Source organism: Modicisalibacter sp. 'Wilcox' (assembly GCF_010993675.1).
GTDB lineage: Bacteria > Pseudomonadota > Gammaproteobacteria > Pseudomonadales > Halomonadaceae > Modicisalibacter > Modicisalibacter tunisiensis.
This window is the reverse complement of sequence record NZ_WNXF01000019.1, coordinates 1-56,187: the sequence shown is the minus strand read 5'-3', so window position 1 is coordinate 56,187 and position 56,187 is coordinate 1. Positions and strand designations below refer to the sequence as shown.

Below are 56,187 nucleotides of genomic sequence, written 5' to 3'. Positions count from 1 at the left end.
TCCACCGCCGGTGACGTGTCCCGTCGTCGGCAGCGGATGCGTACTTTACGCCCCACCTTCGGCCCTGACAAGCCCCCGTCCGAAAAAATTTTCGCTGGCATGCCCATCGCCCGAATCCACCTGTCCACAGCCCCCTTTCATGAATCGCCGACAAACCGGGTGTGGATAGACTGAATAAACAACGACGCCCGCCAGAAGGCGGGCGTCGGAAACGGCAACAAGCTGACAGTACTCTCAGGCGAGCGTCACCCGTGCGTAGCGCTTCTTGCCGGCCTGGATCACGTAGCTCCTGCCGGTATCGAGCATGTGATCGCGGGCGACCACTTCGCCATCGACCTTGACCCGGCCATTGCCGAGCACGTCCTTGGCCTGGGCGCTGTTGTTGGTCAGGTTGGCGCGATTGAGCACCGCGGCGATGGGTGCCTGCCCGCCCTCGAACTCGACCGTGACTTCCGGCATGTCCTCGGGGAGCTCGCCCTCGGCCAGCTGGTTGCCGGCGCTGCGGTGCGCGTTGGCGGCGGCTTCCTCGCCGTGGTAACGGGCGATCAGCTCGCGCGCCAGCTCCATCTTGATGTCCCGGGGGTTGGCACCCGCGTCGATGCGCCGACGCAGGTCCTCGATTGCCTCGTTGGACTTCAGCGACAGCAGCTCGAAGTAGCGCCACATCAGCGAGTCGGGCATCGACACCAGCTTGTTGAACATGGTGCCCGGGGCCTCGTCGAGCCCCACATAGTTGCCCAGCGACTTGGACATCTTCTGCACGCCATCGAGCCCCTCGAGCAGCGGCATGGTGATGACGACCTGCGGCGCCTGCCCGAAGTGCTTCTGGATCTCGCGGCCCATCAGCAGGTTGAACTTCTGGTCGGTGCCACCCAGCTCGACGTCGGCCTCCAGCGCCACCGAGTCGTAGCCCTGCACCAGCGGGTAGAGGAACTCGTGAATCGAGATCGACTGGTTGGCCCTGTAACGCTTCTCGAAATCGTCGCGCTCGAGCATGCGTGCCACCGTGGACTGGGCGGCCAGCTCGATCATGTCGGCGGCGGAGAGCTTGCTCATCCAGTCGGCATTGAAGGCGACGATGGTCTTCTCCGGATCGAGCACCTTGAAGACCTGCTCGCGGTAGGTCCTGGCGTTGGCCTTGATCTCCTCCTCGGTGAGCGGCTTGCGGGTGACGTTCTTGCCGGTGGGATCGCCGATCCGTCCAGTGAAGTCGCCGATCAAGAAGATCACCTCGTGGCCCATGTCCTGGAACTGGCGCATCTTGGTCAGCAGCACGCTGTGCCCGAGGTGCAGGTCCGGGGCGGTGGGGTCGAAGCCGGTCTTGATACGCAGCTTGCGCCCGGAAGCGAGCTTCTGCTTCAGCTCATCCTCGAGCAGGATTTCATGAGCACCGCGCTTGAGCAGCGCCAGCGCATCGGCGACGTCGGTCATCGTGCCCTTCTCCACAGCAAACGGTTGTCTGGATCAATGGCCGGGGATGGTAGCATGTCTGGCACACGCGGTTGAGCGCATCCCACGGAAGGAGACCTTCATGCCCCTGTTCGTCGGCCTGATGTCGGGCACCAGCCTGGACGGCATCGATGCCGCCCTGGTCCGCTGCGGCGAGGGCCGCCCCGAGCTGCTGGATGCCGTCGGCGTGCCCATGCCGGAGACGCTGCGCGCCGACCTGCTGGCCCTGTGCCAGGCCGACGCGGTGCGCTTCGCCGACCTGGCCCGGGCGGAATCGGCCTTCTGCCGGCGGCAGGCCGAGGCGGTCCAGCAACTGCTCGAGCGCAACCACCTGGACGCCGGCGCGATCGCCGCCATCGGCAGCCACGGCCAGACCATCGAGCACGCCCCGGACGGCGAGGCCCCCTATACCTGTCAGCTCGACAATCCCAGCCTGCTGGCCGAACTGACCGGCTGTGCCGTGGTCGGTGACTTCCGCCGCCGCGACCTGGCTGCCGGGGGGCAGGCGGCCCCGCTGGCCCCGGCCTTTCATGCCGCACTGTTCTCGGACAGCGACGAATGGCGGGCGGTGCTCAACCTGGGCGGCTTCGCCAACCTGACCCTGCTTCCGCCCGGCTCGCGAGCGCTGCCGGTCACCGGCTTCGATACCGGGCCGGCCAATACGCTGCTCGACGCCTGGTACGCCCGCCATCATGACCACGGCCACTATGATGCCGACGGTCGCTGGGCCGCCGCCGGCACGGTCGATGCCACCCTGCTCGAGCGCCTGCTGGAAGATCCGTTCTTCGCCCGACACCCGCCCAAGAGCACCGGCCGCGAATACTTCCACCTCGCCTGGCTGGAGGCACAGCTGAGCGGCCGCGAAGCGGCGCGGGACGTTCAGGCGACGCTCGCCGAACTGACCGCCAGGAGCATCGCGCTGGGCGTTACCCAGACGCTCGGCCCGGTGCCCGCCACCCTGATCCCCTGTGGCGGCGGCACGCACAACGCCGATCTGCTGCAACGCCTGGGCCGCCATCTGCCGACCCTGACGCTGGCCGGCTGCGAGACGTTCGGCTGGCATGCCGACTGGCTCGAGGCCGGCGCCTTCGCCTGGCTGGCCTGGCGGCGCCTTGCCGGCCTGCCCGGCAACCTGCCGGCCGTCACCGGTGCGGCGGGCGGGCGCGTGCTGGGCGGCCTCTACAGCCGCTGACGCGCCGGCACCCCGAGCGTGTCTCAGTAGTCGTCGCTGTCGCGCAGCGACAGCCGGTCGGCGGCATCCAGCGCCTGCTCCACGCCCTGGTGGGCGCCGTCGCCGAACTTGATCATCATGCGCAGGTCGTTGGCCGACTCGGCATGGACCAGGGCGACATCCTCGCTGATGTCGCCTCGCCGGTAGCACTCGTGGAGCGCCTGGTCGAAGGTCTGCATGCCCAGCTCCCGCGAGCGCGCCATCAGGCCCTTGATCTCGCCCACCTCGCCCTTGCGGATCAGGTCGCCTATCAGCGGCGAGCGGCGCAGAATCTCGATCGCCGCCACGCGGCCCCTGCCGTCCTGGCGCGGCAGCAGCTGCTGGGCGACGATCGCCTGCAGGTTCAGCGACAGATCCAGCCAGATCTGCTCGTGGCGCTCGGCAGGGAAGAAGTGGATGACGCGCTCGAGCGCCTGATTGGCGTTGTTGGCGTGCAGGGTGGCCAGGCACAGGTGGCCGGTCTCGGCGAAGGTCAGCGCCTGCTCCATGGTTTCCCGGGAGCGGATCTCGCCGATCATGATCACGTCCGGCGCCTGACGCAGGGCGTTCTTCAGCGCCACCTCGAACGACTCGGTATCGATGCCCACCTCACGCTGATTGATGATCGCGCGGCGATGCGGATGGATGTACTCGATCGGGTCCTCGATGCACAGGATGTGGCCGCCGGCGCTGGCGTTGCGATACTGGATCATCGACGCCAGGGTGGTCGACTTGCCGGTGCCGGTGCCGCCCACCACGAACACCAGCCCCCGCTTGAGCAGCGCCAGCTCGCCCAGCGCGTCCGGCAGACCCAGCGCCGTCAGCGACGGAATGTCGAAGGCGATGCGCCGGATGACCATGGCCATCTGGCTGCGTTGATAGAAGGCGCTGACCCGGAAGCGCCCCTTGCCTTGCAGGCTCAGCGCGAAGTTGGCCTCATGGTCGCGCTCGAAGCGCTCGTTCAGGCCCTGGGGCAGGGCCGCCATCACCAGCTGGCGAACCTGGGCGATCGACAGCGGCGTCTCGCCCAGTGCCACCAGCTTGCCGTCGATCTTCAGCGAGGCCGGGGCGTTGGTGGAAATCAGCATGTCCGAGGCCTGCTTGTCGATCATCAGGTCCAGCAGCTGCTGCAGCCATTCACCGGGTGTCATGCCGCTCTCCTTGTCGCGTCAGCGTGGGTGTCCATCGTCTCAGGAGGCCGCCGGCAGGCGTCCCTTGGCCTTGGCCTGGGCCTCCTCGCGGGACACCAGGTTCTGGTTGACCAGCCGGCTCAGCGCCATGTCCAGGGTCTGCATGCCCAGGTTGCCCCCGGTCTGGATCGCCGAATAGATCTGCGCCACCTTGTCCTCGCGGATCAGGTTGCGCACCGCCGAGGTGGCCACCAGGATCTCGTGGGCGGCGACGCGCCCGCCCCCCTGGCGCTTGAGCAGGGCCTGTGACACCACCCCCTGCAGCGACTCGGAGAGCATCGAGCGCACCATCGCCTTCTCGTCGCCGGGAAAGACGTCGATGACCCGGTCGATGGTCTTGGCCGCCGAGGTGGTGTGCAGCGTGCCGAATACCAGATGTCCGGTCTCCGCCGCGGTCAGCGCCAGCCGGATGGTCTCCAGGTCACGCAGCTCGCCGACCAGGATCACGTCGGGATCCTCGCGCAGCGCCGAGCGCAGCGCCTGGGAGAATCCCTGGGTGTGACGGTGCACCTCGCGCTGGTTGATCAGGCTGCGCTTGCTGACATGCACGAACTCGATCGGATCCTCGATCGTCAGGATATGATGGTGGCGTGTCTCGTTGATGTAGTCGACCATCGCCGCCAGCGTCGTCGACTTGCCCGAGCCGGTGGGCCCGGTCACCAGCACCAGCCCCCGCGGCATCCGCGCGAACTGGCGGAACACCTCGCCCAGCTCCAGGTCCTCGAGCGTCATCACCCGGCCGGGGATGGTGCGGAACACCGCCCCCGCACCGCGGCCCTGATTGAAGGCATTGACGCGAAAGCGCGCCACCCCGGGCACCTCGAAGGAGAAGTCGGTCTCAAGGTAGGCCTCGTAGTCGCGGCGCTGGCGATCGCCCATGATGTCGTAGATCATCCGGCGGACTTCACTGTCCTCCATCGCCGGCACATTGAGCCGGCGAATGTCACCGTCGACCCGGATCATCGGCGGCAGCCCGGCGGACAGGTGCAGGTCCGAGGCGTTCTGCTTTGCCGAGAATGCCAGTAGTTCGGTAATATCCATTCACTTCCCCTGCTCGTGTTGCTGTCGTTATTCGGATAGAGGCCAGTATGCCAGACGCTCAGGTCAGCGAAGCCCTCCTGCGCGCCCGCCGGCGCCTGGACGCGGCTCTTCGGCAGTCCGGCCGCCGTGCCGACGCCACCCGCCTGCTGGCGGTCAGCAAGACCCAGCCGGCCGAACGCCTCCGCGAGGCCTACCGGGCCGGGCAGCGCGACTTCGGCGAAAACTACCTGCAGGAAGCCCTCGACAAGCAGGCCGCGCTCGCCGAGCTGGAAGATATCGTCTGGCATTTCATCGGCCCGCTGCAATCCAACAAGACCCGCGAGGTGGCCGAGCATTTCCGCTGGGTGCACAGCGTCGACCGGCTCAAGATCGCCCGCCGCCTCTCGGCCCAGCGCCCCGCCGAACTCGGCCCGCTGGAGATCTGCCTGCAGGTCAATGTCAGCGGCGAGGCCAGCAAGTCGGGCGTGCCGCCCGAGGCGCTCGAGGCACTGGCCCTCGAGGTCGCCGGCCTGCCCAATCTGCGCCTGCGCGGACTGATGGCGATTCCCGCTCCGGCCGAGACCCTGGACGCCCAGCGCCGTCCCTTCGCCCAGCTGCGCGAGTGCCTGGAACGCCTCAACACGGCGCACCCCGAACGGGCCCTGGACACCCTGTCGATGGGCATGAGCGGCGACCTGGAAGCCGCGGTGCAGGAAGGCGCCACCTGGGTGCGGCTGGGCACCGCCATCTTCGGGGCCCGGCCTCCGCGCCCCTGACCACTCACGCTTCTCAGAGGAGCTTCGCATGGCAAGCCAAGTCACCTTCATCGGCGCCGGCAACATGGCCAGCGCCATCTTTGGCGGCATGATCGACAACGGCTATCCGGCCACGGCGATCACCGCCACCAGCCCCGACGCCGAGCGGCTGACGGCGCTCGCCGCCGAACGTGGCATCCACACCACCGACGACAACGCCGCGGCCGTCGCCGAGGCCGACGTGGTGGTGCTGGCGGTCAAGCCGCAGATCATGCGCGAGGTCTGCGACGGCCTGCGCGACGCCGTGCAGGCGCGCCGCCCGCTGATCGTCTCGGTGGCCGCCGGCCTCACCGCCGAAACCCTGGACACCTGGCTCGGCGGCGACCTGGCGGTGGTGCGCTGCATGCCCAACACGCCGTCGCTGGTGGGGGCCGGCGCCAGCGGCCTTTACGCCAATGCCCGGGTCAGCGACGCACAGCGCGAGCTCGCCACCACGCTGCTGGAGGCCGTGGGCATCGTCGAGTGGGTCGACGACGAGGCCCTGCTCGAGGCCGTCACCGCGGTGTCGGGCAGCGGCCCGGCCTACTTCTTCCTGGTCTTCGAGGCCCTCGAGGAAGCCGGGGTACGGCTCGGCCTGCCAGCCGCCACGGCGCGCCGGCTGGCCTTGCAGACCGGCCTGGGGGCGGCGACGATGGCGCAACGCAGCGAGCACGACCCCGCCCAGCTGCGCCGCAACGTGATGTCGCCGGGCGGCACCACCGAGCGCGCCATCCACAGCCTCGAGGACGGCGGGCTGCGCGAGCTGTTCGCCGACGCAACCGAAGCCTGCGCCGCCCGCGCCCGCGAGATGGCCGCCGAACTCGGCGAGTCGACGCCGAACCGATAACGGAGGGACTCCATGGGAAGTCAACTGGGAAGCGCCGGCCTGATGCTGGTCAACACCCTGATCAACATCTACCTGTTCCTGCTGATGCTGCGCTTCCTGCTGCAGGCATCGCGTGCCGACTACTACAACCCGATCAGCCAGTCGGTGGTCAAGGTGACCCAGCCGGTGGTCAAGCCGCTGCAGGGATTCCTGCGGCCCATGGGTCGCGTCGACCTGGCGACCCTGGCGGCCGGCTTCATCATCAAGGCGCTGAGCATCATCCTGATCATGCAGGTGGCGATCGGCGGCATTCCCTCCTTCGGCGGCATCGCCATCGCCTCGGTGGCGGCGCTGGCCAGCGCGATCCTCAAGATCTACTTCTTCGCCCTGATCGGCATGATCATCCTCAGCTGGGTGGCGCCTCACGCCAGCCACCCGGGCGCGATCCTGATCATGCAGCTGGTCGAGCCGATCATGGCCCCGGTACGCCGCGTGATCCCGCCGCTGGGCATGATCGACCTGTCGCCGATCGTGGTGTTCATCGCCATCAACCTGATCGACAGCGTCCTGGTCGGCTCGCTGACCCGCGCCGCCGGCATCGCCGGCGCCCTGGTCGGTCTCTGAACGGCGGCCCGGCAATCGACAATACCGATAATGACGCAAGACACAGGGTCCGACCGGGCCCTGTCACGAACTGGACACGGACCCCTCATGCCCGAAACGCTCCCCGCCGATTCGGTCGGTCTGGTGACGCCGCAGCAGGCCCGCTTCGACGAGCCCCTGCCGCTGGCCTGCGGCAAGACCCTGCCGGCCTATGAGCTGGTCTACGAGACCTACGGCGAGCTCAATGCCGAGCGCAGCAACGCCGTGCTGGTCTGTCATGCCCTGTCGGGCCATCATCACGCCGCCGGCTATCACAGCCCCGACGACCGCAAGCCCGGCTGGTGGGACGCCCACATCGGTCCCGGCAAGGCCATCGATACCGACCGCTTCTTCGTGGTTTCCCTGAACAACCTGGGGGGCTGCCACGGCAGTACCGGCCCCTGCCACATCAATCCCGAGACCGGCCGCCTGTGGGGACCGGAGTTCCCGGTGATGACCGTCGGCGACTGGGTCGACAGCCAGGTCCGGCTCGCCGACCGGCTGGGCATCGCGCGCTTCGCCGCCGTGGTCGGCGGCAGCCTGGGCGGCATGCAGGTGCTGCAGTGGGCCATGCGCTACCCGGAACGCATCGCCAACGCCGTGGTGATCGCCGCCACGCCCCGGCTGACCGCACAGAACATCGCCTTCAACGAGGTCGCCCGCCAGGCGATCCGCTCCGACCCCGACTTCCACGGCGGCTGGTACGCGGCGCACGATACCGTGCCCAAACGCGGCCTCAAGCTGGCGCGCATGGTCGGCCACATCACCTACCTGTCCGAGCACTCGATGGGCGCCAAGTTCGGCCGCGACCTGCGCAGCGACGAGCTCAACTTCGGCTATGACGTGGAGTTCCAGGTCGAGTCCTACCTGCGCTACCAGGGCGACGCCTTCTCCACCGCCTTCGACGCCAACACCTACCTGCTGATGACCAAGGCGCTGGACTACTTCGACCCGGCGGCCGACCATCAGGGCGACCTGGCCGCCGCCCTGGCGCCGGCCTCCTGCCGTTTCCTGGTGGTCAGCTTCTCCACCGACTGGCGCTTCACACCGGAACGCTCGCGGGAGCTGGTCGATGCGCTGATGCGGGCCCGCAAGCCGGTCAGCTACGCGGCCATCGACTCCCCGCATGGCCACGATGCCTTCCTGCTCCCGGACGCGCGCTATGGCGCCGTGTTCGGCGGCTTCATGCACCGCGTGGCCCGCGACCTCGGCCTGGAGGAGCGTCACTGATGCGTCCCGACCTGACACTGATCCATCACTGGGTGCCCGAGGGTGCCCAGGTCCTCGACCTGGCCTGCGGCGACGGCACCCTGCTCGACGCCCTGGCCCGCGACAAGGGCGTCACCGGCTACGGCCTCGAGATCGACCCCGACGGCATCACCGCCTGCCTGGAACGCGGCGTCAACGTCATCGAGCAGGACCTCGACCAGGGCCTGGCCAACTTCGACGACGACGCCTGCGACCTGGTGATCATGACCCAGGCCCTGCAGGCCCTGCGCCGCCCCGACCGGATGCTCGACGAGATGCTGCGGGTGGCCAGCGAGGCGATCATCACCTTTCCCAACTTCGCCTACTGGCGTCATCGCCTGTACCTGGGCTTCAAGGGCTTCATGCCGGTGTCGCGCTCGCTGCCCTACGCCTGGTACGACACGCCCAACATCCACCAGTCCACCTTCAACGACTTCGAGCGCCTGTGCACCGACAAGGGACTGGTGATCACCGACCGCGCGGTGGGCCGGGGCGACCATGAAAGCCACTGGTCCAGCCGGCTGTGGCCCAACCTGTTCGGCGAGATCGCCATCTTCCGGGTCGGCCGCGGCGAGGCACGCCGTCATGGCTGAAGACGCCGGATCGCGCCGGATGCCGGTGCCCGCGTCAGTCGACGACGCCGGCGTCGTGCAACTGGCGATGCAGTGACACCGGCAAGCGGTCGTCCAGGCTGATGCCGGCCGGCCGACCGTCGTCCCGATCCACCCGGCACCCGTAGGCCAGCACCTCGACCCCCGCCTCGACGACCCGCCGCAGCGTCTCCGCATAGCGCGGGTCGAGATGCGCGGCCGGGGCGACGTCACGGATGCCGGTATGGGCGACACAGAACAGCAGCACCGCGCGGTGCCCGGCGGCGACCTGCGCCGCCAGGGTCTCGAGGTGCCGGGTGGCACGCTCGCTGACCGTATCGGGAAAGTAGCCGTGACCGTCGGCTTCCTGCAGGGTGACCTGCTTGACCTCGACGAAGGCGGTGCCGTGCTGCGGGTCGTCGAGCCGGAAGTCGAGACGTGCCCCCTCGAGCTTCGCCTCGCGCTTGAGCGTGGCATAGCCGGCCAGCGCTTCCACCCGCCCGGCGCGCAGCGCCTCCTCGACGATGGCATTGGTGCGCCCGGTATGCACGGAGGCCAGGGCCACCCCGCCGTCCGGCCGGGGCAGCTCGATCAGCTCCCAGGTCCAGGCCAGCTTGCGTGCCGGGTTGGTACTCGGCGACAGCCAGACCCGGCAGCCCGGCACGTTGACCGCGCGCATCGAGCCGGTATTGGGGCAGTGGGCGACCACCACGGTGCCGTCGGCGAGTTCGACATCGGCGAGGAAGCGCTTGTAGCGCCGCCGCAGGATGCCGGGAACCAGCGCCTCGTAGGTCATCTCAGGGCGTCTCGCGGTCCAGGAAACGCGCCAGCCGCGCCACCGCCTCCTCGAGCCGGGCGACGTCGTTGGTGAAGGCGATGCGCACGTGATGCTCGCCGCCGCGCACGGCGAAATCGACGCCCGGGGTGATGGCGACGTTCTCGGTCTCCAGCAGTCGCTGGCAGAAGGCCTGGCTGTCGCGGGTGTAGCGCGACACGTCGAGCCACAGGTAGAAGGCCCCCTGGGGCGGCACCGCCGGCGCCAGCCCCAGCCGCTCGAGCCCGGCGAGCAGCGCATCGCGACGCCGGTGCAACTCGCGCCGACGGCGTTCGAGCTCGCCGGCGCACTCGGGGGTGAAGGCCGCCAGGGCGGCGTGCTGCGACAGTGTCGGCGCGGCGAGGAAGACGTTCTGGGCCAGCCGGGTCAGGGGTTCCACGGCGGCCTCGGGGGCGACCAGCCAGCCCAGGCGCCAGCCGGTCATGCCGAAGTATTTCGAGAAGCTGTTGACCACGAAGGCCTCGGGGGCCACCGCCGCGGCACTCACCGGCGCCACATCGTAGCTCAGCCCCTGGTAGATCTCGTCGACCAGCAGCGCACCGTCGCGACGGGCTACCTCGCCGGCCACGGCACGCAGGCCGCCGGCATCGAGCATGTGCCCGGTGGGATTGGAGGGCGTGGCCAGCATCGCCAGCCGGGTCGCCGGCTGCCAGTGCCGGGCGACGAGCGCGGCGTCGAGCTGCCAGCCGCTTTCGTCGCCCACCGGCACGCAGTCGATCTCGGCATCGGCCAGCCCCATGAAGTGGCGGTTGCAGGGGTAGGTGGGATCGGCCATCAGCACCCGGTCGCCGCGCCCCACCAGCAGCTGGCTGGCCAGCAGCAGCGCCCCCGAGGCCCCCGGGGTGACCAGGATCCGCGCCGGATCGATGGCGGCGCCGAAGTGCGCCGCATAGTGGCCGGCAATCGCCTCGCGCAGCGCCGGAATGCCGCCGGCCGGCGTGTAGCGGGTCCGCCCCTCGGCCAGCGCCTGCCGCCCGGCCTCCACCACCGGCTCGGGCGTGGCGAAGTCGGGCTCGCCGATCTCCAGGTGAATCACGTCGTGTCCGGCCGCCTCGCGCGCCTGGGCCTGCTCCAGCAGCCCCATCACCCGAAACGGCTGCACCCGATCGATACGGGCGTTCCAGTTCATGCCGGCGTCCTCCTCCTGCGCCATCGCCAGATCCGCACGCCACGTTGCCCGGGCATGCGACACGGGTCAATCTTCTCACGACAAGCGCCCGCAGCGGTTGCAAACCCCCCGCTTTTTCGCTAAATAAGCAAGGCTTCGGGTGGGCATGCCATCCGCGGAGGCGGCGGAGACGGACACGCCGACCCGCTTCCGACCGGCCGGGCATCGGCCCAAGTCACTTGCGTAATGAGGCAGCCCCATGCCAGTAGCGGAACAGAAAACGGAAGCGCCCAAGAGATTCACCCCGTACGAGCCGGCGCCGGGTGAAGAGTACATGAACGACAAGCAGCTGGAGCACTTCCGCCAGATCCTGCTGGGCTGGAAGCAGGATCTCATGGAAGAGGTGGACCGCACCGTGCGCCATCTGCAGGAAGACGCCAACAACTACGCCGACCCGGCCGACCGGGCGACCCAGGAAGAAGGCTTCAGCCTTGAGCTGCGCACCCGCGATCGCGAGCGCAAGCTGCTCAAGAAGATCAACGAGACCCTCGAGAAGATCGACGAGGACGACTACGGCTTCTGCGAGGCCTGCGGCGTCGAGATCGGCATCCGCCGCCTCGAGGCACGCCCGACCGCCACCCTGTGCGTCGACTGCAAGACGCTGGCGGAGCTCAAGGAAAAGCAGCTGGGCGGCTGATCCCCCGTCCGACCGGACACGGGCGCCGCATGGCGCCCGTTTGCGTTTCAGGAGAGTTCGATGCCCGGTTATCGCGGCCGCTTCGCCCCCACGCCCTCCGGCCCGCTGCACCTCGGCTCGCTGGTCGCCGCGCTGGGCAGTTACCTCGACGCCCGCCATGTCGGCGGCACCTGGCTGCTGCGCATCGAGGACGTCGACCCGCCGCGCTGCCCGCCGGGCACCGCCGACGCCATCCGCCGCCAGCTCGAGATTTACGGCCTCCACTGGGACGGCGAGGTCCGCCATCAGCGGACTCGCGACGCCGCCTACCAGGCGGCGCTGGATCGCCTGGCCGCCGCCGGGCTGGCCTACCCGTGCAGCTGCTCGCGCAAGGAATGGCGCGAGCACCCCGTCTACCCCGGCTGGTGCCGCGACGGCGTGCGCGCCCCCGGGCGCCCGCTGGCCTGGCGGCTGCGCAGCGATCTCGGGGAACGCCCGGTCATCTGGCATGACCGCCTGTTCGGCGCGCAGTGCTTCGACCCCGCCGAGCGGGGGGACGTGGTGCTCAAGCGCAAGGAGGGGCTGTGGGCCTATCAGCTGGCGGTGGTGGTGGATGACGCCGACCAGGGCATCACCGACGTGGTGCGCGGCGTCGACCTGCTCGACAACACGCCCTGGCAGTGGCAGCTGCAGGCCGCGCTGGGCGTCCCGCATCCGCGCTACCTGCACCTGCCGCTGGTGGTGGCCGAGAACGGCCAGAAGCTCTCCAAGCAGAACCTCGCCCCCGCGCTGCCCGAGGACGACGCCAGCGTTCGCCACCGGCTGCACGACGCCCTGGGCCTGCTGGCCCAGGCGCCGCCGGCGGCCCTGCGCACGGCCCCCGTGGCCGAGCAGCTCGCCCACGCCGTCAGCCACTGGGACCCGGGCCGGCTCGACGCCCGCGCGCATCTTCCCGCCCCGCCCGCCTGAACGCGGGCAGGGATGCGACACACGTCGGCTTGAGTCGCTGCCCTCGCCTTCCCTACACTCGAGGGTTTCTCCCGCGCGGGCCTGCGAATGTACGTTTACCGCATCATGCTGTTTCTGGTCTTCGGCGGCTATCTGCTGTCGCCGGCGCTGATGAGCGGCTGGGCGGTTCCCGGCATGGCCTGGTATCGCCCCTTCCTGATCTGGAGCGGGCTGATCGCCCTGTCGGTCTGGCTGGAGCAGAAAAGGAAGCTCGATGAGCATTAGCCTGACGGGCCTGCTGGCGCTGACCGCCGGCTACCTGGGGCTGATGCTGCTGATTGCCGGCGTCGTGGAGCGGGGCTGGCTGCCGGCGCGGGTCGTGCATCACCCGCTGGTCTACGGCCTGTCGCTGGGGGTCTACGTCAACGCCTGGGGCCTGTTCGGCAGCGTCGCGCTGGCCGCCGAGATCGGCTACGGCTACCTGGCCTACTTCCTGGGCGTGGCCGGCGCCTTCCTGCTGGCGCCGGTGCTGCTGGTGCCGATCCTGCGCCTGACCCGCACCTATCAACTGGCCTCGCTGGCCGACCTGTTCGCCTTCCGTTTCCGCAGCCGCTGGGTCGGCACCCTGGTGACCGTGATCACCCTGCTCGCCGTGCTGCCGCTGCTGGCCCAGCAGGTCCAGGTGGTGGGCGCCATCGCCTATCGCCTGAGCGGGCTCGCCGATCCGGCCTGGCTGGCGCTGGCCTTCTGCGTGCTGGCGGCGGTGATGGCCCTGCGCCTCGGCGCGCGCCACGCGCATCTCAACGCCGACCACGACAGCCTCGCCGTGGCCGTCGCCACCGGCTCGCTGCTCAAGCTCGGCGCCATGCTCACCCTGGGCGGCATCGCCCTGTACGGCGTCTTCACCGGCCCGGCCGACCTGCAGCAGTGGCTCGAGGGCCCCGGCCAGCCGCTGCAGGCGATGGCCGCACGGCTGCCGCCCGGCCAGTGGCGCACCCTGCTGCTGCTGTTCTTCGCCGCCGCCTTCCTGGCGCCCCACATGTTCCACATGGCGTTCGCCCGCGGGCCATCACGCCAGGCACTGTTGCAGGCGGGCTGGCAACTGCCGCTGCTGCTGCTGCTGATCGCCCTGCCCGCGCCGCTGATCCTGTGGGCCGCCCAGGCGCTCGGCAGCGCCTCGCCGGAGGCCGGGCTGGCCTACCTGGCCTTCACCCTCAGCGACACCCCCGGCGTGATCGCGCTGGTCTTCGTCGCCGGCCTCGCCGCCGCTGCCGGCACCCTGGTGGTCACCACCCTGGCCCTGGCCGGCATGGCGCTCAACCACCTGGTGCTGGTGGCGCACCCGCCGGCACGCCAGGGCAATCTGTATCGCTGGCTGCTCGACCTGCGTCGCCTGCTGATCATCGCCGTGATTCTCGGCGGCTGGATCTTCTACCGGCTGGTGGGCGTGCATCACGATCCCACCACCCTGGGGCTGGTGGCCTTCATCGGCATTGCCCAGTGCCTGCCCGGCATGCTGGCGGTGCTCTACTGGCCGGGCGCCAACCGCAAGGGCATGGTCAGCGGGCTGCTGGTCGGCAGCGGGCTGTGGCTGGGCGGGCTGTGGCTGCCGCTGATCGCCGACCTGCCGCCGCTGGTGATCGTGCCGCCGGGGCTCGAGCTGCTCGCGAACGAGCCGGCCTGGTACGCCGTCACCCTGATCTCGCTGGCCGCCAACGCCCTGACCTTCATCGGCGTCTCGCTGGTGACGCGCACCTCCGACGGGGAACGCGCCGCCGCGGAGGCCTGCTCGATCGATGCCGTCATCCGCCCCAAGCGCCTGCCGCTCAGCGCGCGCACGGCGGCGGATTTCAAGCAGCACCTGAGCGCGGCCCTGGGCACCGATGTCGCCGCCCGCGAGGTCGACCACGCCCTGGACGACCTGGCCATGTCGCCACAGGAAAGCCGGCCCTACGCCCTGCGCCGGCTGCGCGGCCGGGTCCAGGCCAACCTGTCGGGCCTGATGGGCCCCTCGGTGGCGCGGGACATCGTCGACCGTTTCCTGCCCTTCCAGGCCGGTTCGCAGCCGGCCACCGAGGATGTGCATTACGTCGAGAGCCTGCTCGAGGCCTACCGCTCGCGCCTGACCGGCCTGGCTCGCGAGCTCGACGGGCTGCGCCGCTACCATCGCCGGACCCTGACCCAGCTGCCGATCGGCCTGTGCGCCTTCGGCGACGACGGCGAGCTGCTGATGTGGAACGAGGCCCTAGCGCGGCTGTCCGGCATCGCGGGCGACAGCGTGATCGGCGCCCGCCGCGAGAGCCTGCCGGCGCCCTGGGCCGAGCTGCTGGGGCGCACCTTCGATCATCACGACCGCTTCCTGTACAAGCAGGCCGTGCCGCTGGCGGCCGGCACCCGCTACCTGACCTTGCACAAGGCCGACCTCGACGCGGCCGACGGCGAGCGCGGCGGCACCGTGGTGCTGATCGAGGACCACAGCGACATGAAGTGGCTGGAGGACGAGCTGGTCCACGCCGAACGCCTGGCCTCGATCGGCCGCCTGGCCGCCGGCGTCGCCCACGAGATCGGCAACCCCGTCACCGGCATCTCCTCGTTGGTCCAGAACCTGCGCTACGACACCGACGACCCGCTGGTGCTGGAGACGGCGGACCAGATCCAGCAGCTCACCGAACGCATCTCGCGAATCGTCGGCTCGCTGGTGAGTTTCGCCCACGGCGGCCGACACGGCGGACAGGCCACCGGCATGGCGCCCTGCGACGTCCGCGAACTGGCCGACGAGGCCCTGCACTTGATACAGCTGGCCCGCTCGGGCGAGGATATCGTCTATTGCAACGACTGCCCCGCCGGCCTGACGGTGCAGGGCGATGCCCAGCGGCTGGTGCAGGTGCTGGTCAACCTGCTCGGCAATGCCCGGGACGCCAGCCCGCCGGGCGCCACGGTCGTCGTCGAGGCGGGAGCGCGGGACGGCGGGGTGTATCTGGCGGTGGTCGACACCGGCGGCGGCATCGATCCCGCGATTCGCGATCACCTGTTCGAGCCCTTCACGACCACCAAGCCCCCGGGAGAAGGCACCGGACTCGGCCTGTCGCTGGTCTACAGCATCATCCGCGACCACCGGGGCCAGGTGCATGTCGAATCGCCCCTTCCCGACCTCGATCACGGCACCCGCATCGCCCTGTGGCTGCCGGAACCCCATCAGGATGGCAGAGACACCGATGACCCAGATTCTGATCGTTGAAGACGAAGCCATCATCCGCACGGCGCTGCGCCGCCTGCTGGAGCGCCACGCCTACACGGTCAGCGAGGCCGAATCGGTCGATGACGCCCGGCGCCAGGGTCTCGATCGCTTCGACCTGATCATCAGCGACCTGCGCCTGCCCGGCGATCCGGGCACCGCGCTGATCGAGGCCGCCGCACCGGTGCCCGTGCTGATCATGACCAGCTACGCCAGCATGCGCTCGGCCGTGGATGCCCTGAAGCAGGGCGCCGTGGACTACGTGGCCAAGCCCTTCGACCACGAGGAGCTGCTGGCCACCGTGCGCCAGGCCCTCGAGCAGCATGCCCCGCGCCGCGAGAGCACCGAGGCCCCGTCGCCGGCCGCGCAGCCCCAGGTCCCGCAGGACATGATCGGCGACTGCCCGGCGATGCAGGCCGTGTACACCCGCATTCGCAAGACGGCGCCGGCGGACGTCACGGTACTGATCCAGGGCGAGTCGGGCACCGGCAAGGAGCTGGTCGCCCGCGCCATCCATCGCCAGAGCCGGCGAGCACGGGCACCGCTGATCTGCGTCAACTGCGCGGCGATTCCCGAGACGCTGATCGAGTCCGAGCTGTTCGGTCACGAGAAGGGCGCCTTCACCGGCGCCAGCGCGGCGCGCACCGGACTGGTCGAGGCCGCCGACGGCGGCACGCTGTTCCTCGACGAGATCGGCGAACTGCCGCTCGACGCCCAGGCGCGCCTGCTGCGCGTGCTGCAGGAGGGCGAGATCCGCAAGATCGGCTCGGTCGAGACCCGTCACGTCGACGTGCGCCTGATCGCCGCCACCCATCGCGACCTGCATGCGCTGTCGAAGAGCGGCGAGTTCCGCCTCGACCTCTACTATCGCCTCAACGTGATGCAGATCGACCTGCCCCCCCTGCGCGAACGCGAGAGCGACATCCTGACGATCGCCGATGTGCTGCTGCAGTCTGCCTGCCGCCGTCACGACCGCGAGGGCCTGAAACTCTCGCGATCGGCGCGCCGCGACATCCGCGACTACCCCTGGCCGGGCAACGTGCGCGAGCTGGAGAATGCCCTGGAACGCGGGGTGATCCTCGCCGAGGGCAACCTGATCCATCCCGACGACCTGGGCATCAAGCCGTCGCCCGCCCCCCGGACGCCGGTCCCGCCACGCGGCGACCCGGCGGACACCGGCGACGGCGGCAAGGCGGCGGCCGAGGAGGATCTCTCCCTGGAGGACTACTTCCAGCACTTCGTGCTCGAGCATCAGGACCAGATGAGCGAGACCGAACTGGCGCAGAAGCTGGGCATCAGCCGCAAGTGCCTCTGGGAGCGGCGTCAGCGCCTCGGCATCCCCCGCAAGAAGTCGCCCCGCAGCCGCTCGGCCTGACGACGCGTTTCTGCCTGACGTATACGCCTTCCTTGCCATTGCCGACGACCGCCGGCGAAAGCCGAACGGTCATCGGCTGCGGCTGCGACCAAGGTCGTCCAAGACCATGGTCTAACAGGAATTTCTTCACGCGAAACGCCTCCCGGGACCGGCCGAACCGGAAGGTCTGCACCACTTGTTACCATCCCACCCAGCATTTTCCCCATCGCGGGGCATGAACGGTAACACCCGCGCTACCGACGACGATCAGCTGTCGACACCAAAAACACAAGATCCTGTTTTTAAAGAACAAAAGAACACATGGCATGCCTGGTGCAACATATCGGTCAAGAAAAACAAGACCCGGATGCCGGCGACGCCAACAACAACAAGAGACGTTCGCGGCGACAGCGCGTTGCAAGAACCCAACAACAAGCCAGGCAACGACATCGATTCCCGAGGGCGAACAACAACAAGCACCCAGGCGAGGAATCCATCGGCCACAACAATCACAACAGGGCCGAGACAATCCGGTGAATGAATCGGGACGCGACGCTCCGTGCACGGGACGAACAACAACAACGCCTGTCCGAGGAGCACCTTCGGCAACAACAACAAGCCGCCGGAGGGAGGCAGACACCCCTGCCGTCGTGTTGGATTATTGTTTTGAATACGAGGCGGTCGCCATCAGGAAGACAACCAACAACAAGACTCTGCTTGCCTGATGACTCCGATTGGTGACTGTGGTGCGTATTCAAGGCGATGCGCCATCACGAAGAAAAATCAACAGCATGGACGCTGTCGGAAAGCTTAAGGGGAGGCCATTGGCCTCCCCTTTCTCATGGACTCTCACGGGCATGCGGCGCCTCCGACGTGCCTTCAATGCTTTGCAAGGGTCCGGCGCTCCGCTACACTGGCTTTTTCGCGAACAGCGAGACACTATCGCGGCATGTTCAAAGGATTTACCCGCTTTCTGCAACGCCCCGGTGAACGATTGAAGACACTCTTCGGCAATCAGGACGGCTCCGGCCAGACTCCCGGGCTTCGCATACTTCCCCGAGAAGACCACCCCATTTCGCGGCGCCTGTTCAGCGACAGCGCGCTCAAGGTGCTCTATCGCCTGCACAACGCCGGCTTCGAGGCCTATCTGGTCGGTGGCTGCCTGCGCGACGCCCTGCTCGGCAAGACACCCAAGGATTTCGACGTCGCCACCGACGCCACGCCGGATCAGCTGCGCGAGCTGTTCCGCAACTCGCGCATCATCGGGCGGCGCTTCCGTATCGTTCACGTGCGCTTCGGGCGCGAGATCATCGAGGTCACCACCTTCCGCGGCCGCCCCGGCGACGAGCACGGCGAGCACCTCGCCCATCAGTCCGAAGACGGGCTGCTGCTGCGCGACAATGTCTGGGGCAGCGTCGAGGAAGACGCCATGCGCCGCGACTTCACCGTCAACGCGCTCTACTACAATATCGCCGACTTCTCCCTGCACGACTGGGCCGGCGGCCTGACCGACATCGAGAACCGCACGCTGCGCCTGATCGGCGATCCGCAGGTGCGCTATCGCGAGGATCCGGTGCGCATGCTGCGGGCGATCCGCTTCGCCGCCAAGCTGGACTTCAGCCTGGCCGCGGCGACCGAAGCCCCGATCCGCGACATGGCACCGCTGCTGCTGCAGATTCCCCCGGCCCGCCTGTTCGAGGAAGTGCTCAAGCTCTTCCTCTCCGGCCAGGCGGTGGCCACCTATCACCTGCTGCGCGAGTACGGCCTGTTCGCCATGCTCTTCCCCGAGGCGGACGAGTCCATCGCCGAGCTCGAGTGGGCCGAACCCCTGATCCTCCAGGCCCTGGCCAATACCGACGAGCGCATCCGCCAGGAGCGGCCGGTCACGCCCGCCTTCCTGTTCGGCGCCCTGCTGTGGCCCGGCGTGCAGTGGCGGGCCCGGCAGCTTCAGGCGGAAGGTATGCCGCCGATTCCCGCCCAGCAGACCGCAGCCCAGCAGGCCGTGTCGCGCCAAATCCAGCACACCTCGATTCCCAAGCGCTTCAGCCTGCCCATGCGCGATATCTGGGACCTGCAGGAACGCCTGCCCCGGCGCCGCGGCAAGCGTGCCTTTCAGACCTTGGAGCATCCGCGCTTCCGCGCCGCCTACGACTTCCTGCTGCTGCGCGAGAGCGCCGGCGAGATTGCTCCCGGCCTGGGGCACTGGTGGACGGCCTTCCAGGAAGGCGACGAACACGAGCAGCGCCGCCTGCTCGGCAAGGTGGACGCCGACCCCGCCGGCACCCCCGGGCCGCGCCGCCGCCCGCGCAAGCGCCGCCGCGGTGGGCGCAACCGGCGCTCGACGCCCGACCATGACTGAGCCGCGGCCCCGCCTTGCCTACATCGGCCTGGGCAGCAACCTCGACGACCCCGAGCATCAGGTGCGTCGGGCCCTGGCCGAGCTGGAGGCCCTGCCGCTGACCCGGCTCGAAGCCGGTTCACCGCTGTATCGCAGCGCACCGATGGGGCCCCAGGATCAGCCGCCGTTCATCAATGCCGTGGCCCGACTGGCCACGCAGTTGTCGCCGCTGGCGCTGCTCGACCAGCTGCAGGCCCTCGAACAGCGCCATCGCCGCGTCCGCCGACGCCACTGGGGGCCGCGCACCCTGGACCTCGACCTGCTGCTCTACGAGGGGTGCCGGGCTCGCTGGCCACGCCTGACCCTGCCCCATCCGGGGATCGCCGAGCGCAACTTCGTGCTGGTGCCGCTGGCCGACATCGCCCCGGACGAGCGCCTCGGCGACACGCCCGTGTCAGGCCTGGCCCGCGCCCTCGGCCGGGACGGCTTGCAGCGCCTGGCCTCGCAGCAGTAGAGTTGCATCACGATTGTTACCATCCCACACTTCAGACCCGAAGCGGGTAACAACCCAGGTAACACCCTGCCCGCCATGCCCTCGAAACGGGTGCAGTCCGACAAGTCGACGAGAAGCCAGTCATGAAAACCGTCACCGTGAGCACGCTGCAGGCCGCCAAGCGCGCCGGCGAGCCGTTCAGCTGCCTGACCGCCTATGATGCCTCCTTCGCCGAGGCCGCCAGCCGGGCCGGCATCGAGGTCCTGCTGGTCGGCGACTCCCTGGGGATGGTCCTGCAGGGCCATGCCAGCACCCTGCCGGTCACCCTCGACGACATCGCCTACCACACCCGCTGCGTGGCGCGCACCAAGGGAGCCAGCCTGCTGATGGCCGACCTGCCGTTCATGAGCAACGCCTCGACGGAGCGGCTGCTGCAGGATGCCGGCGCCCTGATGCGGGCCGGCGCGGAGATGGTCAAGATCGAGGGCGAGGCGTGGATGGCCGACGGCATCCGCGAGCTGACCCGGCGCGGCGTCCCGGTCTGCGCCCACCTGGGGCTGACGCCGCAGATGGTCCACCAGCTCGGCGGCTTCAAGGTCCAGGGGCGCGAGGCCGACCGCGCCGAGCAGCTCATCGCCGATGCGCGCACCCTGGTCGAGGCCGGCGCCTCGGTGATCCTGGTCGAGTGCGTGCCCGCCAGCCTGGGCCGCGCCATGCAGGCCGCGCTCGACGTGCCGGTGATCGGCATTGGTGCCGGCGCCGGCACCGACGGCCAGATCCTGGTGATGCACGACGTGATCGGCGTGAGCAGCGGCTACATCCCGCGCTTTTCCAAGAACTTCCTCGCCGAGTCCGGCTCGATCCAGGGCGCCTTCCGGGCCTACCATGACGCTGTCAAGGCGCGTCGCTTTCCGGCCGAGGAGCACAGTTTCTAATGCAGACCATCCACGACATCGCCACGCTGCGCCGCACCCTGGGCGAGGCACGCCGGGCCGGACGACGCATCGGCCTGGCACCGACCATGGGCAACCTCCACCGGGGCCATCTGGCGCTGGTCGCCGAGGCACGCCGCCGGGCCGACCTGGTGGTCGCCAGCATCTTCGTCAACCCGCTGCAGTTCGGGCCCGACGAGGACTTCGCCAGCTATCCACGCACGCTCGATGCCGACCGGGCCGCGCTCGAGGACGCCGGCTGCGACATCCTCTTCGCGCCCGCCGCCGAGGCCATCTACCCGCGCGGCACCGGGGCGTCCTCCACCGTGCACGTGCCCGACGTCAGCGAGGGGCTGTGCGGCGCGCGCCGGCCCGGCCACTTCGACGGCGTCTCCACCGTGGTGAGCATGCTGTTCAACCTGGTCCAGCCCGATCTCGCCTGCTTCGGCGAGAAGGACTATCAGCAGCTCGCGGTGATCCGCCGGATGGTCACCGACCTGCACTTTCCCGTCGAGATCGTCGGCGTACCCATCGTGCGTGCCGAGGACGGCCTGGCCCTCTCCTCGCGCAACGGTTACCTGAGCGCCGAGCAGCGCGCCCGGGCCCCGCGCCTGCAGGCCGTGCTCGCGGCGACCCGCGAGGCGCTTGCGGGGGGCGAGGCGCCCGACGCGGCACTGCGCGAGGGCCTCGTCCGCCTCACCGAGGCAGGCTTCAAGCCCGACTACCTCGAGCTGCGCCGGGCCGACGACCTGGGGCCGGTGACCGACGCCACCCGCGAGGCGGTACTGCTGGCCGCGGCCCACCTGGGAGCGGCCCGCCTGATCGACAACCTCCCGGTAACATTGCCACGCTGATCGCGGTCCATCGAGGAACGCCATCCCCGTCCAGTTCGCCTGACCACCCCGCTCCGCCGCTGCCGGCGGGGCGCCTTTCCCGCCTCCGAGTCTGTCCACCGTCAAACTTCGACGGATTGGCAATTGCCGCAACGCACAAGCTTCTCCTATGCTGACGGGGCATTTCGCCCTCGATTCAAGGAGTCTCACATGCAAGACGTGGTCATCGTCGCGGCGCGCCGCACCGCCATCGGCACCTTCGGCGGGTCGCTCGCCGGGATTCCCGCTGCCGAGCTCGGCGCCAAGGTGATCCAGGATATCCTCGCCACTACCGGCGTCGCCCCCGAGCAGGTCGACGAGGTCCTGCTCGGCCACGTCCTGACCGCCGCCTGCGGCCAGAACCCGGCCCGCCAGGCCTCCATCCTGGGCGGCCTGCCCGATGGCGTACCGGCGATGACCATCAACAAGGTCTGCGGCTCCGGCCTCAAGGCGCTGCACCTGGCCACCCAGGCGATCCGCTGCGGCGACGCCGAGCTGATCCTCGCCGGCGGCCAGGAGAACATGTCCCTGGCGCCGCATGCCCTGCCGCATTCGCGCACCGGCCAGCGCATGGGCGACTGGAAGGCGGTCGACACCATGGTCTACGACGGCCTGTGGGACGCCTTCAACCAGTACCACATGGGCATCACCGCCGAGAATCTCGCCGAGAAGTACGGCATCACCCGCGAGCAGATGGACGAATTCGCCGCCGAATCCCAGCAGAAGGCCAGCGCCGCCATCGAGGCCGGTCGCTTCGACAGCCAGATCGTCCCCGTCGAGATTCCCCAGCGCAAGGGCGATCCGCTGGTCTTCAAGACCGACGAAGGCCCGCGGGCGGGGATCACCGCCGAGAAGCTCGGCGGCATGAAGCCGGCCTTCAAGAAGGACGGCACCGTCACCGCCGGCAACGCCTCGTCGATCAACGACGGCGCCGCCGTGACCATGCTCTGCAGCGAGAGCAAGGCCCGCGAACTGGGACTCGAGCCGCTGGCCCGCATCAAGGCCTACGCCAATGCCGCCGTCGATCCGGCGATCATGGGCATCGGCCCGGCCCCGGCGACCCGCCGCTGCCTGGAGAAGGCCGGCTGGACGATCGACGACCTCGACCTGATCGAGGCCAACGAGGCCTTCGCCGCCCAGGCCCTGTCGGTCAACAAGGAACTCGGCTGGGATCCGGCCAGGATCAACGTCAACGGCGGGGCGATCGCCCTGGGCCACCCGATCGGCGCCTCCGGCTGCCGGATCTTGGTCACGCTGGTCCACGAGATGATCGCCCGTGACGCCAGGAAGGGTCTGGCCACGCTGTGCATCGGCGGCGGCCAGGGCGTGGCGCTGGCCATCGAACGCTAAGCACCGCCCTTTCCCCCGGGCCGGCATCCGTCGGCCCCGCACACGGCGACGTCGTCTCTTCGGCGTCGCCGTGTCGCGCTTGCGCCCCCGGCCCCGCCACGTCACCATGACGGGGTTTATCCCACATCGTGTGAGCCATCATGAGCAAGTTCTGGAGCCCGGACGTTCGCGAGCTGACGCCCTACGTCCCCGGCGAGCAGCCCCGTGAACGACTGATCAAGCTGAACACCAACGAGAACCCCTACCCGCCGGCGCCGGGCGTCGAACAGGTGCTGCGCGACTACCCGGTCGACCACCTGCGCCTCTACCCCGATCCCGATGCGCTGGCATTGCGCGAGGCACTGGCCCACGAGCATGGCGTGGCGGTCGAGCAGGTCTTCGTCGGCAACGGCTCCGACGAAGTGCTGGCCCTGGCCTTCCAGACCTTCTTCCGTCAGCCTCGCCCGCTGCTGATGCCGGGCATCACCTATAGCTTCTACCCGGTCTACTGCCGCCTTTACGATATCGCCTACCGGACCGTGGCACTCGATGACCACTGGCAGGTGCCGCTGGACGCCCTGAGCGGCGACAACGGCGGCGTGATCTTCGCCAATCCCAATGCACCGACCGGCCACGGCCACGCGAAGGAGGCCATCGCCGGCCTGCTGGAGCGCGTCACCGACAGTGTGGTGCTCATCGACGAGGCCTACGTCGACTTCGGTGGGGAAAGCAGCGTGCCGCTGGTGGCGGAGTATCCCAACCTGCTGGTGGTGGGCACCTTCTCCAAGTCGCGCAGCCTGGCCGGGCTGCGGATCGGCTACGCGATCGGCTCGCGGGAGCTGATCGAGGGGCTGGAGCGGGTCAAGAACTCCTTCAACTCCTACCCGCTCGACAGCCTGGCAATCGCCGCCGGTGTCGCCGCGCTGGCCGACCGCGAGCACTTCGACGCCTGTCGCGATAACGTCATCGCCACCCGCGAGCGCACCCGCCGGCGGCTCGTCGATCTGGGCTTCGAGGCCCTGCCCTCGCAGACCAACTTCCTGCTCGCCCGCCACGACGGCCACGATGCCGGAGTGCTGTTCACCGGCCTGCGCGAGCGCGGCATCCTGGTGCGTCACTTCAACAGCGAGGCGTTGCACGACTTCCTGCGCATCTCGATCGGCACCGACGATGAGATGGACAGCCTGATCGAAGCGCTCGAGGCGCTGTGTCGCGGGTAACATCGCTCCGCCACCGGCGATAGCCATGAAAAACGGCCCACCCGCCAAGCGGGTGGGCCGTTTTCGTGATACCGGCGATCAGGCGTGGATCACTCGGCGAGGCTGGCCTCGAAGGCGGCCTTTTCCTCGGCGGTGACTTCCTTGATCGACAGCTTGACGCGGTTGCGGTTGTCGATGTCGAGCACCTTGACCACCACGTCGTCACCCTCGTTGAGGTAGTCGCGGACGCTGTTGACGCGCTCCGGCACGATCTGCGAGATGTGCACCAGACCGTCGGTGCCCGGCATGAAGTTGACGAACGCGCCGAAGTCGGCGATGCGCACCACCTTGCCCTTGTAGAGCTTGCCGATCTCGGCTTCGGCGGTGATGCCCAGCACGGTGTCGATGGCGCGCTTGGCGGCCGCCTTGTCCTCGGCGTAGATGCGCACGGTGCCATCGTCGTCGATGTCGATCGAGGCGCCGGTGTCGTCGCAGATCTGACGGATGGTCGCACCACCCTTGCCGATGACGTCGCGGATCTTGTCCGGGTCGATCTTGATGGTGGCCATGGACGGCGCGTTGGCGGAGACTTCCTCGCGGCTCTGGGCGATCACCTGGTTCATCTCGCCGAGGATGTGCAGCCGCGCCTCATGGGCCTGCTGCAGCGCCTGCTCCATGATCTCCTCGTTGATGCCCTCGATCTTGATGTCCATCTGCAGGGCGGTGACGCCGGAGGCCGAGCCGGCCACCTTGAAGTCCATGTCGCCGAGGTGGTCCTCATCACCCAGGATGTCGGTGAGCACGGCGAACTTGTCGTCGTCCTTGACCAGACCCATGGCGATGCCAGCCACCGGTGCCTTGAGCGGCACGCCGGCGTCCATCAGCGCCAGCGAGGAGCCGCACACCGAGGCCATGGAGCTCGAGCCGTTGGACTCGGTGATCTCGGAGACCACGCGAATGGTGTAGGGGAATTCCTCGTCGCTGGGCAGCATGGCCTGGACACCGCGGCGTGCCAGACGACCATGGCCGATCTCGCGACGCTTGGGTCCACCCATGAAGCCGGCTTCGCCCACGCTGTAGGGTGGGAAGTTGTAGTGCAGCAGGAAACGGTCCTTGCGCTCGCCTTCCAGCGACTCGATCAGCTGGGCATCGCGCAGGGTGCCGAGGGTGGCCACGACCACGGCCTGGGTTTCGCCACGAGTGAAGATCGCCGAGCCGTGGGTCTTGGGCAGGCTGCCGACCTCGATGTTCAGCGAACGCACGGTCTTGTGATCGCGGCCGTCGATGCGCGGCTCGCCGTTGATTACGCGCTGGCGCACGACACGTTTCTCGAGCGCGGCGAAGGCGCCCTTGACCTCGTCGGCGGCAAACTGACCGTCTTCTTCACCGGCCAGCTGCGCCACGGCTTCATCCTTCAGCGCGGACAGCGCATCCTGACGGGCCATCTTGTCGGTGATGCGGTAGGCCTCGCCGACCTTGCTCTCGAAGGCACTCGCGAGCGCGTCCTTCAGAGCGGTATTCTCGGCGGCCGGCTGCCAGTCCCAGCGCGGCTTGCCGGCCTCGGCGGCCAGCTCGTTGATGGCGGAGACGGCGACCTGCATTTCCTGGTGGCCGTAGAGCACGGCGCCCAGCATCTCGTCCTCGAGCAGCTCGCTGGCCTCGGACTCGACCATCAGCACGGCCTTCTCGGTGCCGGCGACGACCATGTTCAGCTCGGAGGTGGCGAGCTCCTCGACGCTCGGGTTGAGGAAGTAGCCGCGCTCCTCGGTGAAGCCAACGCGGGCGGCGCCAATCGGGCCGTTGAACGGCACGCCGGAGACGGCCAGCGCCGCGGAAGTGCCGATCATGGCGGCGATATCCGGGTCCTGGTTACGATCGGCGGAGAGCACCGTGCAGATGACCTGGACTTCGTTCATGAAGCCCTTGGGGAACAGCGGACGAATCGGCCGATCGATCAGCCGCGAGGTGAGGGTCTCCTTCTCGGTGGGACGCCCCTCACGCTTGAAGAAGCCGCCGGGAATCTTGCCGACCGAGTAGGTCTTCTCCTGGTAGTGGACGGACAGCGGGAAGAACGGCTGGGCGGGGTTGACGTCCTTCTTCGCCACCACGGTGCACAGCACCACGGTGTCGTCCATGGTGACCATCACGGCACCGGAGGCCTGGCGGGCGATGCGCCCGGTTTCCAGGGTGACGGTACTGTTACCGTACTGGAATGTCTTTCTGACCGGATTCACGGGGCTTCCTTCAACTTGTCGGTTTCATGTTCGGGCGTTTCTTGACTCGGCGCCCATTTTAGGCGTTCGCGCCGGTGAGGGCTACCGATGCGACCGCTGCCCGGCGTCTGGCGTGCCCGGCAAGCGCCCAAAAAAGAACAAGCAACCCCGGAGGGTTGCTTGTTCCGAAATCATCCGCGGGATGATGGCCGAACTCAGCGGCGCAGCCCCAGACGCTGGATCAGCGACTGATAACGCTCGAAGTCCTTGCGCTTGAGGTAGTCGAGCAGTTTGCGGCGCTGGTTGACCATGCGAATCAGGCCACGACGGGAGTGGTGATCCTGCTTGTTGGTCTTGAAGTGGGACTGAAGGCCGTCGATGTTGGCGGTCAGCAGAGCCACCTGAACTTCGGGGGAACCGGTGTCGTTGTCACCACGGCCGTATTCCTTGACGATCTCGGCCTTCTTTTCAGCGGTCAATGCCATCTGTGTCTCCAGTAAGCAATATGCCTGATGGGGATGAATGTCGGAGACCACGCATATTTGCAGTCTCCCCGTACGCCGCGTGAGCGGCGACGATGGGCGCCACCGGACTCAGCCGGTGGCCACCAGCCGGCGCGGGGCGATCTCGCCCGGCGCCGTGACCGTGACCAGCCCCAGGAAGGACTCGTCACGATACAGCCTGGCCAGGGCATCGCCGGCCAGACCGGCGGTGTCCGTGGCGGCGCGCTGCCCATGGAGCAGGCGCGCGGCCGTGGCCTGCGCGACGTCCAGCCGCGGCAGATGCCGCACCAGCACGTCCATCGGCAACAGGGCCGTGTCGCGGGACTCGAGCGCGTCGAGCGCGGCGAAATCCAGCATGTCGTCGGCCGCGAAGGGCCCGGACCGCAACCGGCGCAGGGCGGTGATATGCGCGCCACAGCCCAGGGCCCGGCCGATGTCCTCGGCCAGCGTGCGGATATAGGTGCCCTTGCTGCAGGCGACGTCCAGCTCGAAGGCATCGCCCTCGAAGGCAAGGAGGCGCGCATCATACACCCTCACACGGCGTGCTGCACGCTCGACCTGCTTGCCCTCGCGGGCCAGTTCGTAGAGCTTGCGCCCCTCGTGCTTGAGCGCCGAATGCATCGGCGGGATCTGATCGATCTCGCCGCTGAAGTCGGCCAGCACACGCCGTACCCGCGCTTCGTCGACGCCCTCGACAGGGCGACGCTCGACGACGGCACCCTCGGCATCCCCGGTGTCGGTGACCAGCCCCAGCTGCACCCGAGTGCGGTACGCCTTGTCCGCCTCGAGCAGGTAGGAGGAAAACTTGGTCGCCTCGCCGAAGCACACCGGCAGCAGCCCGGTGGCCATCGGATCGAGGGTGCCGGTATGCCCCGCCTTCTGCGCCTGGAACAGGCGCCGCGCCCGCTGCAGGGCATGATTGCTCGACACGCCGGCGGGCTTGTCGAGCAGCAGCACGCCGTCGATCGGCAGGCCGCGACGCCGACGCGCCATCAGCGGGATTCCTCGTCGTCGGGCGCCTCGTCGTCGCGCCGGACACGATCGGATTCCACGGCCTCGTTGATCAGCGACGACAGCTTGTGGCCCCGGGCCACGCTCTCGTCGTAGTGGAAGCGCAGCTCGGGCACATGGCGCAGCTTCACGCGACGGGCGATCTGACTGCGCAGGAAACCGCCGGCGCGCTTGAGCACCGCCAGGTTTTCCTTGATCCGCGCCGGGTCGTCATCGCCCAGCAGGGTGATGTAGACATCGGCGTAGCCCAGATCGCGGCTGACGGTCACGCCGCTGACTGTGACCATGCCCAGGCGCGGGTCCTTGACCTCGCGCTGGATGAGGACCGCCAGCTCCTGCTGGAGCTGATCGGCCACCCGGTCGGTACGCTGGAACTCGCGCATCCGTGACTTCTCCTCGACGCCTTACAGGGTACGCTCGACCTTGATCTGGTCGAAGACCTCGATCTTGTCGCCGACCTGGACGTCGTTGTAGTTCTTGACGCCGATACCGCACTCCATGCCGTTGCGGACCTCGTTGACGTCATCCTTGTAGCGACGCAGGGATTCCAGCTCGCCTTCGTAGATGACCACGTTGTCGCGCAGGACACGGATCTTCTTGTTGCGGTGCACGGTGCCCTCGACAACCATGCAGCCGGCCACCGCGCCGATCTTGGGCGCCTTGAAGACATCGCGCACCTCGGCGACACCGACGATCTCTTCCTTCCACTCCGGCGCCAGCATGCCGCTCATCGCCTGCTTGACCTCGTCGATCAGCTGGTAGATGACGCTGTAGTAGCGCAGGTCGAGACCCTCGCGCTCGATGATCTCGCGCGCGGCGGCATCGGCACGGACGTTGAAGCCGACCACGATGGCGTCACTGGCCAGCGCCAGGTTGGCATCGGTACCGGTGATGCCGCCGACCCCGGAGGACACCACGGCGACCTGAACCTCGTCGGTGGAGAGTTCCTCCAGCGCGCCCTTGATCGCTTCCAGCGAGCCCTGGACGTCGGCCTTGAGGACGATGTTGACCTTGGCCACCTCGTCCTGACCCATCTGGCTGAACATGTTCTCCAGCTTGGCCTTCTGCTGGCGGGCCAGGCGCACCTCGCGGTACTTGCCCTGACGGAAGTTGGCGACCTCACGGGCCTTCTTCTCGTCGGCCAGGACCATGAAGTCCTCGCCGGCTTCCGGGGTGCCGTCCAGGCCCTGGATCTCGACCGGCATGGCCGGGCCGACCTGCTCGACCTGCTTGCCGAGCTCGTTGGTCAGCGCCCGCACACGGCCGTAGTGCAGCCCGGCCAGGACGATGTCGCCCCTCTTCAGGGTGCCGTTCTGGACCAGCACGGTGGCCACCGGCCCGCGTCCCTTGTCGAGACGCGACTCGACCACCACGCCCTTGGCCGGCGCTTCGGGAACCGCCTTGAGCTCGAGCACCTCGGAGACCAGCAGCACGGCCTCGAGCAGCGAATCGATGCCTTCGCCGGTCTTCGCCGAGACGTGGACGAACTGGGTGTCGCCGCCCCACTCCTCGGAGATCACGCCGTGCTGCGACAGCTCGTTCTTGACGCGATCCGGGTCGGCACCCGCCTTGTCGATCTTGTTGACCGCAACCACCAGCGGCACGCCGGCCGCCTTGGCATGCTCGACCGCCTCGATGGTCTGGGGCATCACGCCGTCGTCGGCGGCCACCACCAGGATGACCACGTCGGTGGCCTGGGCACCACGGGCGCGCATGGCGGTGAACGCCGCGTGGCCCGGGGTATCGAGGAAGGTCACGCCGCCGTGGTCGTCCTCGACGTGATAGGCACCGATGTGCTGGGTAATGCCGCCGGCCTCGCCGGTCGCCACCTTGGTGCGGCGGATGTAGTCGAGCAGCGAGGTCTTGCCGTGGTCGACGTGACCCATCACCGTGACCACCGGCGCGCGGGTGATCTCCTCGCCCTCGTAGGAGATGCCCTCGAGGACCTCGGTCTCCAGCGCATCGTCCTTGACCAGCTTGGGCTTGTGGCCCATCTCCTCGACGACGATCGCCGCAGTGTCCTGGTCGATGGTCTGGTTGATGGTCACCGCCGCGCCCATGGTGAACATGGCCTTGATGACCTCGTTGGCCTTGATGGCCATCTTGTCGGCCAGGTCAGCGACGCTGATCGACTCGGGGATCGCCACCTCGCGCACGATCGGCTGCGTCGGCTTCTGGAAGCCGTGCTTGCCGCCGCCGCTGTCGCGACCACCGCGACGGCTGCCGCGACGCTCGGCACGCTTGGCCTTCTTGCCGCCACCGCGACGGCGCTCGGCGCGCTCCTCGCGATCCTCATCGCGACTGGTTTCGTGACGCCCCTTCTTGGCGGCCGCCTTCTTGGGATTGGCGCGGCGGTTGTCGCTGCGCGGCTCCTTGGGCGGCGCCTCGACCGCCGGCGGCTCTTCGGCCGGCAGCTCCAGCTCGGTGGGAACCACCGCCTCGGCCGGCTTCGCCGCTTCCTGCTTGGCGGCTTCCTCGGCGGCCTTGGCAGCCTCTGCCTCGGCACGGGCCTGCGCCTCGCGCTCGGCCTGCTCGCGGGCCTGGGTGGCATCGGCCATGTCCCCGACCAGCTGACGCGGCCCGTGATCGGCCGGCTCCGGCGCCTGCTCCGGGGTCTCGTCGCGCTTGACGTAGGTGCGCTTCTTGCGCACCGAGACCTCGATGCTCTTGCCGCGGCCGTCTCCGGAACGGATCCGGCTCTTGGTCTTGCGCGTCAGGGTGATGCGATTCTTGGCCCCCTGGCCGCTACCGCCATGACTCTTGGTGAGATGGTCGAGAAGGCGCCGCTTGTCCTCCTCGGACACCGCATCGCCTTCAGCCTTGTGGGGAAGCCCCGCTTCCTTCATCTGCTCCAGCAGGCGGGACGTATCGCGTCCCACCTTGGCTGCAAAGTCTTTAACCGTCATTTCTGCCATTACGACCCTCCTGAGCCCGTGACCTAGTTACTCTTCACTCTCGAACCAGGGCGCACGGGCGGTCATGATCAGTGCCGCGGCGCGCTCTTCGTCCACGTCCTCGATATCCTTGAGATCATCGATGGACTGTTCGGCAAGGTCCTCCATGGTGACGATGCCCCGGCTGGCCAGCGTGAAGGCCAGGTGACGGTCCATGCCGTCCATTTCAAGGAGGTCCTCGGCGGGCTGAGCACCGTCCAGCTCCTCCTCGGAGGCGATTGCCAGGTTCAACAGCTCGTCCTTGGCGCGTGCGCGCAACTCTTCCACCAGGTCTTCGTCGAAGTCCTCGATCTCGAGCATCTCCTCGAGCGGCACATAGGCCAGCTCTTCCAGCGACGTGAACCCCTCCTCGACCAGGGTTCTCGCCAGCTCTTCGTCGACCTCGAGGTGATTGATGAAGTACTCGACCAGGGTATCGACTTCCTGCTCCCGCTTGCCCTCGGCCTCTTCCTCCGTCATTACATTGAGCGTCCAGCCGGTCAGCTCGCTGGCCAGACGCACGTTCTGCCCGCTGCGGCCGATGGCCTGAGCGAGGTTGTCCTCGGCCACGGCGACATCCATGGCATGGGCGTCCTCGTCGACCAGAATCGACGCCACGTCCGCCGGTGCCATGGCATTGATCACCAGCTGGGCAGGGTTGTCATCCCAGAGGATGATGTCCACCCGCTCGTTGCGCAGCTCGTTGGAGACCGCCTGGACCCGCGACCCGCGCATGCCGACACAGGCACCGACCGGATCGATGCGCTTGTCGTTGGTCTTCACCGCGATCTTGGCCCGCGAGCCCGGATCACGTGCCGCGCCCTTGATCTCGATGAGCTGCTCGGCGATCTCGGGCACCTCGATCTGGAACAGCTCGATGATCAGCTCCGGACGCGTGCGCGACAGGATCAGCTGGGAGCCGCGCGCCTCGGCGTCGACCTTCCACAGCAGCGCGCGCACCCGTTCGTTCATGCGGTAGCGCTCGCCGGGAATCATCTCGCTGCGCGGCAGGAAGCCCTCGGCGTTGTCGCCGAGGTCGATGATCAGGCCATCGCGCGTCGTCTTCTTGACGATGCCGGCGATCAGCTCGCCCTCGCGCTCGGAATAATGACGCACGATCTCGGCCCGCTCCGCCTCGCGCACCTTCTGCACGATGACCTGCTTGGCGGTCTGTGCCGCGATGCGGCCGAAGGCGGCGTTCTCGATGCGCTCCTCGACGACGTCGCCGAGCCCCAGCGGCGGATCGCGACGCTCGGCGTACGACAGCTTGATCTCGGCGTCGGGGTTCTCGAACTCGTCGTCCTCGACCACCACCCAGCGGCGGAAGGTCTCGTAGTCACCGGTGGCACGATCGATCTGCACCCGCACGTTGACCTCCCGGCCCTCGAAACGCTTGCGCGAAGCACTGGCCAGCGCCGCCTCGACCGCACCGAAGATCACGTCGCGTGACACGCCCTTTTCGTTCGAGATCGCGTCAACGACCAGCAGAATCTCTTTGCTCATGCCTTAAGCCTCGCCAGAAAACCAGTCCTCATCCATCGAACTGCGGAACGACCCGCGCCTGCTCGATGCCATCGATAGGAAAGCAGTACTCTTCACCGTCGAGCTGCAGCAACACCTCGTCGTTCTCGACGCCCGCCAGCAGCCCCTTGAACTTGCGCCGCCCTTCGTAGGGCGCGCGAAGGCGCAAGGCCACGACATGTCCCCGGTAACGCGTGAACTGCTCCAGCGTGAAAAGGGGACGGTCCATGCCGGGCGAGGACACCTCCAACTGGTACTGGCCGGGGATCGGATCCTCGACATCGAGCACACCGCTGACCTGACGACTGACGCCGGCGCAGTCGTCGACGGTGATGCCGTCGGGACCGTCGATGTAGATGATCAGTCGTGAATGCTTGCCCTGGGACAGGTATTCGATCCCCCAGAGCTCAAAGCCCATGGACGTCACCACCGGTTCGATGAGTGCGTTCAGCGCAGCGTCCTTGATTGCCACAGATGAAGGCTCCTACAGCAGTTGCATCAGGCACCTGACCGGGAGTTAAGAGGAAAGCTAGGTGGCTGATTGGCGTTAGTGTCAACAGAGCGAGCTGCTAACAAAAAGCCCCTTCATAGGAAGGGGCCTTTCACAAGAAACTTGGTAGCGGGGGCCGGATTTGAACCGACGACCTTCGGGTTATGAGCCCGACGAGCTACCAGACTGCTCCACCCCGCATCATAGGTTGGCGATTATAAGAACTCGCTCACCCTTCGGTCAAGGACTCGAGCGCATCGCCACGTCTTGCCAATCGTGCTTCTGAATGGGCCTGACCAGGCCTGTCAGATGGTGCCGAAGGGGGGACTTGAACCCCCACGACCATAAGGTCACTACCCCCTCAAGATAGCGTGTCTACCAATTCCACCACTTCGGCAACAGGGGGCGAACACAGGATTGCAAGCCAACGGGGCAATCCACCTTGTGTTCTTGCTCGGGCGGTCGACTTGACGATGAACCACCCGAAACAGCACTGCTATCAACGTCTAAGGCGTGGAGATCACTCTCCGGAATCCTCTAGCGTTGGCGCAGTATTATCCTGACTCTTGCTGCTTTCGTCAAGGGCCGGCGAGGACTTTTGTTGTTCCACGACGGTCGCGTCCGGAATGCCGGCATCGGGGGCGTTGTCCGCCTGCGATGACGCCAGGTAGGCCAGGGCCAGCGAGGTGATGAAGAATGCCCCGGCCAGCACCCCGGTCAGCTTGGCCAGGAAGCTGCCGCTGCCGCGGGAGCCGAAGACGGTCTGAGACGCGCCGCCGCCGAAGGAGGCGCCGGCGTCGGCACCTTTGCCCTGCTGCAACAGGACGAGGGCGACCAGCGCGATGGCGATCGCCACGTGAATCATGAGAATGGCAACTTGCATGGTTAACCTGCTGACTGACAGATGGCTAGAAAATCGTCGACCTTGAGCGAGGCACCGCCCACCAGGCCGCCGTCGATATCCGGCTGGGCGAGCAGCTCGGCGGCATTGTCGGCCTTCATGCTGCCGCCGTACAGCAGGCGCGCCGCCTCGCCCAGCTCGGGCGCATAGGCGGCCAGCCGGCGGCGGATGGCTGCATGCACCGCCTGGGCCTGCTCGGGGGTGGCGGTACGCCCGGTACCGATCGCCCACACCGGCTCGTAGGCGATCACCAGGCGCTGGCGCGACTCGGCCGCCAGGGCATCGAAGACGGCCTCGACCTGCCCCAGCACTACCGCCTCGGTGCGCCCCGCCTCGCGCTGCTCGAGGGTCTCGCCGACACACAGCACCGGGGTCAGCCCGCCCTCCAGCGCGGCCTGCGTGCGCGCCAGCACATCGGCATCGCCCTCACGGCAGAGCGAGCGTCGCTCGGAGTGGCCGACCAGCACGTACCGCACGCCGAACTCGGCCAGCATGGCGGCGCTGACCTCGCCGGTGTGGGCACCGGACGGTTCGGGGTTGAGCGTCTGGGCCCCGTGCGACACCGGTGTCCCGCCGAGTGCCGACTGAACCGCGGCCAGGTAGGGAAACGGCGGGATCAGGCAGACCTCGACGGACGGCGACAGGGCCGCTTCGGCAAATGCCTGCCCGAACTGCTCGACCAGCGCCAAGGAACCGTTCATCTTCCAGTTGCCGGCGATCAGCGGCATGCGCATGGGCTAGCTACCCCCTTTATCGAAGTGGTGCAAGATGGTATAGGAGCCTCCCGGGCAACACAACCGGCGCCGCGCCTCAGGCGATCAACGCCTCGACATCGGCGGCGATGCGCCGCGCCAGGGCATCGACATCGAAGCGCGGACGCCCCTCCACCATGACCCGGATCAGCGGTTCGGTGCCCGAGGGCCGCAGCAGCACGCGCCCCTCGCCGCCCAGTTCGGCCTCCACGGCCGCCACCGCGTCGGCCAGCCGTGGATGGTCGAGCAGCGAGTGCGCCTCGGCCCCCGGCGCGAGACGCACATTGACCAGCGACTGGGGCGCCTTCTCGAAGCCGGCCAGCAGGCTCGCCAGCGAGGCGCCGCGAGTGACCATGATCGCCAGCACCTGCAGGGCCGAGACGATGCCGTCGCCGGTGGTCTGCACATGGCCGCAGACGATGTGCCCCGACGACTCGCCGCCCAGCTGCCAGCCATTGGCCACCAGGCGCTCCATCACGTAGCGATCCCCCACCTTCGCTCGCTCGAAGGGGATGCCCATGCCCTCGAGCGCCGCCGCCAGGCCGAAGTTGCTCATCAGCGTGCCGACCACGCCGCCGCCCAGTACGCCACGCTCGTGGCGATCGCGGGCGATCAGGTAGAGGATGTCGTCGCCGTCGACCTCGCGACCGTCGGCGTCGACCAGGATCACCCGGTCGCCGTCGCCGTCGAAGGCGATGCCGAGATCGGCGCCGCGCTCGATGACCGCGGCCCGCAGCGACGCCGGATGGGTCGAGCCGACCTTCTGGTTGATGTTGAGCCCGTCGGGGCTCGCGCCCAGCACGCTGACCTCGGCACCCAGTTCGCGGAACACGCTGGGCGCGATGTGATAGGTGGCGCCATGGGCGCAGTCGAGGACGATGGACAGGCCCGTGAGCGTCAACCGCTTGGGCACCGTCGACTTGCAGAACTCGATGTAGCGCCCCGGCGCATCGGGCACCCGCACCGCCTTGCCCAGCCGGTCGGCGGAAACGGTCTCCAGCGGCCTGTCGAGTTCCGCCTCGATCGCCGTTTCCACGTCGTCGGGCAGCTTGGCGCCCTCGGCGGAAAAGAACTTGATGCCGTTGTCCTGGAAGGGGTTGTGGGAGGCGGAAATGACGATCCCCGCGTCGGCCCGGAAGGTGTGCGTCAGGTAGGCGATCGCCGGCGTGGGCATCGGCCCGAGCAGTGCGACATCCACGCCGGCGGCCGACAGCCCGGCCTCCAGCGCCGACTCGAACATGTAGCCGGAAATCCGCGTGTCCTTGCCGATCAGCACCTTGGCCTGGGAGTTCTTGCGACCCAGCACCTGCCCGACCGCCCAGCCCAGCTTGAGCATGAAGTCCGCCGTGATGGGATACTCCCCCACGGTGCCGCGAATCCCGTCGGTCCCGAAATAACGTCGTGTCATGATTCCGCACCTTCCTGTAGCACGGCCCAGGCCATGTTGACCGCATCCACGGTGGGCCCCACGTCGTGGACACGCACGATTCGCGCGCCGCGCTCGACGGCCAGCGTCGACAGCGCCAGCCCGCCGGGCAGGCGCTCCTCGACCGGCCGGTCGAGCACCTTGCCGATCATGCTCTTGCGCGACATGCCGGCCAGGATCGGCAGGCCGAAGCGATTGAGCTCGGCCATCCGGTTGAGCAGCCGCAGGTTGTGCTCGACCGTCTTGGCGAACCCGAAGCCGGGATCGAGGATCAGCCGCTCGCGCCGGATGCCCGCCGCCTCACAGTCGGCGATGCGCGTCTCGAGGAAGCGCGCCACCGCCACCTCTATGGGTTGATCGTAGGCGGCCAGCTGCTGCATGTCACCCGGCTCGCCGAGCATGTGCATCAGACAGACCGGCAGACCGCTGGCGGCGGCCGCCTCCATCGCCCCGGGGCGCTGCAGAGACCGCACGTCATTGATCAGCCCGGCCCCCGCATCGGTGACCGCGCGCATCACCGCCGGCGAACTGGTGTCCACCGAGACCAGCGCATCCAGCTCGCGGACCAGCGCCTCGACGATCGGCACCACGCGCTCCAGTTCCTCCTGCTCGGAGACCACGGCGGCACCCGGCCGGGTCGACTCGCCGCCGACATCGATGATCGCCGCGCCATCGGCCAGCATCGCCTCGGCATGGAACAGGGCATCGTCGCGACGCGAGAAGCGCCCGCCGTCGGAAAAGGAATCCGGCGTCACGTTGAGGATCCCCATGACCCGGGGATAGCTGATATCGAGCCGGTGCCGGCCGCACGCCAGCATGGCCGCGGAAGCAGCGTCTTTCATGGCAAGGTCCTTGGCAAAAGCGGTCACTCTAATGAGCCGTCCAGAACGGCGCAAGGCGCCCCGCGGGGCGCCTTGCTGTACTACCACAGGTCAGGGTCAGTGGCCGGCGGGGCCGCCCAGCGGGTCGGAGGGGCGACGATTCGGCTGATCCTCCTCGCCGTCCTCGCCCTCGTCGGCATCGGGCCGGGGCTCGGCCACCGCGGAACCGCCGCCGGCGCCGCTGTCGTCGCCCCAGTCCTTCGGCGGACGCGGCTTGCGGCCGGCCATGATGTCCTTGAGCTGGTTCGCGTCGATGGTCTCGTACTGGACCAGCGCCTCGGCCATCATGTCGAGCTTGTCGCGGTTGTCCTCGAGCAGCTGCTTGGCGTGGGCGTAGCACTCGTCGATGATGCGCCGCACCTCCTTGTCGAGGCGCGAGGAGGTCTCGCCGGACTTGAGCTTGCCGCTGCCCTGGCCGGGGCCGCCGAGGAACTGGTGCGACTCGTCCTCGTCGTACATGATCGGCCCCATCTCCTCGGACAGCCCCCACTTGGCGACCATGTTGTGGGCCAGTTCGGTGGCGCGCTTGATGTCGTTGGAGGCCCCGGTGGTCACGCCATTGGGGCCCAGCGTCATCTCCTCGGCGAGGCGCCCGCCGAACAGCGAGCAGATCTGGCTGATGATCTGCTGGCGCGAGAAGCTGTAGCGATCCTCCTCGGGCAGGAACATGGTCACGCCCAGGGCCCGTCCGCGCGGGATGATCGTGACCTTGTAGACCGGGTCGTGCTCGGGCATCAGCAGCCCGATGATCGCGTGACCGGACTCGTGATAGGCGGTGTTGAGCTTCTCCTTCTCGGTCATCACCATCGAGCGGCGCTCGGCGCCCATCATGATCTTGTCCTTGGCCATCTCCAGCTCTTCCATGCCCACCAGGCGGCGGTTGCGCCGCGCGGCGAACAGCGCCGCCTCGTTGACCAGGTTGGCCAGGTCGGCACCGGAGAAGCCGGGCGTGCCGCGGGCGATCAGGCTGGCCTTGACGTCCTCGCCCAGCGGCACCTTGCGCAGGTGCACGCCGAGGATGTGCTCGCGGCCGCGGATGTCAGGCAGCGGCACCGTCACCTGGCGGTCGAAGCGGCCCGGGCGCAGCAGCGCCGGGTCGAGCACGTCCGGCCGGTTGGTGGCGGCGATGACGATGATGCCGTCGTTGGCCTCGAAGCCGTCCATCTCGACCAGCAGCTGGTTCAGGGTCTGTTCGCGCTCGTCGTGACCGCCGCCCATGCCGGAGCCACGATGGCGGCCGACAGCGTCGATCTCGTCGATGAAGATGATGCACGGCGCCTGCTTCTTGGCCTGCTCGAACATGTCACGCACGCGCGAGGCGCCCACGCCGACGAACATCTCGACGAAGTCGGAACCGGAGATGGTGAAGAACGGCACCTTGGCCTCGCCGGCGATCGCCTTGGCGAGCAGCGTCTTGCCGGTCCCCGGCGGGCCGACCATCAGCACCCCGCGGGGGATCTGGCCGCCCAGGCGCTGGAACTTCGAGGGATCCTTGAGGAAGTCGACCAGCTCCTCGACCTCCTCCTTGGCCTCGTCGCAGCCGGCAACATCGGCGAAGGTAGTCTTCACCTGATCCTGAGTCAGCAGCTTGGCCTTGGACTTGCCGAAGCTCATCGGCCCGCCCTTGCCGCCACCGCCGCCCTGCATCTGGCGCATGAAGAACAGGAAGATGGCGAGAATGATCAGGATCGGGAAGCTGGCGATCAGCAGCCGGGTCCACAGGCTCTGTTCCTCCGGCTTCTTGCCGGTGACGCTGACGTCGTGCGCCAGCAGGTCATCCATCAGCTTGGGATCCTCGGCCGCCGGGCGAACCGTCTGGAAGTTCGAGCCGTCCTCGCGCTCGCCGTTGATGGTATAGCCGTCGATGGTCACCGACCGGACCTGGCCGTTCTGCACCTGCTGGACGAACTGCGAGTAGTTCATCGTCTGCGGTGACGTATCGACACTGAAATTGTTGAACACCGTCAGCAGTACCGCCGCGATGATCAACCACAGGATCAGGTTCTTCGCCATGTCGTTCAAGGGAATACCCTCATTGCATCAATCTGTCTGCCAAGCGCGCCCATGCCGTTGACACTACACCAGAGGTGGGGGTGGTCAACCACGGTTGCAAGCTCAGCCCTTGAATCCGTCCGCCAGCAGGTACACTTCCCGTGAGCGGTTTCGCGAGGCGCCCGGCTTGCGGGTCATCACCCGCGTGAAGCTGTCGCGCAGCGCCTTCAGATAGTCGTCGAATCCTTCGCCCTGAAACACCTTGGTCAACAGGCGCCCGCCGGGCTTCAGGGTCTGCCGGGCCAGGTCGAGCGCCAGCTCCACCAGGTACATCGCCTTGGGTTGATCGATGGCGGCCATGCCACTCATGTTGGGCGCCATGTCGGAAATGATCAAATCCACCGGGCGCTCGCCGAGCTGTGTCAGGATCGCCTCGAGCACTTCATCCTCGGTGAAATCGCCCTGGATGAACTCGACGCCGGCCAGGGCATCCATCTCGAGGATGTCGGAGGCAATCACCAGGCCGTTCGGTTCGACCCGTTCGGCCGCCACCTGGCTCCAGCCGCCCGGGGCCGCGCCCAGGTCGATCACCGTCATACCAGGCTTGAAAAGCTGGTCCTTCTCGTCGAGCTCGAGCAGCTTGTAGCTGGCCCGCGAGCGATAGCCGTCCTGCCACGAGCGTTTGACGTATGGATCGTCGAAATGTTCTTTGAGCCAGCCGGCACTGCTCTTGCTGCCGGCGGCGGACTTGCTGGAAGCGTTTCGAGCCACGCGATCACCTAACGGGGGTTCGCCCGACGGGCAAAGCCATGGGGGTCACAGAAAACGGAAATCTGACGGGTGTCGTGCGGGAATCTGGCGGGAGGCAATCCGGCCCGAGCGCTTTGCAACGCTCGGCTTTCGCCGTACCATGGCGCGCTCAGTGGTCGCGACCCGGATCGGAGTCCCTCACGACCGTCGTCGACCGAACTTGCCGCTCCCCACGCACGCCAACCGGAACGATCACCATACCATGAGCTTGTCACAGGCACAAAAGAAAGCATTGCGCAGCATTGGCCATCATCTGTCGCCCATCGTGACGGTTTCCGACAACGGTCTCACCGATGGAGTGCTGGCCGAACTCGAGCGCGCGCTCAGCGACCACGAACTGGTCAAGATCAAGATCGCCGTCGGCGAGCGCGACACCCGCCGGGCCGTCGCCGAACAGCTCTGCGCCGACAGCCGCGCCGAGCTGGTGCAGACCATCGGCAAGGTGGCCCTGCTCTACCGCAAGAACCCCAGGGCCAATCCCAAATTGTCCAACATCACCCGCTTCGAGAATCATCACGGCCGGCACTGAGCTTCGCTCAGAGCTGTAAGCGGGAAGCCATAAGCTGTAAGTCAAATACAAAACACCCCCGAGGCAGAGTCTCGGGGGTGTTTTCTTACCGCTTAACGCTTGTGGCTCACGGCTGCCCGAAGGGCTAGAGGTGCTCGACGCTGGAGATCTCGTACTCGACGTCGCCACCGGGGGTGCGCACCGCCACCACGTCGCCCTCTTCCTTGCCGATCAGCGCCCGGGCGATCGGCGAGGTCACCGAGATCTTGCCCGCCTTGATGTCGGCCTCGTCCTCGCCGACGATCCGGTAGCGCACCTCGTCATCGGTCTCCAGGTTGAGCAGCTCGACGGTCACGCCGAAGATCACCTTGCCGGTCCGGGGCATCTTGGTGACGTCGATCACCTGGGCCGTGGACAGCTTGGACTCGATCTCCTGGATCCGCCCCTCGATGAAGCCCTGCTGCTCGCGGGCGGCGTGGTACTCGGCGTTCTCCTTGAGATCGCCGTGCTCGCGCGCCTCGGCGATGGCGTTGATCACCTTCGGCCGCTCCACGCTCTTGAGCTGATTGAGTTCTTCCCGCAGGCGCGCCTCTCCGGCGACGGTCATCGGGACCTTGTTCATGTGCTTGCTCCTGCGTGCAGTTCCTGAAGCCGCCGCACGGTAATCTGATTACCGTACTCGAGTGCCATGCAAACGGCCCGCGCCCCCGCCAGCGTCGTGGCGTAGGGGACCTTGTGGGCGAGTGCGGTGCGGCGGATTACGGAAGAATCGTTGATCGCCTGACGACCTTCGGTCGTATTGACGATATAGGCCACGTCATCGTTCTTGATCAGGTCGACGATGTGCGGGCGCCCTTCGAAGACCTTGTTGACGGCCTTCACCGGCAGGCCGGCGGCCTCGAGTGCCTGGGCGGTACCGCGGGTGGCGATCAGATCAAAGCCCAATGCTAGCAAAGATTGCGCAACCTCGATAACGCCGGCCTTGTCCGGGTCGCGGACCGACAGGAAGGCCTGGCGCTCGCCGGTGAGAGGCGGAATCGCTTCGCCGGCACCCAGCTGCGCCTTGTAGAAGGCCTCGGCGAAGGTCGCGCCGCTGCCCATCACCTCGCCGGTAGACTTCATCTCCGGCGAGAGGATCGGGTCGACACTGGGGAACTTGTTGAACGGGAAGACCGCTTCCTTGACGCTGTAGTAGCCGGGAATCACCTCGGCGGTGAAGCCCTGCGCCTCGAGTGTCTGGCCGGCCATGCAGCGGGCGGCGATCTGTGCCAGCGAGGTGCCGATGCACTTGGAGACGAACGGCACGGTGCGCGAGGCGCGCGGGTTGACCTCGATGACGTAGATCTCGCCATCCTGCCAGGCCAGCTGGACGTTCATCAGCCCCACCACGTTGAGCTCGACGGCCATCTTCTTGACCTGCTCGCGCATCTCGTCCTGCACCTCAGCGGGCAGCGAATAGGGCGGCAGCGAGCAGGCCGAGTCGCCGGAGTGCACGCCGGCCTGCTCGATGTGCTGCATGATGCCGCCGATCACCACCTGCTTGCCGTCGGAGACGGCATCGATGTCGATCTCGATGGCGGCATTCAGGAAGTGGTCGAGCAGCACCGGCGAGTCGTTGGAGACCTTGACCGCGTGGGTCATGTAGTTCTCCAGCTCGTCGGCGGAGTAGACGATCTCCATCGCCCGGCCGCCCAGCACGTAGCTCGGCCGCACCACCAGCGGGTAGCCGATCTTCTCGGCCTTGGCGAAGGCGTCCTCGAAGCTGCGCGCCGTGGCGTTGGGCGGCTGCTTGAGGCGCAGCTTGTCGATCATCTGCTGGAAGCGCTCACGATCCTCGGCGCGGTCGATGGCATCTGGCGCGGTACCGATGATCGGCACCCCGGCGGCCTCGAGCTCGCGCGCCAGCTTGAGCGGCGTCTGGCCGCCGAACTGCACGATCACCCCGACCGGCTGCTCCTTGTCGGCGATCTCCAGCACGTCCTCGAGAGTCACCGGCTCGAAGTAGAGGCGATCCGAGGTGTCATAGTCGGTGGAGACGGTCTCCGGGTTGCAGTTGACCATGATGGTTTCATAGCCGTCCTCGCGCATGGCGAGCGCGGCATGCACGCAGCAGTAGTCGAACTCGATGCCCTGGCCGATGCGGTTGGGCCCGCCGCCGAGCACCATGATCTTCTGGCGATCGCTGGGCGCGGCCTCGCACTCCTCCTCGTAGGTGGAGTACATGTAGGCGGTGTGCGAGGCGAACTCCGCGGCACAGGTATCCACGCGCTTGTAGACCGGGCGGATGCCGGCCTTCTGGCGCGCCTTGCGGAACTCCTTCTCGGAGACGCCGAGCAGCCGCGACAGGCGCGCATCGGAGAAGCCCTTGCGCTTGAGGCGGAACAGGTCGCGGCTGTCGAGCTCGGCCAGCGAGCGCCGGGTCAGGTCCTGCTCGGTGCGGACCAGATCCTCGAGCTGGACCAGGAACCAGCGGTCGATGTTGGTCAGCGCGAAGACCTCGTCGACGCCCATGCCGGCGCGCATGGCATCGGCGATGAAGAAGATGCGGTCGGCGCCGGCGGCCTGCAGCTCGCCCTTGATCAGCGCCAGGTTCTCGTCGCTGAACTCGGTGACCTTGGGATCGAGACCGTCGTTGCCGGTCTCCATGCCGCGCAGCGCCTTCTGCAGCGATTCCTGGAAGGTGCGGCCGATCGCCATCACCTCGCCCACCGACTTCATCTGCGTGGTCAGCCGATCGTTGGCCTGCGGGAACTTCTCGAAGGTGAAGCGCGGGATCTTGGTGACCACGTAGTCGATGGCCGGCTCGAAGGACGCCGGGGTCTTGCCGCCGGTGATGTCGTTCTGCAGCTCGTCCAGGGTGTAGCCCACCGCCAGCTTGGCGGCGATCTTGGCGATCGGGAAGCCGGTGGCCTTGGAGGCCAGCGCCGAGGAGCGCGACACCCGCGGGTTCATCTCGATGACCACCATGCGCCCGGTCTGCGGGTCGACGCCGAACTGCACGTTGGAGCCGCCGGTCTCGACGCCGATCTCGCGCAGCACCGCCAGCGAGGCGTCGCGCATGATCTGGTATTCCTTGTCGGTCAGCGTCTGCGCCGGAGCCACGGTGATCGAGTCGCCGGTGTGGATGCCCATCGGGTCGAAGTTCTCGATGGCGCACACGATGATGCAGTTGTCGTTCCTGTCGCGGACGACCTCCATCTCGTATTCCTTCCAGCCCAGCAGCGACTCGTCGATCAGCAGCTCATGGTTGTTGGAGAGCTCGAAGCCGCGATGGCAGATCTCCTCGAACTCCTCCTTGTTGTAGGCCACGCCGCCGCCGGAGCCGCCCATGGTGTAGGAGGGCCGGATGATCACCGGGAAGCCCAGCTCGGACTGGATCTCCCAGGCCTCGTCCATGCGATGGGCGACCTTCGCCTTCGGGCACTCGAGGCCGATGTTGCGCATCGCCTTGTCGAACAGGTCGCGATCCTCGGCCTTGTTGATGGCGTCGGCATTGGCGCCGATCATCTCCACGCCGTGCCTGGCCAGCACGCCGTGCTTGTCGAGGTCCAGCGCGCAGTTGAGCGCGGTCTGGCCGCCCATGGTGGGCAGCAGCGCGTCGGGGCGCTCCTTCTCGATGATCTTCTCGACGGCCTGCCAGGTGATCGGCTCGATGTAGGTGGCATCGGCCATCACCGGGTCGGTCATGATGGTGGCCGGGTTGGAGTTGACCAGGATGACCCGGTAGCCCTCCTCGCGCAGTGCCTTGCAGGCCTGGGCGCCGGAGTAGTCGAATTCACACGCCTGGCCGATGACGATGGGGCCGGCGCCGATGATCAGGATGCTCTGGATGTCGGTACGTTTAGGCATGACGATTCCCGCGAAAAAGAAGTGACGAACGGCGACGCAGACGGCTGGGGCTCAGCGGCGCTGGCGCATCATGCCGACGAAGCGGTCGAACAGCGGCGCGACATCCCGCGGCCCCGGGCTCGCCTCGGGGTGGCCCTGGAAGCTGAAGGCCGGCCGGTCGGTGCGTTCGATGCCCTGCAGGGTACCGTCGAACAGCGAGCGGTGCGTGGCCCGCAGGGTCGCCGGCAGCGTGGTCTCGTCGACCGCGAAGCCGTGGTTCTGACTGGTGATCATCACGTGTCGGGTGTCGAGGTCCTGCACCGGATGGTTGGCGCCGTGGTGGCCGTGATTCATCTTCACGGTCTTCGCCCCGGAGGCCAGCGCCAGCAGCTGGTGGCCCAGGCAGATGCCGAACAGCGGCACGCCGCTTTCCAGCAGCTCGCGGAGCGCCGTGATCGCGTAGTCGCAAGGCTCCGGGTCGCCGGGGCCGTTGGACAGGAAGATGCCGTCCGGGTCGAGCGCCAGCACCTCGCTGGCCGGCGTCTGGGCGGGCACCACCGTCAGGCGGCAGCCGCGGGAGGCCAGCATGCGCAGGATGTTGCGCTTCACGCCGTAGTCGTAGGCGACCACGTGGAAGGGGCGCTCGCCCGCCGCGGCATCGGCATAGCCGGCCCCCAGCGCCCACTCGCCCTCGCTCCACGCGTAGGGCGACTGGCAGGACACCACCCTGGCCAGGTCCATGCCCTTGAGGCCCGGAAAGTCCCGCGCCACGGCCAGGGCGCGTTCGGCGGCGGCGTCCCCCTCGGCCTCGGCGCCGGCGAGAATCGCCCCGTTCAGCGAGCCCTTGTCGCGCAGGAGGCGGGTCAGGCGGCGCGTGTCGATATCGGCGATGCCGAGAATGTTCTGGGAACGCAGGTAGTCGTCGAGCGTCTGCTGATTGCGGAAGCTGCTGGCCAGCAGCGGCAGATCGCGGATCACCAGGCCCGCCGCGGCGATCCGGCCGGATTCCACGTCTTCCGCATTGGTCCCGGTATTGCCGATGTGCGGATAGGTCAGGGTGACGATCTGTCGGGTGTAGGAGGGGTCGGTGAGGATTTCCTGATAGCCGGTCATGGCCGTGTTGAACACCACCTCGCCGCTGGTCTGTCCATCGGCGCCGATGGCGCTACCCTGAAACACGCTGCCATCTTCCAAGGCCAGTATCGCGGGTCTGTTCAACGCAACGTCCTCCATTGCTTGTCGTGAATCGTGGTGCCTGCCCAGCCGTACCGCCACGCGGGCTGCCGTTCGAGGGATCAATCAGGCGGGTGGGGACAGGACGCGCAGCCGGCCGATCTCGACACGCAGGTCGTAAAAAAGCGGGACGAAACCCGGTAAAGACGGTTTCATCCCGCTTGTTGTCATCGATTCGGCATATGTGGCCTTGCTGATCGCCTTCACCCGGCCAAATTGACTGGATTTTACGCGATTTTTGCCGCCCGGGCTACCCCCGGCGGCGATACGATCCAGCGGGTCAGACCGACCCGGCCAGCCCCAGCACGTCCTGCATGTCGTAGCGGCCCGCGTCGCGCCCGGCGACCCAGCGCGCAGCCCGTACCGCCCCCCTGGCGAAGGTCATGCGGCTCGAGGCCTTGTGGGTGATCTCGATGCGCTCGCCCTCGGTGGCGAACATCACGGTGTGCTCGCCGACGATGTCGCCGGCGCGCACCGTGGCGAAGCCGATCTCCGTGTCGCTGCGCGGTCCGCACTGCCCTTCGCGGGCGAACACGCCATGCTCCTTGAGATTGCGTCCCAAGGCATCGGCGACCACCTCGCCCATCTTCAGCGCGGTGCCGGAGGGCGCATCGACCTTGTGGCGATGGTGTGCCTCGATCACCTCGATGTCGTAGCCTTCGTCGCCCAGTGCCCGGGCGGCGGTGGCCAGCAGGTTCAGCGTCAGGTTGACCCCGACGCTCATGTTGGGGGCGAAGACCATCGGCACCCGGTCACGATAGCCATCGAGCTCGGCCAGCTGGGCGTCGTCGAGGCCGGTGGTGCCGATGACGATGCGCTTGCCGTGCTCGGCGCAGAACGCCAGGTTGGCCAGGGTCGTCGACGGGTTGGTGAAGTCGATCAGCACGTCGAAGTCATCGACGACGGCGATCAGGTCGTCGCTGGCGCTCACGCCCGACCGGCCGACGCCTGCCAACTCGCCGAGATCGGCACCGGCCAGCGAACTGCCCGCCGCCACGATGCCGGCGGTCAGTTCGGCAGCCTCATCCTGATGCACGGCCGAAACCAGCGTGCGCCCCATGCGACCGGCGGGGCCCATGACGGCGATACGAACGGGGGTGCGGGACATGCGAACTACTCCTTGCGCAACTGTCGAAATGGCGATGTGGCGCAGTATATCAACGCACCGTCAGGGCGTCTGTCATGCAACCGCCATCGCCGTTTCCTACGCTGAACGAACGTCCTCGCCGGAGCCGCCATGCCTGCTTATCATCGCCGCCCGCTCCTCATCACCGCCTGCCTGCTGCTGACGGTCGGCTGCGCCGCGGGGGTTCGCCCCACCTCACTCGCCACGACGCAGACGCACGAGCGGCCCGTGCACGTGGCGTGGTGCGGTACTCTAGCGCTACCGGAAGCCTGGCTCGGCGATACGCCGCTGGGCGGGCTGTCCGCGCTGAGCTGGGATGCCGACGCAGCGCAGCTCTACCTGCTCTCGGACCGCGGTCGCGTGCACCGCGCGCGGCTAGAGTTTACCGATGGCACGCTCACCGGCCTGGTCCCGCTCGCCAGCCACGTGCTTCGCGATACTGCAGGCCACCCCCTGCCGACCGAAGCCGCCGATGCCGAATCGCTGATTCTCGAACGCGCCGACGACGGCGCCCCGGGCAATACACGGTTGCTGATCGGCTTCGAGGGCGATACCCGCCTGCAGCGCTTCTCCGCCGACGGTCGCGCGCTCGACCCGCCGCTGCGCCCCACCGGGTTGCGCGGCGCCGGCGACAACACCGGTCCCGAGGCGCTGACCGTGACGCAAGACCACGGGGTAATCGTCGGCCTGGAGAGCCCGCCGGCCGGCAGCGACGCCGGCGTCACCCGGCTGTTTTCGCTCGCCGGCGGCCGCGAATGGCGCTACCCGCTGGCCGACGAGGCGGGCAGCGCGCTCACCGACCTGGCCACCGAGGGCGATGACCTGCTGGCCCTGGAGCGAGCCTTCGCTCCGCCGGCGCCGCTGGTCATCAGCCTGCGGCGGGCCCACCTCGGCGACGACGGCAAGGTGGCGGTCACCGACCTCGCCCGGCTGTCGAGCGGCGAGGGCTGGCGGGTCGACAACTTCGAGGGCCTCGTCGCGCTTGGCGACCGGCGCTACCTGATGGTCAGCGACGACAACTTCAGCGTGCTTCAGCAGACCCTGCTCAGTTGCTTCACGCTGCCGCCTGCAGCCGACGGTTGACCGCATCACGGCGCAGCAGCAAAGCGATCGCCGCGAGCACCAGGGCGCTGCCGGGCAGCCACTCCCAGCCGATGTGCTGCGGCTCGCGCACGAACAGCACCAGCATCGACACGAACGGCACAAGATAGCCGTAGGCCGTCACGGCGGCCGGCGTCAGCACCGCCGTGGCGCGCTGCTGCAGCCAGAAGGTCAGCCCGCTGGAGAATAGCCCCAGATAGACCAGCAGCGCGGCGTCACCGACGGTCATGCCCGCAAGATCACTCGGCGATTCGCCGATCAGGCCCAGCAGTCCGATCAGGCCACCACCGACCAGCAGGCTCCAGAAGGTGCGCAGCCCCGCGCGCGGCGACAGCCAGCCCCGCGCCAGCCCCCACTTGCTGAGTACCGGGTACAGCGCGGACGCCACGCAGCCCACGAAGAACGCCGCTTCGCCGATGCCGAAGCGCATGCCGTCGAGCCGCCCGCCGGATTCCGCCCAGGCCAGCCCCAGCGCGCCGATCGCCCCCAGCAGCAGCACCCCCGGCAGCCGCCAGGCCAGGCTTTCGACGCGAAACATCAGGCCCAGGCCGAAGGCCAGCAGCGGCACGCTGACGAAGAGCGTCGCCATCGACAGCGCCGTGGCGCGGTGCGCCGCCCAGAACATGGTGCCGAAGAAACCCGCCAGGCACAGACCCATGACCGCGTAGAGCGCCAGCCCCGCCAGGCCCGGCCAGCGATCGGCATGATGAAACAGCAGCGGCGACAGGGCCAACGCAGCGACGGCGAAACGGATCGCGGTCAGCAGCAATGGCGGCAGCCCCTCGCTCATCAGCCCCACGGCGGGAAACGACAGCCCCACGAGCAGCGCCCACAGCATCATGCCCAGATGGGCGCGGGCCACCTCGCGACTAGACGTCATCGGCGACCTCCAGCGAGGAATCAAGAGACACAGTTGCGGCCTCGTCGCCGTGAAACGGTGAGGATCACCGCGAGAGCGTCAGCAGACCGTGGCCGCCCAGCGCGGCCAGCAGCCCGGCGCCGAGGCGCTGGACCAGGCGCGACGAACCGCGCTGCGCAAGCAGCCAACGCCGCAACGGCGCGGCCAGCGCCACCACCACGATGTCCGCCGAGGAGAACAGCAGATTGGTGGCCACCCCCAGGCACAGCAGCTGCCAGGTGACCGGCATCGCCGCCTCGGGCTGCACGAACTGCGGCAGGAAGGCGACGAAGAACAGCGCCGTCTTGGGGTTGAAGATCTCCACCAGCATGCTGTCGCGCAGCACACGCCGGGCGGATGCCGACGCCGCGACATCCGACGCCGCGGGCAGCCCCTCGCGCCACAGGCGCAGCGCCGCCCACAGCAGGTAAACGCCGCCGATCACCTTCATCGCCACATAGGCCGGCGGCACCGCAGCGAACAGCGCTGCCAGCCCCAAGGTCGCCGCCACCACGTGGACGTAGCAGCCCAGGTGCACACCCAACGCCGCCAGCCAGCCGAAGCGCTGCCCGCGCCCCAGGGTCTGGGCCACGGTATAGAGCATTGCCGGGCCGGGTAGATAGGCAAAGCCCAGCGCGGCGAGCACGAACGTCAACAGGTGCACAGCGGCCTCCATCGGAGCATCGATCGGGTTCATCCAGCCTAACGCCTCGCTCGCCAAGGCGCACCTTGACGGCAGCCGCCAGCGCAGGCCTCCGGTTCGGTGACTGCTTTCGCCAGGGCGGTGGCTCTCGCCGCAAAAAGGCCCCGACTCGCGAAGAGCGGGGCCTCGTCTTTGGCGGAGCATGGAGACGCCTTACGGCTTCATGTCCTCGAAGAACTTCTTCACGCCGTCGAAGAAGCTCGACTTCTTCGGCGAGTGATGGCTCTTGCTGCCATCCAGGCTGTCCTGGAACTGACGCAGCAGCTCCTTCTGCTCCTCGCCGAGATTGACCGGCGTCTCCAGCACGACCTTGCACAGCAGGTCGCCGGCCGGGCCGCCGCGTACCGGCTTGACGCCCTTGCCACGCAGCCGGAACAGCCTGCCGGTCTGGGTCTCGGGCGGAATCTTCAATTTGACCCGGCCGTCGAGGGTCGGCACTTCCAGCTCGCCGCCCAACGCGGCATCGACGAAGTTGATCGGTACCTCGCAGTGCAGATGACGACCGTCACGCTCGAAGATCGGGTGCGGCTTGATCGCCACCTGGACGTAGAGATCGCCTTCCGGGCCGCCGTTGACGCCGGCCTCGCCCTCGCTGTTGAGGCGAATACGATCACCGGTATCGACGCCGGCGGGAATCTTCACCGACAGCGTGCGGGTCTCGCGTACCCGGCCCTCGCCGTGGCACTCGCGGCACGGCACCTTGATGGTCTGGCCGGCACCGTGACAGGTGGGGCAGGTCTGCTGCACGGCGAAGAAGCCCTGCTGCATGCGCACCTGGCCCATGCCGTGACAGGTCGGGCAGGTCTCCTTGCTGGAGCCCGGCTCGGCGCCGCTGGCATCGCAGTGCCCGCAGGCCACATGGCGCGGCACGCGGATGTCGACGGTGGTGCCGGCGACGGCATCCTCGAGATCGAGCTCGAGATTGTAGCGCAGGTCGGCACCGCGCTGCGGGGCGTTGGGGTTGCGCCGCCCGCCGCCGCCGAAGATGTCGCCGAACACATCGCCGAAGATGTCGCTGAAGCCGCCGGCACCGGCACCGCCGAAGCCGCCGCCACCGAAGCCGCCCGCCTGGCCGTCGACACCGGCATGGCCGAACTGATCGTAGGCCGCGCGCTTCTCGTCGTCGGTCAGGACCTCGTAGGCCTCGGAGACCTCGCGGAATTTCTCGGCCGCGGTATCGTCGTCCGGATTGCGGTCCGGATGGTACTTCTGGGCGAGCCGTCGGTAGGCCTTCTTGATCTCTTTCTGATCGGCCCCGCGTTCGACGCCCAGCACTTCATAGTAGTCACGCTTGGACATGGATCTTGTCCGCCTCCGTGTCGGGCCACGGAAACAGCGACGCGGGAGTCATGCTCCCGCGCCGCCGGTTTCCGTGGGATCAGACGTGGTTACTGCTTCTTCTGGTCGTCGTTGACTTCCTCGTACTCGGCGTCGACCACGTCGTCCTCGGTCTTCCTGGCACCGCCGTCGGCCTGCTCGGCACCGCCCTGCTGGGCCGCCTCGCCCTGCTCGGCGTACATCTTCTGGGCCAGGCCGCCGGAGGCCTCGGTCAGCGCGTCCAGCTTGGTCTGGATTTCCTGCTGGTCGTCACCCTTGACCGCTTCCTCGAGCTCGCTGATCGCCGTCTCGATCTTCTGCTTCTCGTCGTCCGTGGCCTTGTCACCGGCCTCGCTGAGCGTCTTGCGTGCCGCGTGGATCATGCCGTCGGCCTGGTTGCGCAGCTGGACCAGCTCCTCGAACTTCTTGTCCTCGGCGGCGTGCGCCTCGGCGTCCTGGACCATCTGCTCGATCTCTTCCTCGGACAGGCCGCTGGAGGCCTTGATGACGATCGACTGTTCCTTGCCGGTCGCCTTGTCCTTGGCGGAGACGTTGAGGATGCCGTTGGCGTCGAGATCGAAGGCGACCTCGATCTGCGGCACGCCGCGCGGCGCCGGCGGGATGTCGGCCAGGTCGAAACGGCCCAGCGACTTGTTCTGGCCGGCCTGCTTGCGCTCGCCCTGCAGCACGTGGATGGTCACGGCCGTCTGGTTGTCATCCGCGGTCGAGAAGGTCTGGGTCTTCTTGGTCGGGATGGTGGTGTTCTTCTCGATCAGCGGGGTCATCACGCCGCCCAGCGTCTCGATGCCCAGCGTCAGCGGGGTGACGTCGAGCAGCAGCACGTCCTTGACGTCGCCGCCGAGCACGCCGCCCTGGATCGCGGCACCGATGGCCACGGCCTCGTCCGGGTTGACGTCCTTGCGGGCGTCCTTGCCGAAGAACTCGGCAACCTTGGTCTGCACCAGCGGCATGCGGGTCTGGCCGCCGACCAGGATCACGTCGTCGATCTCGCTGTTGGACAGTCCGGCGTCGGCCAGCGCGGTCTTGCACGGGCCCAGCGACTGCATCACCAGCTCCTCGACCAGCGACTCGAGCTTGGCCCGGGTGATCTTGACGTTGAGGTGCTTGGGCCCGGTGTTGTCGGCCGTGATGTACGGCAGGTTGACCTCGGTCTGCTGCGCGGCGGACAGCTCGATCTTGGCCTTCTCGGCGGCTTCCTTGAGACGCTGCATGGCGAGGTTGTCGCCGGACAGGTCGATGCCGCTGTCGGCCTTGAACTGGTCGACCAGGTAGTTGATCAGCTTGAGGTCGAAATCCTCGCCGCCCAGGAAGGTGTCGCCGTTGGTGGCCAGCACCTCGAACTGGGTCTCGCCGTCGACGTCGGCCACCTCGATGATCGAGATATCGAAGGTCCCGCCGCCCAGGTCATAGACCGCGATGGTCTTGTCGCCGCGCGACTTGTCCATGCCGTAGGCCAGCGCCGCCGCGGTCGGCTCGTTGATGATGCGCTTGACCTCGAGGCCGGCGATGCGCCCGGCGTCCTTGGTGGCCTGACGCTGGGAGTCGTTGAAGTAGGCCGGCACGGTGATCACCGCCTCGGTCACGGTCTCGCCAAGGTAGTCCTCGGCGGTCTTCTTCATCTTCTTCAGCACCTCGGCGCTGACCTGCGGCGGAGCCAGCTTCTTGCCCTTCACCTCGACCCAGGCGTCGCCGTTGTCGGCCTCGGCGATGGTGTAGGGCACCATCTTGATGTCCTTCTGGACCACGTCGTCCTGGAAGCGACGGCCGATCAGGCGCTTGATGGCATACAGCGTGTTGCTCGGGTTGGTCACCGCCTGGCGCTTGGCGGCCTGGCCGACCAGCGTCTCGCCGTCATCGGTGTAGGCGATGATCGACGGCGTGGTGCGTGCGCCTTCGGCGTTCTCGATGACCTTCGGCTTGTCGCCGTCGAGCACGGCTACACAGGAGTTGGTTGTCCCCAGGTCAATACCAATGATGCGTCCCATATAAACACCTCGAAGAATCGTTACTTGCTGTTCGGAGCGGCGATACCGCGTCTTTGTCGTCTATGTGGGGGCTCGTCGGCGCCTTTCAAGGGCCGGCCCGCCGGTTCAGCCCGCGGCCTGGCTGACCACCACCATGGCCGGGCGCACCAGACGGCCGTTGAGCAGGTAGCCCTTCTGCATGACGTCGATCACGGTGTTGGGCTCCACCTCGGCGTTGGGCACCATCGCCATGGCCTCGTGATACTGCGGGTCGAACGGTTCGCCCTGCGGCTCGACGGACTCGACGCCGAACTTGGCCAGCACATCGAGTTGCAGCTTGAGGGTCATCGACACGCCCTCGCGGTGCGCCTCGCTGGCGTCCTCGCCCATCGATTCCAGCGCCTTTTCCAGGCTGTCGACCACCGGCAGCAGTTCCTTGACGAACTTCTCGAGGGCGAACTTGCGCGCCTTCTCGACGTCCTGCTCGGCGCGGCGGCGCACGTTCTGCGCCTCGGCGGCGGCACGCATCGCCTGATCCCTGGCATCGCTCAGCGCCTGCTCGAGCTCCTCGACCTTGGCCGCCAGGATCTCCGCTTCGGGATCGGCCATCGCCTCGGCGTCGGCGGCCGCGTCCTCGGCGGCATCGGCCTCGTCGAGCTGGCCCTCGAGCGGCTCGTCCTGTGGCTCGGCGCCCTGTTCGGCGCGTTGCAGTTCCTCGTCCAGCGGCGTCTGTGGGTCTTTGGCCATGTCGCTCTCCTGAGAAAGTCGCCCCGCGACCGCGCCGCGGCCGCCGGGAGTGATCGATTGCCCTCGTATATGGGGATGACCGCGACAATCTCAAGGCGCTCGGCAGGGTTCGCGGCAGTGGATTGCAGGGGACCCGGTGCTACTGTATAAACACACAGACCCTTGTCGTGCCGATTCCCGTTCCAGGAGGTGGCCATGCTGGTGCAACTCGCCGTTCGCGACTTTGCCATCGTCGAGCGTCTCGAACTCGATCTCGGTGGTGGCATGACCGCCATCACCGGCGAGACCGGCGCCGGCAAGTCCATCCTGCTCGATGCCCTGGGCCTGTGCCTGGGCGAACGCGCCGATGCCGCCAGCGTTCGCCACGGCACCCGGCAGGCCGATCTCAGCGCGCGCTTCGATATCCAGCGCCTGCCGGCCGCCCGCGCCTGGCTGGAGACCCGCGAACTGCCCGCCGACGACTGCCTGCTGCGCCGGGTCGTCACCCGCGCCGGCCGCTCCAAGGCATGGATCAACGGCCAGCCCTGTACCATCGCCGACCTCAAGGCCCTCGGCGAGACCCTGATCGAGATCCACGGCCAGCATGCCCATCAGGCACTGCTTCGCGAGGAGACCCATCGCCGCCTGCTCGATGATTTCGCCGGCCTGGGTGCCGACGTCGCCGCCCTGGGCGAGACCTTCCGCCACTGGCAGGCCCTGCAGCGCCGGCTCAAGCAGCTGGCCGACACCAGCGACGAGCTGCAGGCCCGCCGCCAGCTGCTGCGCTATCAGGTCGAGGAACTGGATCAACTGGCCCTGGCCGAGGGCGAGCTGGCCGCGCTGGAGCGCGAACAGGCCACGCTGGCCAACGCCGAGCAGATCATCGGCGACACCCAGTTCGCCGTCGACTGCTGCGAGCATGACGAGGGCGGAGCGCTGAACCTGCTGCACCAGGCACTGAGCCGACTCGAGGCCCTGCCCGGCAGCGAGCGGGGCACGATGGCCGAGGCACGCGGCATGCTCGGCGAGGCCCGCATCCAGATCGAGGAGGCCGCCCGCGAACTGCGCCACCTCGCCGATGCCACCGAGCTCGACCCGGAACGCCTGGCGCATGTCGAGGAACGCCTGGGCGAGGTGCACCGCATCGCCCGCAAGCATCATGTGATGCCCGAGGAGCTGACGAGCCTGCATGCCACCCTGCGCGACGAGCTGGAGAGCCTGGAGGGGGGCGATCAGGACCTCGAGGCCCTGAGTGCCGAGGCCGAGACCGCCCGCGAGGCCTATCGGCAGCAGGCCCGGCGCATCGGCGACACACGGCGCCAGGCGGCCCCGGCCTTCGCCGAGGAAGTGCAGTCGCAACTGGGCTTTCTGGCCATGGGCAAGGCGCATTTCGCCGTGGACGTCGAGGAACGCGACACTCCGCAGCCCGAGGGTCTGGAAGCCGTGCGTTTCCTGATCAGCGCCAATCCCGGTCAGCCGCCTCGGCCGCTGGCGAAGGTCGCCTCCGGCGGGGAACTGTCGCGCATCAGCCTGGCCATCCAGGTGGTCGCCGCCACCCACAGCACCATCAGCACGCTGGTCTTCGACGAGGTCGACGTGGGCGTCTCCGGCGCCACGGCGGAGATCGTCGGCCAGCTGCTGCGGCGGCTGGGCACGAACGGCCAGGTCATGACCGTGACCCACCTGCCGCAGGTCGCTGCCCAGGCACATCACCACCTGCATATCGAGAAACAGACCGCCGAGGACACCACGCAGACGCAGATGGCGCTGCTCGACGGCGCCGGGCGCGTCCGCGAGCTGGCGCGCATGCTCGGCGGCGTCCATCTTTCGGACCAGACCCTGGCCCATGCCCGGGAGATGCTGTCCGCCAGCCAGCGGCCGCACCACTGACTCATCCCCGCTTCTTTCGGTTTCATCGCGAGCCGGTCCGGGCATCCCCGACCGGCTTTTTTGTGGACGACCGCCAGGCTCCGGGAACGCCGTACGAGGCAATGCCCCTGTCAGAGCGAGGCCTACCGACCAACGGGTCGCCGATAACATGCGACAATCGTGCAGAGGCGGCGCAACGCCCGGCCGCCCCGGTATGACGATATCCTCAAGGAGCGCTCGTGATCACTAGACTGCCCCGATGGGTCGAATATGGTGCCTTCGTCCTGGCATTGACGGCAGGTTGCATCAATGCGGTAGGCCTGCTGGGATTTGCCCATCAGGCGATCTCTCATCTGTCCGGCACGGCCACGTTGCTCGGCACGGGGCTGATGCGTGGCGTATTCGGCGAGTCGCTGCACCTGGCCGGCATCCTGGTCAGCTTTCTGCTCGGAGCCGCTCTTTCCGGTGCCCTGCTCTGCGGCGAATCGCTGAAGCTTGGACGCCATTACGAGACCCTGCTGGTCATCGAGGGCGGCCTGTTGCTCATCGCGATCCCCGTGCTGCAGGCCCACCATCCCGCCGGCCAGTATATCGCTTCCGCCGCCTGCGGCCTGCAGAACGCCCTGGTGACGACCTACAGCGGCGCAGTGGTGCGTACCACCCACCTCACCGGCATCTTCACCGATCTCGGGCTCATGCTGGGAGAAGCCTTTCGGGGACGTGCCTTCGACCGACGCAAGGCCACGCTCTTTCTGATCATTGTCTCGGGATTCATCGCCGGTGGCGCCATGGGTGCCTGGCTGTTTGCCCGACTGGCGTTTTCGAGCCTGGCCGTGCCTGCCGTCATCTGCCTTGCCCTGGCCATCAGCTATCGGGGTTATTACCAGTACCGTATCGGACGGCAAGAATGACTCGAGAAAGTCCCGTCACCTGGCTGGCCATAGGCTGGCTGGCCTTGTGGCAGCGGCGCGCCTGGTGATGGTGTGGGTTGGAGTCCGCGAAAGGACCGGGGAAGGAAGCACGCAGGCACTGCGCTGCCGGAAAGAAAGCCTGTACTGTGACGAAGAGACTGCGAGAGAGGGCCACTTTTCTCGTCCCCCAACGCAAAAACCCCGGCCGTTGGGCCGGGGTTTTGCGGGATAGATGCCTGACGATGACCTACTCTCGCATGG

At 67.8% G+C, this 56,187-nt stretch carries 49 protein-coding genes and 2 tRNA genes; 22 read left to right on the top strand and 29 right to left on the bottom strand.

The window, feature by feature from the left end; genetic code table 11:
* Positions 1-234: 234 nt before the first annotated feature.
* The gene (gene tyrS / locus G7A98_RS15215) at positions 235-1,431 is read right to left on the bottom strand and encodes a tyrosine--tRNA ligase (RefSeq protein ID WP_163650530.1); all 1,197 of its coding nucleotides are present in this window, start codon (positions 1,429-1,431) and stop codon (positions 235-237) included.
* Between the two features lie 100 nt (positions 1,432-1,531).
* Between tyrS and G7A98_RS15210 the strand changes: the two genes are divergently transcribed.
* Entirely contained in the window at positions 1,532-2,641 is a 1,110-nt protein-coding gene (locus tag G7A98_RS15210; RefSeq protein ID WP_163650529.1) for an anhydro-N-acetylmuramic acid kinase, read from the top strand.
* 23 nt (positions 2,642-2,664) lie between these two features.
* Here the strand turns inward: G7A98_RS15210 and G7A98_RS15205 are convergent, their stop codons facing one another.
* Positions 2,665-3,810 (bottom strand): PilT/PilU family type 4a pilus ATPase, encoded by a 1,146-nt coding sequence (locus tag G7A98_RS15205; protein WP_163650528.1) that lies wholly within the window; start codon positions 3,808-3,810, stop codon positions 2,665-2,667.
* A 39-nt stretch (positions 3,811-3,849) separates the two neighbouring features.
* Positions 3,850-4,890, bottom strand: a complete 1,041-nt coding sequence (locus tag G7A98_RS15200) for a type IV pilus twitching motility protein PilT (protein WP_163650527.1) — start codon at positions 4,888-4,890, stop codon at positions 3,850-3,852.
* 47 nt (positions 4,891-4,937) lie between these two features.
* Between G7A98_RS15200 and G7A98_RS15195 the strand changes: the two genes are divergently transcribed.
* From G7A98_RS15195 to metW, 5 genes are all read left to right on the top strand, one after another.
* On the top strand, positions 4,938-5,645 hold the full coding sequence (locus G7A98_RS15195) for a YggS family pyridoxal phosphate-dependent enzyme (protein ID WP_163650526.1): 708 nt from the start codon (positions 4,938-4,940) through the stop codon (positions 5,643-5,645).
* Positions 5,646-5,673: 28 nt separating this feature from the next.
* Complete coding sequence (gene proC, locus G7A98_RS15190) at positions 5,674-6,510, top strand: pyrroline-5-carboxylate reductase (protein ID WP_163650525.1); 837 nt, start codon at positions 5,674-5,676, stop codon at positions 6,508-6,510.
* A gap of 12 nt (positions 6,511-6,522) precedes the next feature.
* Positions 6,523-7,113 (top strand): YggT family protein, encoded by a 591-nt coding sequence (locus G7A98_RS15185; protein WP_163650524.1) that lies wholly within the window; start codon positions 6,523-6,525, stop codon positions 7,111-7,113.
* A gap of 87 nt (positions 7,114-7,200) precedes the next feature.
* Positions 7,201-8,361, top strand: coding sequence for a homoserine O-acetyltransferase (locus G7A98_RS15180; protein ID WP_163650523.1), 1,161 nt, complete (start codon positions 7,201-7,203; stop codon positions 8,359-8,361).
* On the top strand, positions 8,361-8,972 hold the full coding sequence (gene metW / locus G7A98_RS15175; protein ID WP_163650522.1) for a methionine biosynthesis protein MetW: 612 nt from the start codon (positions 8,361-8,363) through the stop codon (positions 8,970-8,972). Before G7A98_RS15180 ends, metW begins: the two co-directional genes overlap by 1 nt.
* A 34-nt stretch (positions 8,973-9,006) precedes the next feature.
* Here metW and sfsA read toward each other — a convergent pair whose 3' ends face one another.
* Together sfsA and G7A98_RS15165 are read right to left on the bottom strand one after the other, a co-directional pair.
* Complete coding sequence (gene sfsA / locus G7A98_RS15170; RefSeq protein ID WP_163650521.1) at positions 9,007-9,765, bottom strand: DNA/RNA nuclease SfsA; 759 nt, start codon at positions 9,763-9,765, stop codon at positions 9,007-9,009.
* A 1-nt stretch (position 9,766) separates the two neighbouring features.
* On the bottom strand, positions 9,767-10,933 hold the full coding sequence (locus G7A98_RS15165) for an aminotransferase class I/II-fold pyridoxal phosphate-dependent enzyme (protein ID WP_163650520.1): 1,167 nt from the start codon (positions 10,931-10,933) through the stop codon (positions 9,767-9,769).
* 238 nt (positions 10,934-11,171) lie between these two features.
* Here G7A98_RS15165 and dksA point away from each other — a divergent pair, with 238 nt between their 5' ends.
* The 12 genes from dksA (at position 11,172) to hisC (ending at position 24,309) form a co-directional block, all read left to right on the top strand.
* The gene (dksA, locus tag G7A98_RS15160) at positions 11,172-11,609 is read left to right on the top strand and encodes an RNA polymerase-binding protein DksA (RefSeq protein WP_163650519.1); all 438 of its coding nucleotides are present in this window, start codon (positions 11,172-11,174) and stop codon (positions 11,607-11,609) included.
* Positions 11,610-11,669: 60 nt separating this feature from the next.
* Positions 11,670-12,557, top strand: a complete 888-nt coding sequence (gluQRS, locus tag G7A98_RS15155) for a tRNA glutamyl-Q(34) synthetase GluQRS (RefSeq protein ID WP_163650518.1) — start codon at positions 11,670-11,672, stop codon at positions 12,555-12,557.
* A gap of 87 nt (positions 12,558-12,644) precedes the next feature.
* On the top strand, positions 12,645-12,821 hold the full coding sequence (locus tag G7A98_RS15150; protein WP_163650517.1) for a hypothetical protein: 177 nt from the start codon (positions 12,645-12,647) through the stop codon (positions 12,819-12,821).
* Complete coding sequence (locus G7A98_RS15145) at positions 12,811-15,774, top strand: ATP-binding protein (RefSeq protein WP_163650516.1); 2,964 nt, start codon at positions 12,811-12,813, stop codon at positions 15,772-15,774. Before G7A98_RS15150 ends, G7A98_RS15145 begins: the two co-directional genes overlap by 11 nt.
* A complete protein-coding gene (locus tag G7A98_RS15140; RefSeq protein WP_163650515.1) occupies positions 15,752-17,146 on the top strand; it encodes a sigma-54 dependent transcriptional regulator in 1,395 nt (464 codons plus the stop codon). Before G7A98_RS15145 ends, G7A98_RS15140 begins: the two co-directional genes overlap by 23 nt.
* A 214-nt stretch (positions 17,147-17,360) precedes the next feature.
* Positions 17,361-17,666 carry a hypothetical protein gene (locus G7A98_RS15135; protein WP_163650514.1) on the top strand — a complete coding sequence of 102 codons (306 nt, stop codon included), beginning with the start codon at positions 17,361-17,363 and terminating at the stop codon, positions 17,664-17,666.
* A 408-nt stretch (positions 17,667-18,074) separates the two neighbouring features.
* A complete protein-coding gene (gene pcnB, locus G7A98_RS15130; RefSeq protein ID WP_163650513.1) occupies positions 18,075-19,484 on the top strand; it encodes a polynucleotide adenylyltransferase PcnB in 1,410 nt (469 codons plus the stop codon).
* Positions 19,477-19,977, top strand: coding sequence for a 2-amino-4-hydroxy-6-hydroxymethyldihydropteridine diphosphokinase (gene folK / locus G7A98_RS15125; RefSeq protein WP_163650512.1), 501 nt, complete (start codon positions 19,477-19,479; stop codon positions 19,975-19,977). The genes pcnB and folK overlap by 8 nt, the downstream gene beginning before the upstream one ends.
* Positions 19,978-20,099: 122 nt before the next feature.
* On the top strand, positions 20,100-20,891 hold the full coding sequence (gene panB / locus G7A98_RS15120) for a 3-methyl-2-oxobutanoate hydroxymethyltransferase (protein WP_163650511.1): 792 nt from the start codon (positions 20,100-20,102) through the stop codon (positions 20,889-20,891).
* Positions 20,891-21,742 carry a pantoate--beta-alanine ligase gene (panC, locus tag G7A98_RS15115; RefSeq protein WP_163650510.1) on the top strand — a complete coding sequence of 284 codons (852 nt, stop codon included), beginning with the start codon at positions 20,891-20,893 and terminating at the stop codon, positions 21,740-21,742. The genes panB and panC overlap by 1 nt, the downstream gene beginning before the upstream one ends.
* Positions 21,743-21,931: 189 nt before the next feature.
* Positions 21,932-23,110, top strand: coding sequence for an acetyl-CoA C-acetyltransferase (locus G7A98_RS15110; RefSeq protein WP_163650509.1), 1,179 nt, complete (start codon positions 21,932-21,934; stop codon positions 23,108-23,110).
* Between the two features lie 140 nt (positions 23,111-23,250).
* Complete coding sequence (gene hisC, locus G7A98_RS15105; protein WP_163650508.1) at positions 23,251-24,309, top strand: histidinol-phosphate transaminase; 1,059 nt, start codon at positions 23,251-23,253, stop codon at positions 24,307-24,309.
* Between the two features lie 89 nt (positions 24,310-24,398).
* Here the strand turns inward: hisC and pnp are convergent, their stop codons facing one another.
* The 15 genes from pnp to rlmE form a co-directional block, all read right to left on the bottom strand.
* Complete coding sequence (gene pnp / locus G7A98_RS15100) at positions 24,399-26,522, bottom strand: polyribonucleotide nucleotidyltransferase (protein WP_163650507.1); 2,124 nt, start codon at positions 26,520-26,522, stop codon at positions 24,399-24,401.
* A gap of 194 nt (positions 26,523-26,716) precedes the next feature.
* Complete coding sequence (gene rpsO, locus G7A98_RS15095; protein ID WP_163650506.1) at positions 26,717-26,986, bottom strand: 30S ribosomal protein S15; 270 nt, start codon at positions 26,984-26,986, stop codon at positions 26,717-26,719.
* Positions 26,987-27,094: 108 nt separating this feature from the next.
* The gene (gene truB, locus G7A98_RS15090; protein WP_163650505.1) at positions 27,095-27,997 is read right to left on the bottom strand and encodes a tRNA pseudouridine(55) synthase TruB; all 903 of its coding nucleotides are present in this window, start codon (positions 27,995-27,997) and stop codon (positions 27,095-27,097) included.
* Positions 27,997-28,398, bottom strand: a complete 402-nt coding sequence (gene rbfA / locus G7A98_RS15085; RefSeq protein WP_163650504.1) for a 30S ribosome-binding factor RbfA — start codon at positions 28,396-28,398, stop codon at positions 27,997-27,999. The genes truB and rbfA overlap by 1 nt, the downstream gene beginning before the upstream one ends.
* A 21-nt stretch (positions 28,399-28,419) precedes the next feature.
* Complete coding sequence (gene infB, locus G7A98_RS15080; protein ID WP_163650503.1) at positions 28,420-30,930, bottom strand: translation initiation factor IF-2; 2,511 nt, start codon at positions 30,928-30,930, stop codon at positions 28,420-28,422.
* A gap of 27 nt (positions 30,931-30,957) precedes the next feature.
* A complete protein-coding gene (gene nusA, locus G7A98_RS15075) occupies positions 30,958-32,451 on the bottom strand; it encodes a transcription termination factor NusA (RefSeq protein ID WP_163650502.1) in 1,494 nt (497 codons plus the stop codon).
* A gap of 28 nt (positions 32,452-32,479) precedes the next feature.
* Positions 32,480-32,941 (bottom strand): ribosome maturation factor RimP, encoded by a 462-nt coding sequence (gene rimP, locus G7A98_RS15070; protein ID WP_163650501.1) that lies wholly within the window; start codon positions 32,939-32,941, stop codon positions 32,480-32,482.
* Positions 32,942-33,083: 142 nt separating this feature from the next.
* Positions 33,084-33,160, bottom strand: a tRNA-Met gene (locus G7A98_RS15065).
* Positions 33,161-33,269: 109 nt separating this feature from the next.
* A tRNA-Leu gene (locus tag G7A98_RS15060) sits at positions 33,270-33,356 on the bottom strand.
* 123 nt (positions 33,357-33,479) lie between these two features.
* A complete protein-coding gene (gene secG / locus G7A98_RS15055; protein WP_163650500.1) occupies positions 33,480-33,842 on the bottom strand; it encodes a preprotein translocase subunit SecG in 363 nt (120 codons plus the stop codon).
* Between the two features lie 2 nt (positions 33,843-33,844).
* Entirely contained in the window at positions 33,845-34,594 is a 750-nt protein-coding gene (gene tpiA / locus G7A98_RS15050) for a triose-phosphate isomerase (protein WP_163650499.1), read from the bottom strand.
* Between the two features lie 76 nt (positions 34,595-34,670).
* Complete coding sequence (gene glmM / locus G7A98_RS15045) at positions 34,671-36,020, bottom strand: phosphoglucosamine mutase (protein ID WP_163650498.1); 1,350 nt, start codon at positions 36,018-36,020, stop codon at positions 34,671-34,673.
* Positions 36,017-36,880 carry a dihydropteroate synthase gene (gene folP, locus G7A98_RS15040; RefSeq protein ID WP_240464763.1) on the bottom strand — a complete coding sequence of 288 codons (864 nt, stop codon included), beginning with the start codon at positions 36,878-36,880 and terminating at the stop codon, positions 36,017-36,019. The genes glmM and folP overlap by 4 nt, the downstream gene beginning before the upstream one ends.
* 96 nt (positions 36,881-36,976) lie before the next feature.
* A complete protein-coding gene (gene ftsH, locus G7A98_RS15035; protein WP_163650497.1) occupies positions 36,977-38,941 on the bottom strand; it encodes an ATP-dependent zinc metalloprotease FtsH in 1,965 nt (654 codons plus the stop codon).
* Between the two features lie 93 nt (positions 38,942-39,034).
* On the bottom strand, positions 39,035-39,682 hold the full coding sequence (gene rlmE, locus G7A98_RS15030) for a 23S rRNA (uridine(2552)-2'-O)-methyltransferase RlmE (RefSeq protein ID WP_163650496.1): 648 nt from the start codon (positions 39,680-39,682) through the stop codon (positions 39,035-39,037).
* A 241-nt stretch (positions 39,683-39,923) separates the two neighbouring features.
* Here rlmE and yhbY point away from each other — a divergent pair, with 241 nt between their 5' ends.
* Positions 39,924-40,250, top strand: a complete 327-nt coding sequence (gene yhbY / locus G7A98_RS15025; RefSeq protein ID WP_163650495.1) for a ribosome assembly RNA-binding protein YhbY — start codon at positions 39,924-39,926, stop codon at positions 40,248-40,250.
* A 124-nt stretch (positions 40,251-40,374) separates the two neighbouring features.
* Here yhbY and greA read toward each other — a convergent pair whose 3' ends face one another.
* From greA to dapB, 4 genes are all read right to left on the bottom strand, one after another.
* Positions 40,375-40,851: a transcription elongation factor GreA gene (gene greA / locus G7A98_RS15020; protein WP_163650494.1), complete on the bottom strand. Its 477-nt coding sequence runs from the start codon at positions 40,849-40,851 to the stop codon at positions 40,375-40,377.
* Complete coding sequence (gene carB / locus G7A98_RS15015) at positions 40,848-44,078, bottom strand: carbamoyl-phosphate synthase large subunit (protein WP_163650493.1); 3,231 nt, start codon at positions 44,076-44,078, stop codon at positions 40,848-40,850. The genes greA and carB overlap by 4 nt, the downstream gene beginning before the upstream one ends.
* A 51-nt stretch (positions 44,079-44,129) precedes the next feature.
* Positions 44,130-45,275 (bottom strand): glutamine-hydrolyzing carbamoyl-phosphate synthase small subunit, encoded by a 1,146-nt coding sequence (gene carA, locus G7A98_RS15010; RefSeq protein WP_205596288.1) that lies wholly within the window; start codon positions 45,273-45,275, stop codon positions 44,130-44,132.
* 295 nt (positions 45,276-45,570) lie between these two features.
* Positions 45,571-46,398 carry a 4-hydroxy-tetrahydrodipicolinate reductase gene (gene dapB, locus G7A98_RS15005; protein ID WP_163650491.1) on the bottom strand — a complete coding sequence of 276 codons (828 nt, stop codon included), beginning with the start codon at positions 46,396-46,398 and terminating at the stop codon, positions 45,571-45,573.
* Between the two features lie 129 nt (positions 46,399-46,527).
* Between dapB and G7A98_RS15000 the strand changes: the two genes are divergently transcribed.
* Positions 46,528-47,499: an esterase-like activity of phytase family protein gene (locus G7A98_RS15000; protein ID WP_163650490.1), complete on the top strand. Its 972-nt coding sequence runs from the start codon at positions 46,528-46,530 to the stop codon at positions 47,497-47,499.
* Here G7A98_RS15000 and G7A98_RS14995 read toward each other — a convergent pair.
* From G7A98_RS14995 to grpE, 5 genes are all read right to left on the bottom strand, one after another.
* Entirely contained in the window at positions 47,471-48,397 is a 927-nt protein-coding gene (locus tag G7A98_RS14995; RefSeq protein WP_205596287.1) for a DMT family transporter, read from the bottom strand. The genes G7A98_RS15000 and G7A98_RS14995 overlap by 29 nt on opposite strands.
* A 64-nt stretch (positions 48,398-48,461) precedes the next feature.
* Positions 48,462-49,079: a LysE family translocator gene (locus tag G7A98_RS14990; protein ID WP_224416408.1), complete on the bottom strand. Its 618-nt coding sequence runs from the start codon at positions 49,077-49,079 to the stop codon at positions 48,462-48,464.
* Between the two features lie 192 nt (positions 49,080-49,271).
* Entirely contained in the window at positions 49,272-50,417 is a 1,146-nt protein-coding gene (gene dnaJ / locus G7A98_RS14985; RefSeq protein ID WP_163650489.1) for a molecular chaperone DnaJ, read from the bottom strand.
* A gap of 89 nt (positions 50,418-50,506) precedes the next feature.
* Complete coding sequence (gene dnaK, locus G7A98_RS14980; RefSeq protein ID WP_163650488.1) at positions 50,507-52,441, bottom strand: molecular chaperone DnaK; 1,935 nt, start codon at positions 52,439-52,441, stop codon at positions 50,507-50,509.
* Between the two features lie 105 nt (positions 52,442-52,546).
* Complete coding sequence (gene grpE / locus G7A98_RS14975; RefSeq protein WP_163650487.1) at positions 52,547-53,167, bottom strand: nucleotide exchange factor GrpE; 621 nt, start codon at positions 53,165-53,167, stop codon at positions 52,547-52,549.
* 195 nt (positions 53,168-53,362) lie between these two features.
* Here grpE and recN point away from each other — a divergent pair, with 195 nt between their 5' ends.
* Positions 53,363-55,036 carry a DNA repair protein RecN gene (recN, locus tag G7A98_RS14970; protein WP_163650486.1) on the top strand — a complete coding sequence of 558 codons (1,674 nt, stop codon included), beginning with the start codon at positions 53,363-53,365 and terminating at the stop codon, positions 55,034-55,036.
* A gap of 218 nt (positions 55,037-55,254) precedes the next feature.
* Complete coding sequence (locus tag G7A98_RS14965; RefSeq protein WP_163650485.1) at positions 55,255-55,926, top strand: YoaK family protein; 672 nt, start codon at positions 55,255-55,257, stop codon at positions 55,924-55,926.
* Positions 55,927-56,187: the final 261 nt, after the last annotated feature.

Excerpts from the sequence above, each read along its gene's own strand:
- G7A98_RS15195 (WP_163650526.1), top strand. The coding sequence starts at position 4,938 with ATGCCAGACGCTCAGGTCAGCGAAGCCCTCCTGCGCGCCCGCCGGCGC.
- tpiA (WP_163650499.1), bottom strand. The coding sequence starts at position 34,594 with ATGCGCATGCCGCTGATCGCCGGCAACTGGAAGATGAACGGTTCCTTG.
- secG (WP_163650500.1), bottom strand. The coding sequence starts at position 33,842 with ATGCAAGTTGCCATTCTCATGATTCACGTGGCGATCGCCATCGCGCTG.
- G7A98_RS15135 (WP_163650514.1), top strand. The coding sequence starts at position 17,361 with ATGAACGGTAACACCCGCGCTACCGACGACGATCAGCTGTCGACACCA.
- glmM (WP_163650498.1), bottom strand. The coding sequence starts at position 36,020 with ATGACACGACGTTATTTCGGGACCGACGGGATTCGCGGCACCGTGGGG.
- G7A98_RS15185 (WP_163650524.1), top strand. The coding sequence starts at position 6,523 with ATGGGAAGTCAACTGGGAAGCGCCGGCCTGATGCTGGTCAACACCCTG.
- G7A98_RS15165 (WP_163650520.1), bottom strand. The coding sequence starts at position 10,933 with ATGAACTGGAACGCCCGTATCGATCGGGTGCAGCCGTTTCGGGTGATG.
- infB (WP_163650503.1), bottom strand. The coding sequence starts at position 30,930 with ATGGCAGAAATGACGGTTAAAGACTTTGCAGCCAAGGTGGGACGCGAT.
- grpE (WP_163650487.1), bottom strand. The coding sequence starts at position 53,167 with ATGGCCAAAGACCCACAGACGCCGCTGGACGAGGAACTGCAACGCGCC.
- hisC (WP_163650508.1), top strand. The coding sequence starts at position 23,251 with ATGAGCAAGTTCTGGAGCCCGGACGTTCGCGAGCTGACGCCCTACGTC.
- G7A98_RS15145 (WP_163650516.1), top strand. The coding sequence starts at position 12,811 with ATGAGCATTAGCCTGACGGGCCTGCTGGCGCTGACCGCCGGCTACCTG.
- folP (WP_240464763.1), bottom strand. The coding sequence starts at position 36,880 with ATGAAAGACGCTGCTTCCGCGGCCATGCTGGCGTGCGGCCGGCACCGG.
- G7A98_RS15180 (WP_163650523.1), top strand. The coding sequence starts at position 7,201 with ATGCCCGAAACGCTCCCCGCCGATTCGGTCGGTCTGGTGACGCCGCAG.
- G7A98_RS15150 (WP_163650517.1), top strand. The coding sequence starts at position 12,645 with ATGTACGTTTACCGCATCATGCTGTTTCTGGTCTTCGGCGGCTATCTG.
- truB (WP_163650505.1), bottom strand. The coding sequence starts at position 27,997 with ATGGCGCGTCGGCGTCGCGGCCTGCCGATCGACGGCGTGCTGCTGCTC.
- pcnB (WP_163650513.1), top strand. The coding sequence starts at position 18,075 with ATGTTCAAAGGATTTACCCGCTTTCTGCAACGCCCCGGTGAACGATTG.
- recN (WP_163650486.1), top strand. The coding sequence starts at position 53,363 with ATGCTGGTGCAACTCGCCGTTCGCGACTTTGCCATCGTCGAGCGTCTC.
- G7A98_RS15205 (WP_163650528.1), bottom strand. The coding sequence starts at position 3,810 with ATGACACCCGGTGAATGGCTGCAGCAGCTGCTGGACCTGATGATCGAC.
- folK (WP_163650512.1), top strand. The coding sequence starts at position 19,477 with ATGACTGAGCCGCGGCCCCGCCTTGCCTACATCGGCCTGGGCAGCAAC.
- dnaJ (WP_163650489.1), bottom strand. The coding sequence starts at position 50,417 with ATGTCCAAGCGTGACTACTATGAAGTGCTGGGCGTCGAACGCGGGGCC.
- greA (WP_163650494.1), bottom strand. The coding sequence starts at position 40,851 with ATGAACAAGGTCCCGATGACCGTCGCCGGAGAGGCGCGCCTGCGGGAA.
- dnaK (WP_163650488.1), bottom strand. The coding sequence starts at position 52,441 with ATGGGACGCATCATTGGTATTGACCTGGGGACAACCAACTCCTGTGTA.
- G7A98_RS15200 (WP_163650527.1), bottom strand. The coding sequence starts at position 4,890 with ATGGATATTACCGAACTACTGGCATTCTCGGCAAAGCAGAACGCCTCG.
- G7A98_RS15110 (WP_163650509.1), top strand. The coding sequence starts at position 21,932 with ATGCAAGACGTGGTCATCGTCGCGGCGCGCCGCACCGCCATCGGCACC.
- G7A98_RS14995 (WP_205596287.1), bottom strand. The coding sequence starts at position 48,397 with ATGACGTCTAGTCGCGAGGTGGCCCGCGCCCATCTGGGCATGATGCTG.
- rpsO (WP_163650506.1), bottom strand. The coding sequence starts at position 26,986 with ATGGCATTGACCGCTGAAAAGAAGGCCGAGATCGTCAAGGAATACGGC.
- metW (WP_163650522.1), top strand. The coding sequence starts at position 8,361 with ATGCGTCCCGACCTGACACTGATCCATCACTGGGTGCCCGAGGGTGCC.
- G7A98_RS15000 (WP_163650490.1), top strand. The coding sequence starts at position 46,528 with ATGCCTGCTTATCATCGCCGCCCGCTCCTCATCACCGCCTGCCTGCTG.
- nusA (WP_163650502.1), bottom strand. The coding sequence starts at position 32,451 with ATGAGCAAAGAGATTCTGCTGGTCGTTGACGCGATCTCGAACGAAAAG.
- tyrS (WP_163650530.1), bottom strand. The coding sequence starts at position 1,431 with ATGACCGACGTCGCCGATGCGCTGGCGCTGCTCAAGCGCGGTGCTCAT.
- dksA (WP_163650519.1), top strand. The coding sequence starts at position 11,172 with ATGCCAGTAGCGGAACAGAAAACGGAAGCGCCCAAGAGATTCACCCCG.
- gluQRS (WP_163650518.1), top strand. The coding sequence starts at position 11,670 with ATGCCCGGTTATCGCGGCCGCTTCGCCCCCACGCCCTCCGGCCCGCTG.
- G7A98_RS15140 (WP_163650515.1), top strand. The coding sequence starts at position 15,752 with ATGACCCAGATTCTGATCGTTGAAGACGAAGCCATCATCCGCACGGCG.
- panC (WP_163650510.1), top strand. The coding sequence starts at position 20,891 with ATGCAGACCATCCACGACATCGCCACGCTGCGCCGCACCCTGGGCGAG.
- panB (WP_163650511.1), top strand. The coding sequence starts at position 20,100 with ATGAAAACCGTCACCGTGAGCACGCTGCAGGCCGCCAAGCGCGCCGGC.
- carB (WP_163650493.1), bottom strand. The coding sequence starts at position 44,078 with ATGCCTAAACGTACCGACATCCAGAGCATCCTGATCATCGGCGCCGGC.
- sfsA (WP_163650521.1), bottom strand. The coding sequence starts at position 9,765 with ATGACCTACGAGGCGCTGGTTCCCGGCATCCTGCGGCGGCGCTACAAG.
- G7A98_RS15210 (WP_163650529.1), top strand. The coding sequence starts at position 1,532 with ATGCCCCTGTTCGTCGGCCTGATGTCGGGCACCAGCCTGGACGGCATC.
- rbfA (WP_163650504.1), bottom strand. The coding sequence starts at position 28,398 with ATGCGCGAGTTCCAGCGTACCGACCGGGTGGCCGATCAGCTCCAGCAG.
- yhbY (WP_163650495.1), top strand. The coding sequence starts at position 39,924 with ATGAGCTTGTCACAGGCACAAAAGAAAGCATTGCGCAGCATTGGCCAT.
- proC (WP_163650525.1), top strand. The coding sequence starts at position 5,674 with ATGGCAAGCCAAGTCACCTTCATCGGCGCCGGCAACATGGCCAGCGCC.
- dapB (WP_163650491.1), bottom strand. The coding sequence starts at position 46,398 with ATGTCCCGCACCCCCGTTCGTATCGCCGTCATGGGCCCCGCCGGTCGC.